The following is a 50,683-nucleotide window of genomic DNA, read 5'->3' as shown; positions in this document are numbered from 1 at the left end:
ATCGGCGACTTCTCTGCTCCAGTTCATCAATTTCAAAAATGGACTCAAAATTTCAAAGATCAAACATGCTTTATCTTTTTAATAGCACAACACGTTATATTTATAAATTAGTTGCGAAGAACTTATAAAATTCCACGTGAGAACCAAAATCTGTGTTGAGATAGAAAGATTAATAGCGCGTACTTCTCACATTTATTAATTTTTATTTTTTGTTATTCTGATTTCATTTTAAAAAAAGACACTGTTTGTTTTTATATGAGCTGAATTAGTATTGGTTTTACATAACGCTATGTATTGCCTGCCCCCTTATTGCACAGTTATATTTTAGCTGTCATCTACTCAATATGATATGCTTACTGGTGCTGCATCCTGCCAGGAAGCAACGGCATCCTTTTGCCCATATTTTACCGCATATCCGGTAGATGACGGTGTGATATAAGACAGGTACTCTATTTCTTAATTTTTCTTAAACGTCACCCTTAAACCACGTTATGAAAAAACATTTTTACCAGGCGCTGGCCGTTTTATGCGGCTTATTGCTATTGTTGCTCGGTACTAACGTTTACGCACAAACGAAGATAACAGGGAAGGTTACTGATAAAGCTTCAGGAAATCCCCTGCCCGGCGTAACAATAGTTGTGAAAGGTACCAACAGAGGTACAGCCACCGATCCTAACGGTTCCTTTACCCTCCAGGCAAAACCCGGAGATGTACTGGTAGCCTCATTTGTAGGCTACGACCCGCAGGAAGTGGCAGTAGGCAACGGGCCCGTTGCCATCGTGCTCGCCGAAAAAGTAGGCTCATTGGAAGAAGTGGTAGTAACCGGTTATGCCAGCCAGAAAAAGAAAGATCTGACAGGCGCCGTAGCCGTAGTACGTGTGGATAACCTCACCAAACAACCTACCGCACAAATCTCCAATCAGCTGCAAGGCCAGGTATCCGGTATCACCGTACTGGGTACAGGTCAGCCCGGCCAGGAACCACAGGTGCAGGTGCGCGGTGTGAATACCTTCGGTAACAACACCCCGCTCTATATCGTAGATGGTGTGCCAATTAAAAGTCTGGTCGACATCAACCCGAACGATGTGGCTACCATGCAGGTGCTGAAAGACGCCGGCGCTGCCTCCATTTATGGCGCCCGCGCTGCAAACGGCGTTGTGGTAATCACCACCAAAAGAGGTACCGGCCGCGTTAAAGTATCCTATGATGGCTACTACGGCCGCCAGGTGCCTAAAGGCGGAAACGTCTATAACCACGCCAACCCTACCGAACAGGGCCAGCTGATTTGGACCGCCATCAAAAATACCAACGAAAGAAGCCCTGCCAACCAACAGCTGAAACTGGAAGATGCGCAGTATGGCTCCGGCCCTAATCCAGTTGTCCCCGATTATATCGCGCCTGCCGGTAAAATGGAAGGCGACCCCGCGGTAGACCCGTCCAAGTATTTTGTAAATCCTTATTACAAAAACCCGGACGATGTGGATAAATTCTATCGCATCTCCAAAGCAAATAAAGAAGGTACTGACTGGTTCCACGAAATTTTCAATCCGGCGCCTATCACCAGCCACAACCTTTCTGTTGCCGGTGGTGGCGATATCGGAAGCTACTATGTTTCCTTCTATTATTTTAATCAGCAGGGCACGCTCATGAACACCTATAACAAACGTTATGCGGTGCGCGCCAACTCCAGCTTCAATATTACGGATCATATCCGCGTAGGTCAAAACCTGGAATACTCCCTTATCGATAACCCGCAGATCGGTATCCTGCAGGAAGGTAGCGGTATAGGTATGGCCTTCCGTGAAATGACCATCATACCGGTATATGATATCATGGGTAACTATGCCGGCTCCGGCTCCAAAGGCCTCGGTAACTCCCGCAACCCGGTTGCCATCCAGGATCGCTTCGGCAGAACCAAAACGCTGGCAAACAGGCTGCTGGGTAACGTTTACGGAGAGGCGGACATCCTTCGCCTGTTCACCTTCAGGACATCCTTCGGGGGAGAAATCTATTCCTTCGATAACAACAACTTCACGCTGCCTGAATATGAAAACGCGGAAAACAACCGTGTGAACTCCTATACGGAAACAACCGGTAACGGTTATGACTGGACCTGGACCAACACCCTCACTTTCCATAAAAACTTCAATAACAAACACGATGTGAAAGTGCTGCTGGGTACAGAAGCATACGATGAATGGAACTACGGTTTAACCGGTACCACTACCGATTACTTTACCTTCGATCCTGACTACGCTTCACTCAGCACCGGTACCGGTTCGCCAACCAACGGCAGCTTCAAAAACTCCAACAGCCTCTGGTCCCTGTTCGCAAGAGTGGACTACGCTTTTGCTGATAAATACCTGATCGGCGCCCTGATCCGCCGGGATGGTTCCTCCCGCTTCGGTTCCAACAACAGGTACGGTAACTTCCCTGCGGTATCCGCTGCATGGCGCGTTTCACAGGAAGGCTTCATGAAGGATGTATCCTGGATCACCGACCTGAAACTGCGTGGCGGTTATGGTATCATGGGTAACCAGATCAACGTGGACCCTATGAACGTGTTCAATACCTATAACTTCAACAGGGCTTCCACCTTCTACCCGATGAACGGAAGCACCATCGTGAAAGGCTTCTACCAGGATCGTATCGGTAACCCGGATGCGAAATGGGAAAGTAACGTTAACTCCAACATCGGTATCGATGCGACCCTCTTCAAAGGTAAACTGGAATTCACGATCGACTATTACCAGAAAACAGTGAAGGACCTCCTCTATAACCCTGAACTGGCCGGCGTGTACGGCGCTGCCATTGTGCCTTACTCCAACGTGGCCAAAATGCGTAACAAGGGTATAGACCTCAACATCACCACCAAGCTGAATCTCGGAAAAGACCTGCAGCTGGATGCGACAGGTACCTTTACTTCCTATAACAACGAAATCCTCGCTGTATCCAACGGCGCTAACTACTTCGATGCGGAACAACGCCGCTTCGGCAGCCCGATCATCCGCAACCAGGTGGGCCGCTCTATTTCCGAATTCTACGGCTACCAGATCGTAGGCTTCTGGAACTCACAGGAAGAAGTGAATAAGGCCAACGAAGATGCGCAGAAGAAATATCCTGGTCTGGACGAATACCAGAAAGACGCTGCCCTCGGCCGCTTCAGGTACGCGGATATCAATGGCGACGGTAAAGTGGACGTGGACGACAGAACTTTCCTCGGTGCGCCTACGCCTAAATTCAGCTATGGCCTGAACATCGGTTTGACCTACAAACAATTCGACTTCAGCATGTTCCTCTACGGCGTGTCCGGCAACAAGATCTGGAACCAGATTAAATGGTGGACAGACTTCTACGGTTCATTCGCCGGTGCAAAAAGTAAAGATGCGGTGTACAACAGCTGGACGCCGGAAAACCATAATGCTAAGCTGCCGGTACAGGAAACCAAAGGGTTTGAAAGTACTTCCAACGTACCTAACTCTTATTTCGTGGAAAACGGTTCCTACCTGCGCGCTAAAAACATGCAGTTGGGCTACACCCTGCCAACGCATATCCTGAAAGGTATCGGCGTAAGCAAATTCAGAGCATATGTACAGGCTGCGAACGTATTTACTATCACTAAATACTCTGGCGTGGATCCGGAAATCACCGGTTCAACCACTGCATTCGGTATTGATGAAGGCGCCTATCCAAATCAGCGCCAGTACATCATCGGTGTAAATGTGACTTTCTGATAGCATTATTCAACTAGCAAAACTAAAGAGATGAAAATAATCAAATATTCAGGTGTAACATTATTGCTGGCTGCCGCTATGCTCGCCGCCTGCAAAAAGAGCTTCCTGGAACGTCCGCCATATGCTGCATTGGGAGGAGACCTGGTTGCTAATAAGGACGGTGTTAACTTTTTACTGATAGGCGCCTATGCAGCGCTCGATGGTCAGGCTCCTGATAATAACGCGCTCGGCGGCGGTGGCTCCGGCTGGATGGCTTCCCCTACCAACTGGGTTTACGGCAGCGTGGCCGGCGGCGATGCGCACAAAGGCTCTGAAAGCCCTGACCAGCCGGACATCAATACCATTGCTACCGGCCAGCACTCCACTACCAATACTTACTTCAATGCCAAGTGGAAAGCAGTTTTCGAAGGCGTTACCCGTTGCAACAACACCCTCAAATTCATGAAGGATGCAAAGGACATGACGGCCGATGAAAAAACACAGGTAGAAGCGGAAGCCCGTTTCCTCCGCGGCCACTATTATTTTGAACTGAAAAAAATGTTCAATAAAGTGCCCTGGATCAGCGATTCCACTACCGATGTATTACAGCCGAATAACGTGGACATCTGGCCAAACATCGTGGCCGACTTCACCTTTGCCAAAGATCACCTGCCGCCTACACAATCCAACGTAGGCCGCGCCAATAAATGGGCCGCGCAGATCTACCTGGCAAAATCCCTGCTGTATCAAAAGAAATATGCAGAAGCATTACCGCTCTTCCAGGACGCTATTGCTAACGGTAATACCTCCAACGGTAAAAAGTACGCTTTGGAAGACGACTTCCAGCGCAACTTCAACGCTGCTTATAAAAATGGTCCTGAATCTGTATTCGCGATCCAGATGACGGCTAACGATGGTACCAACTCCATCACCAACGCCAATGCCGGCGATATGCTGAACTACCCGTATAACAGTCCTTTCGGCTGCTGCGGTTTCTTCCAGCCTACGCAGGAACTGGTGAACTCCTACCGTACCAGCGCTGCCGGCTTACCTTTTGTAGATACCTACAACCAGCCGGCTAACGTGGTGAAAAACGACATGGGCGTACGCGCCGATGATCCGTTTACACCGGATGCCGGTTTCCTGGATCCGCGGTTAGACTGGACGGTAGGCCGCCGTGGCGTGCCTTATCACGACTGGGGCCTGCACCCGGGCGCTGCCTGGGTACGCGACCAGAAGAGTGGCGGACCTTATGCCGGTAAAAAAATGATCTACTGGCAGTTTAACCAGAGCATATACAAGGATTCCCACTCCTGGGCGCCTGGCTCTGCAATCAACGTAGTGCTGATCCGCTTTGCCGATGTACTCCTCATGGCGGCAGAATGCGCAGTGGAAACCAATAACCTGACCCTTGCTGAAAACCTGGTAAACCAGGTGCGCGGCCGCATCGCCGATCATCCGGAATACTGGCTGCATAAATATCTCGATGATTCCAAGCCGATGGATGGCTTCTCTACCACACAGTTGGCAGCGAATTACAAAATCAGCAGGTATCCTACCGGCACCTTTACCTCCCAGGACGTAGCCCGCAAATACGTGTACTTCGAACGTAAGCTGGAGCTGGCAACAGAAGGGCACCGCTTCTTTGATGTCAGCCGCTGGGGCGATATTGGCGTGGAGCTGATGAAGCGTTTCTATGATTACGAAAGTACCATTACCACCGACCTCGTAGGCGCCAACTACAAGAAAGGCCGTAATGAATACTTCCCGATCCCGCAGCGCCAGCGCGACCTCTCTATCAAAAATGGAAAATCCGTCCTGGATCAAAACGACGGATACTAATTGTTTCATACTTGCCTGTCACAAAATGAAATGCAGCGGACTTAGTGCCGCTGCATTCATTTTTTACCCGCTTATTTCCTTATTTTAGATGCAGTTGAAAATTATTCCTCATGTCAGCGCAACCAATGTCTATCAGAAAAGGCCTGCTCTATAGTTCCTTCGTTTTTGCTTCCATTATTTCCCTTGCGGTGAGCTGCCATGCGCCCACCCGCGACGAACAGGCCAAAGCCCTGGCTGATAAACATTGCGGCAGCTGTCATATGCCCGTATCCCCCGCATTGCTGGATTCCGCCACCTGGAACGATCATGTGCTGCCGGCAATGGCACAGCGTGCAGGCATCCGGGTATGGAACGAAACCAGTTACTATCCGCCCATGGCGGGCGACCCGGCCCCCATAATCCCCTTTAAGGAGTGGATGGAGATAGTAGGCTATTACCAAAGGAACGCGCCCCGGCAGTTGGCGCCCGCTAAACCGCCTGTGGCCCTCCGGCACGATTGGTCAGGATTCCGCATGGGCGCGCCGCACGTTACCGATACCACTACCACCTCTACGGTGCTGGTGGCGGCAGATAGCGCAGGGAATATATATACGGCCGATGCGTACGAAAATACGCTTACCAGGTGGGATACGTCACTGAAGAAAAGTGGCAGCTGGAAAACCCATTCTCCCGTTGTGGATATCGCCTTCCGGGGCCCGGCCCTGGCACGTATTACCCAGATCGGCGATATGAGGGCCGTGGATAAACCCAGCGGCATTATCAGTGATCTGAACCTGGAAAGCAGCGATATCAGGGATGTACAGCCCTACCTGCAACGCCCTGTTCAGACCATCGCAGCGGATTTTGATAAGGATGGTCAGGTGGAGATGATCACCTGCGCGTTTGGACATCATACGGGAGGGTTAATTTACCTGAAGCCAAATGCCGATGGAAAATACCAGGAAAAAGCACTGATGGAGCTGCCAGGTGCTACCAAAGCAATTGCTGCGGATTTTAACCGGGACGGCTGGACGGACCTCATGGTACTCTTTGCGGCCGGCGAAGAGGGGATATGGCTCTTCGAAAATGACAAAAAAGGCGGCTTTTCCTCCAAAAACCTGTTGAAATTTCCGCCGGTCTACGGCTCTACCAGTTTTCAGCTGGCAGATTTCAACGGAGATGGAAAGCTGGATATCCTCTATACCTGCGGCGATAATGCGGATTATTCCATCGTCTTAAAACCTTACCACGGCGTTTACATTTTCCTCAACGAAGGCAATGATCAGTATAAACAAGCCTGGTTTTATCCCGTTAACGGCTGTACGAAAGCCATTGCTGCCGACTTCGATCAGGACGGTGCGCTGGATATTGCCACCATCGCATTTTTCGCAGACCTGGAAAATAATCCCGGGGAGAAATTCATTCTCTTCAAAGGAAATAAAAACAAAATGCAGTTCACGCCATATGCGCCGCCAATTGAAAAAGAAGGCCACTGGATGACGATGGAAGCCGCTGATATTGATAAGGACGGGGACCTGGACCTCTTACTAGGTAACTATGCTAAAGGCTTTATCGTACAGGAACAATATAAACCTAACTGGAAGGAGTATCAGCCTTTTATCGTGCTTTTCAATACCCTTCGTTAACATAAATTATCACAAAAAATCGCAGAGAGATTTGGTGGGAAAATAGAATAATCTGTATATTACACCCGTATTTATCTTCCTAGACCATTAAAGTAACTGCCGGGCATCTTTGTGAGAGGAATTTTTCACACAGATGGTTTTGATCGTCGTCGTTCTTGTTTTTTGCCCGTTTCTCATAATTGTTATACCTGTAAAGACATCCTCAGCCCGTCACTGTCGATGTCCGGTTAAGATATCCTGATGAATAATCAGGCTTTAGAATGGCGGAAGGAGAGGCATTATTGCCTCTCTTTTATTTTTTGGGGGAAATTTTACCTGCCCGCCGCTCCATGTGACCGTTTACAGCCACAGCTCCCCAATTTTGTATGAATTTTGAATACCTGCGCAAATACCGGAACAGGGGCCCCGTCCAGCCTGGTAACCATCCATCATATTTTACCGCCGGTATAGTATAAATCCCGTGTAACTGGTTAATTTTAGACTGGATTTTTATTACACTATATAAACAGGCTTGAAGTGACCGCATATGTATTTGACCACGAACATGTAAAAACGTTATTAGGTCAACTCATCCGAGAACAGGAAAATGCACGCGCCGGCGAATGGCTGCAACAACGCCGGGAACTACAGCAAACAACCTGGTCCACCCGGGATTTTTTGCAGACTTTTACCGCCATGCCGCGGTTTACAGGCAAGCAGCCGGTGAAACCCAATGCAGATATACAATTGGCGCTGGAAAAAGCCATACCCGGATTCTTCGTATATGGCTGGACGTTAGACCGGCTCGCAAGGGTCTGGTGGATGCTTTTTATACCCGCTACTGATAAATCGTTTTACATCAGCCAGGTGGAAGCCCTCTTCAACGGGGCGGAAATGAATGAGCTGGCGGCCCTTTACAGCGCGCTCCCCGTGCTGGCCTACCCGGAAGAATGGATCGCCCGCACGGCGGACGGCATCCGTTCCAACATCGCGCCCGTGCAGGAAGCCATCATGCTGCAGAATCCTTATCCCGCCCGTTACCTGCCGGAAGCGGCCTGGAACCAGCTGGTGATGAAAGCCATTTTTACAGATAAACCACTGGACCGGATACAAGGCCTCCGGGAAAGGGCAAACGCCGCACTGGCAGCCATTATCACGGATTTTGCCCACGAAAGGCAGGCCGCCGGCAGGCCGGTGAACCCGCTCCAATGGCAACTGCTGACCCACTTCCTCACCGAAGCCAATTTCGCGGACATAACACGTCTGTGGCACTCGGCCTACAACGTGGAAAAAGAGGCCGCCGCCCTCGTGTGCTACTATAGCAATTACCCGCCGGCAAAGGAACTGCTGGCCTCCGCTCCCTACCTGGCCGATGAAATTAAAGCCGGTACGCTGAGCTGGGATAAAGTAGCCCATACCGTCTATATGACATAACTTTTTTGCCAACTATATTTCATCTTAAATCCAATTTTTATGTGCGGAATTCATGACTTAACAGAACAGGACCTTCAGCCACTGGCCCAATCTCCGGCATATCTTGATAAGATTAGGGGGATGAAATTTTTTGATCCTCACGTACACATGACCTCGAGGACGACGGACGATTACCAGGCCATGGCAGATGCCGGCGTGGTAGCCATTATAGAACCCGCCTTCTGGCTCGGGCAGCCGCGTACAGGCGTCGATTCCTTCCGCGATTACTTTTCCAGCCTCGTTGGATGGGAACGGTTCCGCTCCTCCCAGTTCGGGATTAAACACTACTGCACCATCGGCCTCAATTCAAAGGAAGCCAACAACGAAAAACTGGCCGAAGCCGTAATGGAAATCCTCCCGCAGTTCATCTACAAGGAAGGAGTGGTAGGCGTCGGCGAAATCGGGTTCGACGACCAGACGGCCCTGGAAGAAAAGTACTACCGCGCCCAGCTGGATCTGGCCAGGGAAGCCAACCTGCCGGTACAAATCCATACGCCTCACCGGGATAAAAAGCAGGGAACCCGCCGCAGTATGGACATCGCCATCGAACACGGACTGGACCCGGCCATGGTAATCGTGGACCATAACAACGAGGAAACCGTCAAAGAAGTGCTGGACCGCGGATTCTGGGCGGCGTTTACCATCTACCCGTTCACTAAAATGGGAAATGAAAGAATGGTTCAGGTCGTAAAACAATACGGCAGCGAAAGGATTATGATCAATTCCGCCGCCGACTGGGGCATCAGCGACCCGCTCGCAGTGCCCAAAACCGCAGCGCTCATGCACGAAAGTGGTATTGACTTGAATGACATTCATTTGGTAACTTACAAGAACGCACTGACAGCCTTCGCTCAGAGTGGACAAATTAATGAATCAGATTTCGGAGTTGTCACGGATCAAAGTGAAAAATTTAATGGTAGTAGCGTGTTAAGAGGTGGACAACAACCAAGAATTAATAAGAATACGACCATCATCCGTTAGGCGCTGTATGTACTGTTGTACAAGCCCGAAACCATGAAAACCTCATATCAAAGTGAGTTATATTGCTAGTAAATTGACTGGATACCTGCGCCTGATGCGACCAGCTAATATCATTACAGCCATCGCAGATGTTTTAGCAGGGGTAGCCATTTCGGGCTATTTCCTAAACGAAACTTTTGACAGCGTTACACTGGAAAGCATACTCCCCGTAATTTGCCTCTGCCTCGCCGCAGCCGGACTTTACGGAGGTGGCGTAGTGTTTAACGATGTGTTCGACGCGAAGCTGGATGCAGTGGAACGCCCGGAACGGCCTATCCCAAGCGGTACCATTTCCATCGCCCAGGCCATCGTGCTGGGCGCCTACCTGCTCCTCGTGGGCATACTCGGCGCCTTTTCGGTAGGACACCTTACCGGCGCGCCCGGCTGGCTCGCCATCGCCATTACCATCGCTGCCCTCGTGTATAATAAATGGGGCAAGCATCATCCCATCTGGGGCCCTGTAAACATGGGCCTTTGCAGGGGTTTTAATCTGCTCCTGGGGATCAGTATCATACCCGCCGCCCTGACCCAATACTGGTGGATGGGAATCATTCCCGTCATCTATATTGCTGCCATCACGAATATCAGTCGCGGTGAAGTACACGGCGGCAACACCCGCAGCCTGAAGATCAGCGCACTCGGCTATGCCGTTGTCTACGTGGCCATGATCGTATTGGCCATACACCAGGAACGCCTGTGGAGGGCATTGCCCTTCATCCTCCTGTTTATGTTTATGATCAACAGCCCCCTGATGAAAGCCATGAAGGAACCATCAGGGCCTAATATCGGGAAAGCCGTAAAAGGAGGGATTCTGGCGCTTATTGCCATGAATGCCGCATGGGTGGCCGCGTTTGCACAGATGCCATTTGCCATGGCAGTACTGCTGCTGTTGCCGGTTTCCCTGGGGCTAGGCAAACTGTTTTCCATCACCTGATTTTTTGTCCCGCGGAGTGGGCATGACCATGCCGCTTCGCGGGATAATATACACTACTTCGCCAGCTGCATCGGGATAATATTAAAGGCAATATAGGCCGTAGTGCCTCGCCCCGCCGAGGCGTCAATATCCAGGTTGCCATTCAGCGCTTTAATACGGCTGTAGAGGTTTCTCAATCCCATGCCCTGGTGCAGTTCCGGCTGGTGCTGAAACCCAATGCCATTATCTTCCACCGTAATGGACAACGTATGCTCTTCCTGCATCAGCTGCACCAGCGCTGCAGTAGCGCGGGAATGCTTGATGATATTGTTGATCAGCTCCTGAACGATCCGGTACACGGATAATTCAAAACTGGCATTGTAACGTTTTACCTGCCCGGTGCTTTCATACGTGATTTGCAGCCTCCGGCTATGACTCACATTGCGGCAATAAAATCCCAACGCTTCCGATAAGCCAACCCTGGAAAGGATTTCTGGCATCAGGTTATGCGCCGTTTTACGCACTTCCACCACCGCGTCGTCCAGCATGCTCATGGCATGTAAAAAGCCGGCGTCCTCCTTCAGGTAAGGCCGCTCGTGGCGTAGCGCGCTGAAATGCAGCTTCACTGCGGATAACAAACCGCCTACGCCATCGTGCAAATCCTTGGCAAGCCGCGTCCGCTCCCGCTCTTCGCCCTGCATCATGGCTTCCAGTACCTGCACGGTACGCTCTGCCTCCATGGTCTGCAACTGTTGTAATTGCAGCCGGTGGCGGTGTTGCAGCTTCAGCCAGTAAATAATAGCAGGGATCATAAGGAGAATAAAACCTGCGATACCAAAAAGTATCCACCTGTTTTTACGGTGCAATTCCAGGTGCATGTTGGCCACCTGCAATTTTTTTTCGGCGAGGTTTTTCTCCTGCCTGGCCGTAGCATAGCGGGATTCCAGCTGCTGCACACTGCTGCGTGTCGTATTGCCCATTAAGGAATCATGCAGTTTTTCGTATTGCTTGCGCAGGGCAAGCGCCTGCGCCGGCCGGCCAGTAGCCGCTTTCAGGTCGGAAGCTACCAGGTATGACTTGCGTAGTTCATCTCCCGCCAGGTAGGCCTTGCTCAGTGAAATAGCTTTGTCTATATAGGTTTCCGCCAGGTGGTATTTCCCCGATTTAAACAGTTCATTGCCATATCCCAGGTGGATGTTAATCAGGTAATCCGGTGCGGGATAAGCTTTGGTGATTGCCATGGCCTGTTGAAACAAGGCAATGGAACCCTCATGTTCCCCTTGCTCGGAGAGCAAAGACGCCAGGTTGATGGTCCCGTCCAGCACAAGGGTACTGTCGCCCAACTCTCTGCCGAGTTGTATCACCCGCCGGTAATTAGCGGCCGCCTCTTCATACCGCTTCAGTTTGGCCTGGGAAACTCCCAGGATGCTGTATGCGGCAGCCTGGCGCCTTTTGCCTTTCCTGTGTGCTGCAAACTGGTAGGCCTTTTGGGCATACTCGAGGCCTTTGTGATAATCGCCCAGCTGTATAAACACGGATGCCAGGTTAGTGATGATGGCATTGGATTGCAGGCTGTCGCCCCTGCTGTCGGCTATTTCCAGGGCAGCCAGGTATTGGTCCGCCGCCGCCTTGAAATTGCTCACCTGCTGGTATTCGTTGCCCATGAAGTTGTGGACATTGATAATACCATTGGTATCCTTAATCTGGTAATAGATTTTTTCCGCCTGCTGCAGCAGATATAACCCTTTCATGTACTCGCCCCGGAGGTCCGTCAGGTACATGTAGTACAAGGTGAAATCGGCCACGCCCTGATGGTATCCCAGCTGGATACTCAGCGCCAGGGCGGCTTTCATCACCTTTTCGGCCTTTTGCAGACTGTCCGGCACCAGCGCTTCGCCCAGCAGCAGGTAGGTATTTACTTTTTCAATATTGGGAGGCAGTTTATCCAATCGCTGATACAGACTGTCCTTACGGGACAACGTTTGCGCCGCAGCTGTGAATCTTAACAGCGGCAGTACCAGGAAAGGGATGACCAGAAACAACTTTCGGTACATAGCGAATAGCGGTTTGGGGAAAAGGTTTCCTTTACAGTAACAATTTAATCCAGGGGCCTGTAAGCAGGTTTACAGGGAAACAAATTTGCTGCTTTTTAAGTGCATCTGCAAGGGTGTTGGGATGAGCGGCGAATGCCCTGCATACGTATATTTCCCCTTTATTTTCCCGCAACCCGCCACAGTGCGCTAATTTGCCACCCATCTGTTCGTTTAGGTAGAAATACGGATTTTTATGTACATTTAAAGGATAACTTTTCAGATAGAATGTAAGAGGATTAGCCATGGAATATTTACTGCAGAATTTTAATGTCAACTTTCACTACCAGGTACACTTTACCTCCCAGCTTTTTAACCCGGAGAACAACTGTTTGAGAGCATACCTGGAAGCCCAGGCGGTAAATACCCACCTGAAAAAAATACTCGTGGTGCTGGACCAGGGCATGGCCGCGCATCACCAGGCATTGCCGCAGCAGATAGCGGCCTACCTCAAAACCATTAAAGGCTTTGAGCCGGCTCCTGAAATATTGACAATAGCAGGGGGAGAAGCCGTGAAAAATGATATGCCACTGTTCCTCAACCTGGTAAACGCCATCGATAAATATAAGATTGACCGCCACTCTTACCTGGTAGGCATCGGCGGGGGCTCCCTGCTGGACCTCGTTGGTTTCGTGGCCGCCGTGTCGCACCGCGGCGTCAAACATATCCGCATCCCTACCACCGTGCTGTCCCAAAACGATTCCGGCATCGGCGTCAAAAACGGCATCAACTTTAACGGGAAGAAGAACTTCCTGGGCGCTTTTGCTCCGCCCCAGGCCGTTTTTAACGACAGCCGCTTCCTGACCACGCTGGAAAAGCGGGACTGGAACTCCGGTATGGTAGAAGCGGTAAAGGTGGCGCTGATCAAGGATGCCGCATTTTTTGAGTGGATGGAATCCCGTGCAAAGGCGCTCAGCGATGGTAATATGGAAGATATGCAGCAGCTCATCTACCGCTGCGCGGCATTGCACATGCAGCATATCGGCAACGGCGGAGATCCGTTTGAAAGCGGCTCATCCAGGCCGCTGGACTTCGGGCATTGGAGCGCCCATAAGCTGGAACAGCTCACCAACTTCGCCCTCCGCCATGGAGAGGCCGTGTCCATCGGGGTGGCGCTCGACAGCGTGTATTCGTACCTGATAGGGTGGCTGGCCGAGAGCGACATGTTGCGGATCATCGCCGTGCTTAAAAACATGCAACTCCCTATCTGGCACCCGTTGCTGGAAAGGCAGGGTGGGGCGGAGTCCCCTGTCATAGCAGGACTCGAAGAGTTCCGCGAACACCTGGGCGGGAGGCTCACGATATCTCTCCTCAAAAAAATAGGACAGGGAGAAGATGTACACGAATTGAACCTGGACAGGCTGTACGAAGCGGCAGCCATCACTAAATCCTTGCAATAAACACTATCACATGCAAACAGCTTTTGGTCACCTGACCTACTGTTCCAACATACATCCCGGCGAAACCTGGAGCGCGCATTTCCAACAGCTGCAACAACATATACCGGTAGTAAAGCAACAGGTATCGCCCGGCAAACCTTTTGGCATCGGGTTGCGACTGGCTAACACCGCCAGCCTCGAACTGGCCAGGGAAGAAAACCTGCGCGCCTTCCAGCAATGGCTGCAGGCAAACGACTGTTATGTTTTTACCATGAACGGGTTTCCGTATGGCGGGTTTCATAACACCGTGGTGAAGGACCAGGTGCATGCGCCAGACTGGACCAGCCCGGACCGGGTGGCCTACACCATCCGCCTCTTCCGGCTGCTGGCCACCTTACTGCCCTACGGTCACGAAGGAGGCATCTCTACTTCCCCGCTCAGCTACAAATTCTGGTGCAACCGTTGTGAAGAGGAAAAGCATTCCGTCATGGAAAGCGCTACCCTCAATATCCTGCTGGTGGTGGAGCACCTGGTGCGCATCCGCCGTAGCGGCGGCCCCTTGCTCCACCTGGACATAGAGCCGGAGCCGGATGGATTACTGGAAAATACCGCGGAGTATATGGACTGGTACCTCCACCAGCTGCTGCCGGCAGGCATACCTTTCCTGCAGGATAAATTCAGGTTGGATGAAGCCACGGCAGCCGGGTTTATCAAGGACCATGTTCAACTCTGTTACGATGTTTGCCACTTCGCCCTGGAATACGAACAGCCCGCGGCAGTACTGGATAAGCTAAGTGCGTACGGGCTCAAAGTAGGGAAGGTTCAGATCAGCGCCGCGCTGAAAGCTGACCTGCCAACGGAAACGGATAAACGAAAAAAAATCATCGAAGCATTTCGCCAGTTCGAAGAACCGGTTTATCTTCATCAGGTGATTGCCCGCACTGCGGCAGGCGGATTGATACACTATCCCGATTTGCCGCAGGCCTTTGCTGATGCAGATAATAGCAAAGTGGCAGAATGGCGTTCTCACTTCCATGTGCCGGTGTTCCTGGAAAGCTATGATCCGCTTTCCTCCACACAGGCCGATATCAAAGCGGTACTGGCCCTGCAAAAGAAGGAACCCTTTACACAACACCTGGAAGTTGAAACCTATACCTGGGACGTGTTGCCCGCACCATTAAAAGACAATATTGATATTTCCATTTCCAGGGAATTGCAATGGGTATTGCAACAACTGGATGATTGATAACCGAATAACAGCATTACGCCACATTAAGCAATGGCTAACGCATCTATGAAAAAGACAGTAGTAATCGATGTCGTAGGGCTTTCTGCATCCCTGCTCGAACACATGCCTTTCCTGAAGGCTTATACCGGCACGCGCCATGTGACCACCATTCAGCCTATGCTGCCGGCAGTAACAACAGCGGTACAAAGCACGTATCTCACCGGCCAGTGGCCCGCCGAACACGGCATCGTGGGAAACGGCTGGTACGACCGCACGGACGCCGAAATCAAATTCTGGAAGCAATCCAACCGCCTGGTAGACGCTCCCAAGATCTGGGACAAAGCCAGGCAGCTCAATCCGTCCTTCACGGTTTCGCAAATGTGCTGGTGGTATAACATGTACGCCAATGTGGATTACTCCCTGACCCCAAGGCCCAATTACCTGCAGGACGGCCGCAAAATACCGGATTGCTATACCACGCCGGCGGACCTGCGGGACTACCTCCGCGAAAAACTGGGAACGTTCCCATTGTTTAACTACTGGGGACCCACCGCCAGCATTGTTTCTTCTCAATACATTGCAGACGCGTCCATCCTCACGGATCAGCGCTACAATCCAACCATGACCTTCATCTACCTGCCTCACCTGGATTACTGCCTGCAGAAATTCGGTCAGGATATGGAAAAGAATAAAAAGGAAATCCTGGAAATAGATGCAGTGGTGAAACAGCTGGTGGAATACTACCAGCAGCAAAACGCCGCCATCATTATCCTCTCCGAATATGGTATTTCCAATGCCAGCAATCCCATCGATATCAACCGTATCCTCCGCAGGGAAGGGTTGCTTGCGATCCGGGAAGAGCGCGGACTGGAGCTGCTGGATGCAGGCGCTTCCAAAGCCTTTGCAGTGGCAGATCACCAGGTAGCGCATATTTATGTGAACGACCCTGCCGCCTATAAAAAAGTACGGAGCTTGCTGGAAGCCCATCCTGATATTGAGCTCGTGCTCGACCGGGAAGGCAAACGGCAGCATCAGCTGCATCACCCCCGTAGCGGCGAACTGGTGGCCGTTGCAGCGCCTGGCAGCTGGTTTACCTATTACTACTGGCTGGATGATAAAAAAGCGCCGGATTTTGCCCGTACCGTTGAAATATTTAAGAAACCTGGCTATGATCCGGTGGAGATGTTCATGGACCCGAAGGACCCGCTGATCAAGCTGAAGGCAGCGTTTAAAGTGCTGAAAAAGAAACTGGGCTTCCGTTATGTCATGAATGTTATCCCGCTGGATGCATCCCTGATAAAAGGCTCCCATGGCCGGCTGGAAGCCGATCCATCCCTGCACCCGCTGATCATTACCAACGAGCCTGTCGGAAAGCCGTCCATACTTGCTACCGAGGTGTACCAGGTGATGTGGAATCATTTGTTGGGTTAAGTATCCGGAACCAGGGAAGTTGCTCAATAGCCGGAATCATTCATCCGGCAACTCCTGCATCGCTATCAATATCATCCGCCTCGCCGCCGGTCATAAAAAATCCCGGACAGCAGATTATTTGTATATTTTCAAGCAACCGATTGCCGAAATAAAATACACTGTCGTTATGAAAAGAAGGGATTTCGTTAAAACCGGCGCTGCTGCCGGCATTGGCGCAGGGCTTACCTATCTCAATTTTCCCGTCTTCGGGAAGCAGGCCCCCAGCAACAAAATCGTGGTAGGCGTAATGGGCGTCAACTCACGGGGCAACTGGCTGGCGCAACTGATCACCAAACAACCCAATGCGGAAGTAGGCTACATCTGCGATGTGGAGGACGGCGCCATTGCCAAAGGCCTCAAGGCCGTCGCAGGCGGGCAGCAGCGTGTGCCCACGGTCGAAAAGGACATCCGCCGGCTTTTGCAACGAAAGGATTTTGACGCCCTGATGGTAGCCGCGCCGGACCACTGGCATGCGCCTGCTGGCATCATGGCCGCCGCTGCGGGCAAGCACGTCTATGTGGAAAAGCCCTGTGCCCACAATCCCCGGGAAGGCGAGCTGTTGGTAGCCGCCGGCGTCAGGTACGGCCGCCACATCCAAATGGGGAACCAGCGCCGTTCCTGGCCTAATATGCAACAGGCTGCGGCAGATGTAAAAGCCGGTATGATCGGCAACGTGTATTACGGGCGCGCCTGGTATGTGAATAACCGCAAGCCCATCGGCATTGGTAAAAAAACGCCTGTTCCCGCTACGCTCAACTGGGACCTCTGGCAGGGGCCCGCGCCGCGCAGGGATTTCCTGGATAATATCGTGCATTACGACTGGCATTGGCGCTGGCACTGGGGCACCTCCGAAACCTGCAACAACGCCACGCACGAACTGGATTGCCTCCGCTGGATGATGGACCTCGGCTATCCGACAAAAGTAACTTCCGCCGGCGGGCGCTATGCCTATCCGCCGGACGACTGGGAAACCCCCGATACCCAAACCGTGAATTTCGAATTTGAAGGCGGTAAATCCGTTACCTGGGAAGGCCGGAGCTGTCACCCCTTCAACCTGGAAGGAAGCGGCCGCGGATTCGCCGTATTTGGCAGCAAAGGGGCCTTGTACTGCAACGGCAGCGATGCCTACAAAATCCTGGACAATGATAACAAGGTAGTGAAGGAAGTAAAACAACAGGAACCGCCTACCCGTAACGTCACCAATACAGTCAGCCCGGCCGGGGAATACCTGGATGGCCTGCATGTGCATAACTTCCTGTCCGCCATCCGCGGGGAAGGGAATTTAAACTCGCCCATCACCGAAGGCTACCGCAGTACGTTGCTATGCCTGCTGGCCAATATCGCACAGCGCGCCGGCCGCGTTTTACACACCGACCCGGCCAATGGCCACATCCTCGCGGACGATGGCGCGATGAAACTATGGTCCCGCGATTATGAAAAAGGCTGGGCGCCGAAAGTATAGCGCTTTACCCATGTTGCCTGCCATCGCAGGATGGCAGTTTTTTTATCCCCGCAATCCGATAAAACTCTTATCCCTATTCTGTTTATAGACTAAAAATAAATATAATAAATAGTTATTGGCCATAACTTTTAGTTATTGCTTTTATTTCTTTAAGGAATGTGGTTGGCCTACATTTGTGGTGCCTGTAATTTTATTTTTAAGCGAACCAACCACCATATTTTGGAATTTTTGTTACAACAAACGCAGTACCTGCCGGTATTGGTCATTGGCCTTATTGTAGGCTACCTTTCCGGCTTGCTTGGCAAAGGAGGCAGCGCCATCAGTACGCCGGCGCTGCAGATCTTCGCGGGCGTTAATCCGTTCTTTGCGCTGGCATCCCCGCTGCCGGCTTCTATCACCAGCACGCTTTCTGCCACAGCGGTATATCGGAAAGAAAAATTATTCAATGCGCGGGTCATTTTGCTCAGCGCCGTAATGGCGGTGCCTGCCACTATCGCGGGCTCGTGGTGCAGTAGTTTTCTGCCGGGGAAAACGCTGATGATACTGACCGCAGTATTCATCATGGGCATTGGCGTCTCCCTGTTATACTCTTTTATGAAAAAGACAAAAATGGAAGAGGGTACGGTAGCGGCTGCGGAAGAGGCGCCTGCGGTAAAACTGTTGGGAGCAGCAATGGGCATAGGTTTGCTGGCAGGACTGCTGGCCAATGCCGGCGGTATATTATTCAGCACTTTCTTCATTAAAAAGCTGAAAATGCCTATCAAGCAGGCATTGGCCTGTGCAGTAGTATTGTCGGCCATCCTTTCCGTACCGGGTGCGCTCACGCACTGGTGGCTGGGGCATATCGACTGGAACATCGCGCTGCTGCTGTCGCTAACGGCATTCCCTGCTTCTTATCTGGGCGCAAAAACGGCGGTGAAAATGAAAACACCCACGCTGGAAAAACTATTCGCGGTCACACTGATCATCTTCGGTGTGTACGATATATTTTTTACCATCTTCGGGAAATAACCATTACGCGCTCGCGTGATGATTCTGAATACTTTGCTTTTCCGCTTCTGTTAAGGTATTAAACACCAGTTCATACGCCTTTTGCAGGTATTCCTCCAACTCGGAATCCGGCAGGGTATCATTCTGTTTCAACTGTACCCAGTGATAACGGGCCAGGTGCGGCGCCGGCACAATGCCCGGCTTGCAGATCAGCTTGTGAAACTGCGCAGGCACGCATTTGAAGGATATCCTGTGCGGCTCCTCCATGGATAGCATAGCAAATAATTTTTCTCCTACGAATAAACGCAGTTCATTGTCCCACTTTACTTCGGTGGTTACGGCTGGTAGTGATTGGCAGAATGCCAGGGTGTTGTCAAACATAGCAGCAGGTTTTATACGCCATAAAATAGTTAATCAATCAGTCATAACGGACTTAAAGGCTAACGAAAGAACACATATGCAAACACTTTACATATGTGCATGACTCCCCCTGAACGGATTCATCAGGAGCGTGCTGTCAAGTTATATAGGTAAATAGATTGGAACTGCGTTATAAAAATACGAAATAAAATCTCTAAAAATCATAGGTAATAAAATCTTCAGAAATTTTTAATAAGGTAACCCCGGCGCCCTCAAAAACAAAGGGACCAGCGTTGTGACCGCTGATCCCCTGCTGAATATGCTGTTTACAATTTGATTAGTGCCCGTGGCCATGGCCTTTCCCATTCCCGTGGTTGCCCTTATTGCCTTTCCCCGGGTTGCCGTGATTCCCGTTATTTCCCTTGTTGCCCCTGCCATTCACTTTGTAATACTTCGGATCGTCACTGTCCCGGATGATTACCTGCTTACCGAAATGATTTTTGTATTTGCCATATTTACTGCGGTAATAGTCAGGTCTCAACCATGGATCCCGGTCGTTTACCACCACTTTGTACCCCCTGTATATGTCGTAGTGGTAGCTGGGCGGCAGGGCATTGGCAAACACCCACTTGTTGCCCTGCAAATAAATATACTGACGTTGCGGAATGGAGTAGTAGGCATCTATATCCGGAAAATAATAGTAATTCACATAATCATAACCTACCGGCCCCCAAAGCGGCTGACTTCCTATGTTCACGTTAATATTTACCTGTGCATTGGCAGTGCGGGTAGTAAACACGCCCAATGAAAAAAACATGACCAGGAAGAATAATCCCTTTTTCATAAGTTTTTCGTTTAAATGAACTTATGCCAAAACAATGCCAGCCATTTACCCCCGGATAAGCCATGCATGAACATGAATTTTAATGTTATATGGAAAGAAGATAGTTTTATATTAAATTTGTTCGCCATGTAAAAGGGGCATACATTTTGTTAAAATTATTAAAAAATTAACCGTACACATGAGAAATCGAATCACGGCCGCGCTGACGGCCTCGCCGCAACTGTTCTATTGTTTTCCTCCTGCTCAAAAAATGAGGATACCAAATCAGGCACATCAAAATTCAGCGTATATCTTACCGATGCGCCTTCTCCTTACGACAAAGTGAATGTGGATATCCAGGACGTAATGGTGAACACCACTACAGATACCGCTAAAGGCTGGGTCTCCCTCCACATGATCAAACCGGGCGTTTATAACCTGCTCGACTTCGCCAATGGCATTGATACCCTGCTTGCTTCCTATGATATTCCTGCCGGTAAAATTTCACAGGTTCGCCTCGTACTTGGCAGCAACAACAGCGTAGTAATCGGCGCTAACACCTATCCGCTGGAAACGCCTTCCGCACAGCAATCCGGCCTGAAACTGAACGTAAACGCCGACCTGGTTGCCGGCGTGGAATACCGCCTCTGGCTGGATTTTGACGCTAACAGGTCAGTTGTAACGACCGGCAACGGCAAATACATCCTGAAACCGGTTATCCGCACTTATACGGAAGCTACCAGCGGTTCCATCGCAGGTATCGTGCTGCCGCCATTATCCTCCAAAGGCGTTTTCATCTTACAGAATACAGATACCGTGGCTGCCGCCATTCCTGACGCTACCGGCGCATTCCTCGTAGCTGGTCTGAACGCAGGCGCCTACAACGTAGCCGTAGCCGGCAATGGCATCCTGAAAGATACCACCCTGCTCAATGTAAATGTGACTGTAGGAAAAGTGACCACCGTTGGCACTGTGACCCTCCACTAACCATAATGCATAAACGATAAAAAACAGAAAAGCCGCTTCCGGTTGGAGGCGGCTTTTACTGTTTATGTCAGCATGGTACTTTTTTATTTATCCCTGCGACGGTCATGATCCCTGTCCCTGCGGTCAAAATCCCTTCTGTCGCGGCGGTCATTCCACCTGTTACGGTCATCATCCCATCTGTCGCGGCGGTCGTCCCGGTTATCCCTGCCGGGGTTGATGCGCCAGCTGCTGTTGTTGCGGTCATCTCCGTAATAACGTCTGTCGTTATCCCGGTAATCCCGGCGCACCTGCACATAACGCACGTCCCTCGTGTTGCGGATCAGCGGCTGCCTGTCGTAATAACCCCGGTACCTGCCGTAGGTATTGCGGTAATAATCGGCGCGGCGGAAAGGATCCCGCTCATTTACCACCACCTTGTAACACCGGTCGATGTCGCAATGGTAGTAAGCCGGTAAGGCCGGGCCATACACCCACCTGTTACGTTCCAGGTAAATGAACTGCTGCGCAGCTACATCGTAATAGGCATCCGCATCCGGAATGTAATAATACTGCACATAGTCATACCCTACAGGGCCCCATAACGGCTGGCTGCCAATGTTTATATTCACTCGCACCTGGGCAAAACTTTTATTGATGCTCACTCCTGCTATCATTGCTGCTATAAGTAAAATTGTTGCCTTCTTCATATGCTTTCGGTTTGACTTACTTAATACCAAACGAATGCCAGTAATTGCTACACCAACCGTTAAAGGTTAAACGTTTTTGCTGTTGTAAGTTATTGATTTGTAGAAAGATCTAATGCCGCGTCCGGCAAAATTTCCCGTCCTCGCTTTATCTAAAATTCTGTTAAATTCCATGGGCCCACCGTTCCATTTTCAGGTCCAGGACCTGGAGTGGCAGGCATCCATCCTGCAACAGTGCATCGTGGAAAGAAGATAACCGGAACTTATTTCCCAATTCCTTTGTGTATTTGTTGCGCAGCTCCCGGATCCTGATCTCCCCGATTTTGTAGGATAGCGCCTGCCCCGGAATCGCCATGTAGCGCTCGATTTCAGCGGTTGCCTCCATTTCGGAAAGCGGCTCGTTATCCAGCATGTATTTGATCGCCTGTTCGCGGGTCCAGCCCTTGGTATGGAGCCCAACGTCTACGACTAAACGAATAGCGCGGTGTATCTCGTCGCTGAGCCGGCCAAAGTACATATACGGATTAGTGTACAGGCCCAGCTCTTTACCCAGGCTTTCGCAATACAACGCGTATCCTTCGCCATAGGAGCCGATCCACGCAAAGCGGCGGAACTTAGGCAGGGAATCATTTTCCTGTTGCAGCGAAAACTGGAAGTGATGACCGGGAATCGCTTCATGTAAGAAGAGGCATTCCATGCCGGTATAGTTGAATGTCGTTGCATCGAGGATGGGTACGTAGAATACGCCCGGCCGGCTGCCATCCGGGCTGCCTGGCTGGTATTCCGCGCTGGCAGAGGCGGCGCGGAAGGCTTCCGTCTGCCGTATTTCGAATTTTGTTTTAGGCAGGTGGCCGTACATCTTCTTCACCCCTGGCATAATTTTATTTTCAATCGCCCTGAAGGAATCCAGGATGGCCTGCGGCGTCTGGAAGATGCGGAATTGCTTGTCATTCCTTACGAATGCAAAGAACGCGGGGAGGTCGCCCTGGAACCCGGCGCCGCTCTTGATCTGCTCCATTTCCCCGCGGATCCTCGCTACCTCCTGCTGCCCCAGCGCAAAAATTTCATCCGGGGTTTTGGCGGTGGTGGTCCAGTATTTTATAAGGTAGTTATAATAAGCCTTACCGTCTGGCAGCGCGCTGATGCCGCTGGTAGTACGGGCTTTGGGCAGGTATTCGGTTTCCAGGAACTGTTGCAGTTTGGCGTAGGAAGGAATGATGTAGTTATTTACAGCAGCCGTATAATCCAACACCAGCTGCGCTCGGTCCGTGCCGGCGATGGAATCCGGAATGGCTTTGAGCGGCGCAAAGTAAATGTTGGAAGAATCCTTCACGGCCAGCGCCGCCATCTGCGGGATAGTCTTCGTTACCAGCGCCTGCGGCAGCACATACCCGGTGGCCATGCCCCGTTTCATATTCGCTATAGCCGTATCCGTCCATACCGCGAAGCGCTGCATGCGGCGTATGAAATTTTGATAGTCCTTCAGGGATTTAAACGGTTGCGCGGCGCTGCCGGAGCCTAACTGCGCCAGGGTAAGCGGCAGGCAGGTAAATTGTTGTACCGGCATCAGGTTATCGTGAAAGGTAAAGCCCTCCCGGGTGATGGCCAGCTCCCGGTGCAGCATTTCGTACGTAATGCGGTCGTTGCTGCTGAGTACGGAAGTATCCACTTCCGCCAGCTCCTTTTGATAACGCTGGCAAAAGGAATCAGCCCGGCGCCGCCATTCATCGCTGATGTCGATGGCGAGTTCGCCGTTGTATTTATCTTCTCCGTTGAAGGTAGACTGAATAGGATTTAAGGCCATGTTTTCCTCATAATAGCGGCCGGCGATGTCTTTTAGTTTGGCGGCCGTTTCCTCCCGGCTGGCGCGCTTACAGGCGGCGGCGCATAGCAGGGCAAGGGCGATGAGGCCTGCCTTGTACTTGGATAGGAGCATAAGTTGTATTTAGACGGGAATAAATCTAACTAAAAAAAGAAAGCATTCCGAAGAATCGGAATGCTTATTTAGAACAGTGAACAATGAAAAAAAAGATAAATATTTTTATTTGAGTGTTTTTATCCGGATGCTCCTGTAGGATACTTCGTTACCGTGATCCTGGAGGAGAAGGCGGCCTTCCGGCCACAACCCAAAGTTATTCCAATTTTTGTATTTGCTGATAGCTACCAGGTCTTTAAATTCCTGGGAGCCTCTTTCATATTCCAGCACCTTAAAACCGTTCAGCCAATGCTCAACGTGGTTATTTGGATACACAATTATACGACCTTTGTTCCATTCTCCAATGGGTAGGATGGCACGTTTTTCCTGTTTTCTTGTCATGAGATCGTAAAGTGACGCCAGGGTGCGGTTTCCGTCCCTTCCCAATTTAGCGTCAGGATGGGTTTCGTCGTCCAGTACCTGGTATTCCAGCCCGATGGCAGATTTACCTTTGGTGTCGTATGATTCCTTTACGAAATATTTCACCCCGGAGTTGGCTCCTTTGGTCAGTTTAAATTCAAATTCCAGTTCAAAAGCGCTGTATTCCTTTTCGGTCACGATATCGCCGCCGCTGCCCATTTCGTCGCCATTGCTGCTGTGGATGGTGAGGGTGCCGTCGTTATAAGTCCACCCTTTATCCGGGAATCCTTTCTGGTTATAGCCTCTCCAGCCTTTGGTGGTCTTCCCGTCCCAGAGGAGCTGGAAGCCATTTTTTTTCTGCTGGGCAGATACGGTGTTTACCACGTTGTTCACCACGTAGATGTTATCATACGGGGAGTATTGGGAAGGAGAAGGGTTTTCGATGATACGTACATTACGCCACCTGATATCCTTACCGGCATCGGCGCCGTCCTTACCGATGGAGTGTACCTGCAGGGCAATAAAGCCTTTGGGCAGGGCGGTATCCACGAGGTGGGCGGTGGCCACGCCGTTTACCCAGGTACGGATTTCGTTGCCGCGGCACTCAATCCGGTATTTGTTCCAATCGTTCTTTTTAAAGGCATTCTGTCCGCCGGGATTGTATTCCATCGGGTACTGCCATCCGCGGCGTCCCTCTTCATAAATGCCCCCGCTCCATTTACGGTCGGATGGGTCAATTTCCATCTGGTAGCCGAAAACGCGGCCATTCTGGTAATCCGGGCGGCTCTGGCTACGGAACTGGATACCGGAATTAAATTCCTTGTCCAGCTTAAATTCCAGCTCAAGGATGAAATCGCCATAATCTTTTTCAGTGGCCAGGAAAGAATTCGGGGTATTCACCACCGTGGTACCAACGATTTCACCGTTGCGCGCGGTGTAAATAGCCTTACCACCCAGCTGTTTCCAGCCTTTGAGATCCTTTCCGTTAAAGAGGTCCTGCCATCCGGATTTCGAGGCTTTCTGAGCCTGCAGCGCTCCCGACATCAGGAATACACTGCCACATACAAGTAGTATCTTTTTCATAACTAATACTGGAATAAGAGACCCAAAATATAAAATGATCCTGATTTATACAACCGATTGCATCCTGCTTTTTTATAAAGATGTTAAATCTCCTGCTGAACGGAAAATCGGCTGGGCGAAATTTACTATCTTCAGAAGGTCATTTTAAAAATCCTAAAAAAACTCGATAACCATGGCACAAAAGAAAATATTGCTGCTTACCGGCGACTATGCAGAGGATTATGAAACAATGGTACCTTTCCAGATGCTGCAAATGGTAGGGCATGAAGTACATGCCGTTTGCCCGGATAAGGCGGCTGGCGACAAGATTAAAACGGCGATACACGATTTTGAAGGGGACCAGACGTACAGTGAGAAGCCGGGGCACGGGTTTGTGCTGAATGCGACGTTTAATGACGTAGCCGGGAGCGATTATGACGCACTGGTGATTGCCGGCGGGCGCGCGCCGGAGTACCTGCGCCTGAACAAAAACGTCCTGGAGCTGGTGAAGCACTTTTTTACGAACGATAAACCGGTGGCGGCCGTATGCCACGGGATACAGATACTGACAGCGGCGGACGTGGTACGTGGCCGCAAGCTCACTGCCTACCCGGCCGTAGCGCCGGAAGTAACGGCGGCAGGGGGTACTTACGTGAATGTGAATGTAACGGAAACGGTGGTCGACGGGAAGCTGGTCACAGCGCCCGCCTGGCCGGCGCATCATACCTGGATCGCAGCATTTTTACAGGTCCTCGGTACAACCATCACCCTTTAATAAAATTTTATTTGCAAAACGCTGGTTTTCAATAGCGTAAATAAAATTTAAATAATCTCTTTACGGATTTTCAAATTAAGGTTGCAATGCTTACCTTTGCAGCCAAATTCGGGGGTTGAGCCTGAATTTATTCATTTGTAATTCGTAATTGATTTTAATTATATGTCCGGACAACTTAAAGAAGTTCGTAACCGAATCAAATCCATTCAATCTGGTCAGCAGATCACCAAAGCCATGAAAATGGTAAGTGCTGCGAAGTTGAAACGTGCCCAGGATGCCATTTTATTAATGCGCCCCTATGCACTGAAACTGCAGGAAATGTTACAAAATATTGTAACCAACAGCGAGGGTAACATCAACACTCCGCTGGCGGCTCAACGTGAGATTGAAAAGGTGCTGATCGTTGTAATTACTTCCGACAGGGGTCTGTGCGGCGCTTTCAACTCCAACCTGATCAAAGCGGCAAAACGTACCATTCGTGAGAAGTACGCTGAACAATTTGAGAAAGGAAATGTTGAAATCATGCCTATCGGTAAGAAAGGTTATGAGCACTTCCTGAATAACGGTTATAAAGTAGATAGCCGTTTCTGGCAGATGTTTGGCAATCTGACTTTCGATCACGTGAAAGAAGCGGCTGAAGTAGCAATGGCTGGCTTTATTGATGGCACCTACGATGCGGTGGAAATTGTGTACAGCCAGTTCAAAAACGCTGCTGTACAGGAATATGTGGCCGAGCAGTTCCTGCCGATCGCTAAAATCGAAAACCAGGATGATAACGGGCTGAAAGCAGACTATATCTTCGAACCGGAAAAAGATGTGCTGATTGCAGAGCTGATGCCTAAAATCCTGAACACACAGTTCTTTAAAGCAATCCTGGATTCGCACGCGTCCGAACACGGCGCCCGTATGACTGCCATGGATAAGGCAACTGAAAACGCCGCTGAATTGCTGCGTAACCTGAAAATCTCCTACAACCGCGCACGTCAGGCTGCTATTACCACCGAGCTCACCGAGATCGTTAGTGGCGCTGCCGCACTCGCCGGTTAATAAGATATCAGCGTTATTCAAAGTTTATCAGCAACTGAATAATAAATTTTTCAGAAAAGGGTCAAAGACGGTATTTTCGGTCTTTGACCTTTTTCTTGTAACCGCCACCGCACAATAATTTTATGGAAATATCTCAGATCATTCCGCACGTGGAAGCGCTTATTTTTGCTGCCGACAGGCCACTGCCCGCGCCGGAAATCCTGGATTTATTGAACAATGCACTGGCATTCCTGGAAGACCGGGCTACGCTCGACCAGGTGGAAGCCGCCATTGAAGCCATTAAAGAAAAGTATAGCTCGGAGTTTTACGCGTTCGAAGTGAGAAGCAGTGGCGGTGGCTACCAGTTTCTTACCAAAAGGGATTATTACCAAACCGTGGCCCAGCTGAATGGGGACAAGTTCCTGAAACGCTTGTCTACCGCAGCGCTGGAAACGCTCGCGATCATCGCTTACCGGCAGCCGATTTCCAAAGGTGAAATCGAATATATCCGCGGAGTAAGTACGGATTACTCTATCCAGAAACTCCTGGAAAAGGAACTGATCGTGATCAGCGGCCGCAGCGAAGACCTGCCGGGAAAACCCCTGCTGTATGCAGTTTCCCGCTCCTTTATGGACTATTTCGGCATCAACTCTCCCGCCGACCTGCCCAAACTCAAAGAACTCTTCGATGAGGATATGGTACAGCCTACCCTCATCAACGATGATACCGCCACCATCGGCCGGGGCGATCAGGCGGAAGCCGTCGTTAACGGCCATACCATGATGGTATCCGAAGATGGCGAGCTGCTCGATCCGGATCATCAGCTGGATGACCTCCAAACCGGCGATCCCCGTTCGGATTTCCACCTCATGTCCAATGAAGAGCCACACCTGCCCGCCTCCGAAGACGAAGAGGCCGAACCGGATGATGAAATCATTCATTTCGACAGCTTCCTCCACCAGGATGAAGCACCACGCGAAGGCGCAGCTGAAGATGAAGAGGCCGAGCCGGATGATGAAATAATCCGGGATGATTTTGATGGCGAAGAAGGAGCTGGCGGGGAGGAAGGAGATGATGAGGAGGAGTCAGATGAGGACGAAGATGCAGACGAGGATGAGGAAGAGGATGAGCGTGATAATGATGAAGAGGAAGAGGATGATGAGGAGGAAGAAGAAGATGATGACGAAGACGACGAAGAAGATGATGAAGATGATGATGAGGAGGAGGAAGAAGATTTTGATGAAGAAGAAGACGATGAGGACGATGAAGCAGACGAAGACGACGACGAAGACGAAGAACAAGGTCTTGAAGACGATCAGGATGAACTGGATGACTTCCCCGGCACTGATTCAGACGATTCAGATGAAAATGACCTTGATAAGAAATAATATACCAGGCTGCCTGGATAAACCATTACAAAAGGGTATCTCTACTTGCGGAGATGCCCTTTTTGTTTACATAAAGTCAGGCATGGCGGGTCGCTTCCCAACAGCCGTTGAAAAGCCTCAAATCCGAATAGCTGGCAGCCTACTGCTTTAAGGTTTCAATGGCTTGTTTTAAGGCCGCTGCAGCCAGGTGCACGGCTACGGACCAGTCTTCCGCGGCGGCGCCATCGGCCCCATCGGAAATATATTTCAGGCAAAGCAGGGGGATGTTTTCCTGTTTGGCAATCCAGGCAATAGGATGGGCTTCCATGTCGATCACGTTATACGCATCCGTTACATGGCCGATTTCAAAGCTATCGCCCGTGCCGCAGATGCCCAGTGGCAGGCCTGGCGCGGCAATACCGTATTCCAGCAACGGCGGCTCACCGGAAAGCGGGGTTTCGTATAATGCAAACCCCAGCGGACGCACATCCATATCCCGCTGAATAAAGCGGTTGCAGCAAACAACGGTACCACGTTCGAAAGTATTACTGCCGGCAGAACCCAGGTTCACGATAATCCCCGGCTTATGCTTGGCAATGGCTTTGGTAAGATGATAAGCCGCATTTACTTTACCAATGCCTACAAACAGGGCGTTCACGTCATCAAATTCGCCGGTAGCTTCCGATTTCAGGGCAAATACAAACAGCGGATTTTGCTGCAGGAGTTCGGCCAGTGTGGCGTTGGCTGGTATGGTAGTTAGTTCGGACATTGCTGTAAATCTGTTAAACAGGCTGCAAGTTAATTCCCTTTACGGGCAATCACATAAAATAATGGCGGAAAATATCGCTTTATCCACAACAATACTTTCTCCGCTCTTGCGATGAGTACTATTTTACGGCGTTTATGCATGGCCGTAATGATTTTCCTGGCGCATACGTTCACGGGAATCCCGTGTTCCTGGCCGGGGTCCATTTTCCCAAAGGCGCTCCCATCTCCCGTAATCGCCGAGAATGTGATGGGCGTATGTATCCTGCCCGGGCAAACGATCGTGGTGTATAGTTCCGGGATGGGTTGCTCGGTTTGTAAGGTTTCAAAATAGCCGTTCAGTGCGTGTTTGGCGGCATTATAGCCGCTGCGCCACGGGTAGCCGAAAAGGCCGGCCATGCTGCTGATCACTACTACCTGGCCGCCGCCCTGTGCCTGGAACTGTGGCAGCAAAGCTTTGGTGAGCATTACCGGGCCAAAGAAGTTCACTTCCATGAGCGTGCGGATGGCAGCCACGGAAGTATCGATCAGCTTGGAGCGTTGGGTAACGCCGGCGTTGTTGATCAGTACATCAATGCGGCCGTAGAAGGTGATGGCGCGGGCCGCGCCGGCCTGTACCTGGGCTTCATCCGTCACGTCCATCGGGAGGATCTGGCAGTCAGCCGTCCACTGCAGGCATTCCTGCTGTACGGCGCGGAGTTTATCCGCATTCCTGGCTGCGAGGATGAGGCGGGCCTTTTGTTGCGCAAGCAACAACGCCAGCTCCCGGCCTATACCGGAGCTGGCGCCTGTGATAAGTATTACTTTGTGCTGGTAGCTCATCAGGATTTCAATGGTACCAATTTAACGCTTTTCCACCTTACCTTAATGCCGCCGCCGGAGTGGATCTGCAGGGCGATCTGGCCGTCTGCTGCGCCGATCTTGGCGTCGTTCAGGGTGATCATTTCATGGCCATTGAGCCAGGTGGTTACCTGGTCGCCTTTTACCCGCACCTTCATGGTGTTCCATTCGCCCATTTTGAGGTACTGCTCTTTTTCCTTTTCAGGTTTGATCAGCCATCCGCGGCCATAGGATTCATAAATACCGCCGGTATGCTGATCCGGGGGCGCTACCTCGGCCTGCCAGCCGGTGATCTTGGTGCCTTCGATGGAAGAGTGGAAAAATACGCCGCTGTTGCCATTGGCTTCCTGCTTGAATACAACGGTCAGTTCAAAGTCTTTAAAAGATTTGTCGGTGGCCAGGTAACCATATTCCTTATCCGGGCCGCTTTCGCAAACGAGTTCGCCATTGTCCACATACCATTTTTCTGTACCATAAATTTTCCAGCCGTCGAGGTTTTTACCATTAAAAAGCGAGATCGCTTTTTTCTGTGCAAAGGACTGGCTGGCGGCCAGGAGGATACAGGCTCCCAGCATGAATCTTAACATGGATTTCTTCATACGAATAGTTTGCGTTTAAGAGTTACAGAAATAAAAAAGGCCTTCGGGTTGTACCGAAGGCCTCAATATAGAGTGTAAATTCTGTTTTTCTAAATTTCTTACACGAACTAACGGGCTACGTTCACCGCGCGTTTTTCGCGGATAACGGTTACCTTGATCTGACCGGGATATTGCATCTCTGTCTGGATCTTGTTCGCGATTTCGAAGGACAGGCGGTCTGCATCATTGTCGGACACTTTATCTGACTCCACAATTACGCGCAGTTCGCGACCTGCCTGGATAGCGTAGGCTTTTTCCACACCGTCGTGAGAGAGGGCGAGGTTTTCCAGGTCTTTAATACGCTGGAGGTAGCTCTGCATGATTTCGCGGCGAGCGCCGGGGCGTGCGCCGGAGATGGCGTCACAAGCCTGTACGATAGGGGAAATCACGTATTGCATTTCCATTTCATCGTGGTGGGCGCCGATGGCGTTCACTACAGCGGCGTGTTCACCGTATTTTTCAGCGAGCTTGGCGCCGAGGAGGGCGTGGCTCAGTTCAGTTTCTTCGTCAGGTACTTTACCGATATCGTGTAACAGGCCGGCACGTTTGGCGAGTTTAGGGTTCAGACCCAGTTCAGCGGCCATTACAGCGCAAAGGTTGGCTGTTTCCTTGGAGTGCATGAGCAGGTTCTGACCGTAGGAAGAGCGGAAGCGCATTTTACCGACGAGGCGCACCAGTTCTTTATGTAAACCGTGGATGCCCAGTTCGATAACGGTTCTTTCCCCGATATCCATTACCTGTTCTTCCAGTTGTTTCTTGGTTTTTTCCACTACTTCTTCGATGCGGGCAGGGTGGATACGGCCGTCCTGTACGAGGCGTTGCAGGGACAGGCGGGCGATTTCGCGGCGCAGCGGGTCGAAGGAGGAGAGTACGATAGCCTCAGGGGTATCGTCCACAATCAGGTCAACGCCGGTAGCGGCTTCGATGGCGCGGATATTACGGCCTTCACGACCGATGATCTGGCCTTTGATCTCATCGCTTTCCAGGGTAAATACCGTGATGGTATTTTCGATGGTCTGTTCAGCGGCGGTACGCTGGATAGACTGGATGATGATCTTCTTGGCTTCTTTGTTAGCTTTTGTTTTGGCGTCTTCGATGATTTCCTGGATATGCGCCAGGGCTTGTGAGCGGGCTTCTTCCTTGAGGCTTTCCACCAGCTGGTGTTTCGCTTCTTCGGCAGTCAGGCCGGCCACTTTTTCAAGACGGCGGATGTGTTCCTCCTGGTGTTTTTCCAGTTCGGTACGTTTGATGGTAACCAGTTCCATCTGGCGGTTCAGGGTTTCTTTGATCGCATCGTTTTCGTTGATCTGTTTCTGAACCTGTTCGTTTTTCTGGTTAAGACTCTGTTCTTTCTGTTTAATCCTGTTTTCGGATTCCAGAATCTTCTGATTGCGCTGCAGCACTTCTTTCTCGTGCTCGCTCTTCATTTGAAGGTATTTCTCTTTTGCTTCCAGGAGCCTGTCTTTTTTCAGGTTTTCCCCGGTTGTCTGTGCATCAGCAATGATTTTCTTAGCTTGTTGTTCTGCCTCTTCAATCTTCTGCTGTGTGTTTTTTGCAAATATCACCTTCCCAAGCGCAATCCCTATTATTAAAGCTGCTATAGCAGTTATTGCAAGTGTAACATCCATATGATTTCTTTAATCTTGATTTATGTAGCATTCTCCGGCCCTGTTCGCCTAAAAGGCGTATCAGGGGCGAGAACTGACCCGCGAAAATACAAAAAAATAGCAGTAAAGCGTGTTTAATACGTGATTATTAGCATTTTAGCTAATCCGTTGGCTAGCAACGTCTAACGTGTTAACCCAGTGCTTGGTTGATTAATTCTTCCAGTTTTTCGAGCTTTTCCTGTAAAAATGGGGCTGTGCTGGCTTGTGCTTTGCCTCCGCTGGTTACGGGGTGGGTAGCATACATGATGAGGGCCATAGCGATGTAGTCCTGCAGGTCTTTTCCTGCGTAAGACGCCTTGAAATCAACAATTTTCTCATTCACTTCTTTCATAATACGGCGAACTTCCTCTTCCTCCTCCGGTTTTATCTTGATCCGGTAAGAGCGGTCCGCCACTACTATATTTATGGGAATGAGCTGCTCCATGGTGTTGCTTGTTTACTTCAGGTTACGCTTATGCATTGAGCAAAGCGATACATCTGTCAATTTCCTTGATATAATCATTGATCTTGCCGCGTATCTCTTTACGGAATGCCGCATCATCTTCTGCTACGGGATTTGCTCCCTGGGTAGTAGCGGCTATTTTCATCAGCCGCAGCTTATCTTCCAGGTTTTGTATTGTTCCCTGCTGCTCTTGCAACTCTTGTTGCCTGGTGTTTAGCTCCTCGCGCAGCAACGTATTTTCCAACTGCACCTGTTGCAATTTTTTGAGCAGCAGGTGCAGTTTTTCTTCGACACGTTGTATGTTTTGCTCGAGGATCATTAATTAATTCTACAGATTATTTTCTGATATCCGCCTGCAATTGTGTCTGGAAGTTTTTCACCAGTTTGTCCATCACACTGTCAATTTCTTTATCGGTGAGGGTTTTTTGTGGATCCAGGAAGGTAAAGCTAACTGCGTACGACTTCTTGTTTGCACCCAGCTTTTCACTCTCAAACACATCGAACAGGTTGATTTCCTGCAGTAAGGCAGATTTAACTGCTTTGGCTGCTGCTTCCACGGCGGCGAATTTCACCTGTTTGTCCAGCACAAGTGCCAGGTCTCGGCGAACGGCCGGGAAGCGTGGTATTTCTTTGTAAAAGTTATCACTTTTTTGCAACAGTCCCAGCATTTTATCCCAATTAAAGTCTGCAAACCAAACCGGTTGTTTAATGTCGAACTGTTTCAGTTTTTGTGAAGATACGCCACCCAGCGTTACCACCACCTGATTTTTTACTTTTATTTCCCAGGAAGGGGTCAGTCCTGTGCCTTCACTTTCAATCCATTGGAGGTTGCGATAGCCGAGCTGAGCCAGGATATTCACCACATAACCTTTCAGGAAGTAGAAATCTACTGCGCTGCCTTTATGCATCCAGGTTTCGGCCGTCTTCTGGCCGGTGATATAGAGGCATAAGTGGTTGTTTTCGAAATACTTACCATTGCTGGCGAGATAGGTTTTACCAAATTCGAAGAACAGCAGGTTTTCGTTTTTGCGGTTCAGGTTGTAGCCGATGCATTCCAGGCCGGATTCCAGCATGGAAGGGCGCATGATGTCCAGCTCGACGGTGAGGCTGTTCATCATTTTCACGGCTGTTTCCAGCACTTCCTCCGTATAATATTTACTGTTGGTGATGGAGTTGGTGAATATCTCGTTGTATCCGTTGCCGGCGAGGTAATCTGCAATTTTCTCCTTCACTTTTTCAGGGTCCGGCTGGGCGGACAATGCCGGGGAGATGGTTACTTTGGACGGGATTTCGATATTATCGAGGCCGTCTATACGCATCACTTCCTCTACGAGGTCCGCCGGCAGGCTGATATCCGGTTTGCTGAAAGGCACGGATACACGGATACCTGCTTCCGTTTCGTGCAGGATCTGGAAGCCGAGGCTGACCAGGATATTTTTGATCTTATCGTTGCTGTAGTTGCTGCCGCTCAGTTTACGTACATACGCAAACGTAGTTTCCACTTCTGTTTTCTTTTTCACGGAAGGGTATATGTCCGTAACCGTGGAGGCAATTTGTCCGCCTGCCAGCTCGCAAATCAGGTTGGCCGCGCGTTCCAGTGCGAACACGACGTTGGAGATATCCACTCCTTTTTCGAAGCGGGTGGCCGCGTCCGTACGGAGGCCGTGGCGGAACGAGGTGGTGCGGATCATACCCGGGTTAAAGAAGGCGCTTTCCAGGAAGATGTTTTGGGTGGCGTCCGTTACGCCGGAATGGGCGCCGCCGAACACGCCGGCTATGCACATTCCTTCGCCGGCGCCGTTGCAGATCATGAGGTCTGTAGCGTCCAGCTTTCTTTCCTTTTCGTCCAGGGTAACGAATACGGTATCCTGCGGCAGTGTTTTAACCACGACGGCGTTGCCTTTGAGGGCTGCGTAGTCGAACGCGTGGAGGGGCTGACCGGTTTCGTGCAGGACGAAGTTGGTGATATCCACGATGTTGTTGATAGAACGTACGCCGATGGTTTCCAGCTTGGTTTTGAGCCATTCAGGGGAAGGGCCCACTTTTACGCCGGAAATGGTTACGCCGGCATAGCGCGGGCAACCGTCTGTATTTTCGATGGTAATGCTGACAGGCAGTTCAGGCGTTGCCGGAACGAGGCCGTTGAATGCCGGCAGCTGTACCTGGTATTTATGGGTATGTTCCAGGTTGTTGAGGAATGCACAAACGTCTTTTGCCACGCCGATATGGCTCATAGCGTCCATCCGGTTGGGCGTCAGGCCGATTTCGTATATCCAGTCCTGTGCGGGTTTAAAAACTTCGCTGGCAGGAGTGCCCGGTACGAGGGAGGGGTCCAGCACCATGATGCCATCGTGGCTGGTGCCGAGGCCGATCTCGTCTTCCGCGCAGATCATGCCTTGGCTCTCTTCTCCGCGGATCTTTGCCTTTTTCATGGTCAGCGGTTCTCCGCCAACCGGGTAGATGGTAGTGCCGACAGGCGCTACAACCACTTTCTGGCCTACGGCCACGTTAGGCGCACCGCAAACGATGTGCAGCGGTTCCGCCGCGCCGATGTTAACGGTGGTCAGGCGCAGTTTATCTGCATTGGGGTGTTTTTCTGCTGTTAATACTTCACCAATCACTAATCCGGCAAAACTTCCTTTTACAGCTTCAAATTGTTCGAGGCTTTCTACCTCCAGGCCAATACGTGTAAGTATGGTGGATAATTCCTGTGGTGTAGGCTTCACCGGTAGATAATCGCATAGCCAGTTGTATGAAATCGTCATTTTCTTGTCTGCTCTATTTATATATGTATGGAGCGTAAAGTTAAAGGATTCTGGCAGACGAGCAAAGCAGGGGAAAAGTAAACCCTCCCGGGAAGGCGTTGCGGAGCGTAAACCGGTAGTGGGTGCGGACCTGTGGGGCTTAACTGATACGGCCCTGCCTGACCGGACAAAAGGTTTGTAAACGTCCTGCATACCCATGACGCCAACCATAAATCTCTCCCCCAAAAACTTTTTTTAACAAATGTGTGTGAATAATCAGACCTTTGCCTGGGTATTACTTGAAAATTGGTGGATAACTAGGGTGGAGTCAGTGGAAAACTGACATGTTGCCGGTGGATAACCTGTGATTGGAGCTTAATAAATTTAGTCCCGTCCGTTTCGGGATTAAATGAAAAAATGCGATTACCTTAGTTTTTACGGCTCGAAAAAGATTGCAATTTCAACAATTGAATGAACGTCGGAATGCGAGAATAAATTCCATATAACCAATTGTAAATCATAGAGAAAAGCCCATTGACAGTAACCTTTTATTAACTTTTTTTAACACACTAACCATAAATGGATCTCAATCTCAAGAAAGACCGCAATGTGCGTAGAAAACCGTCCATTGAGGTATCATCCTTAGTGTACGGAAAAGTACCGCCACAGGCTAAGGAACTGGAAGAAGCTGTTTTGGGAGCCATCATGCTGGAAAAAGGTGCCTTCGATATAGTAGTGGAGATATTGAAAGGAGAGTGTTTTTACGTAGAGGCACACCAGTTAATCTTCTCTGCCATGACCCGTCTGGCAGCCAAATCCATGCCGGTGGATATCCTCACGGTAACGGAGGAACTGCGTTCCATGGGAGCGCTGGACGCTATCGGTGGCGGATATACCGTGATGAAGCTCACCAACGCAGTGGTTTCCTCGGCCAACATTGAGGCGCATGCCCGTATCATCCTGCAGAAATTTATCCAGCGGGAGCTGATTCGCATCTCCGGGGAGATTCTCACGGAGTCGTATGAGGATACAGCAGACGTATTTGACCTGCTTGACAGCGCGGAATCAAAGCTTTTTGAGATCACCAATAACCACCTTCGGAAGAACTATGATTCTATCGACCGGGTATTGGTGAATACCATGAAAAGGATCGAGGACCTGCGGAACAAGGGAGATGATATTACGGGCGTACCGTCCGGCTTCCCGTCGCTCGACAAAGTGACCTACGGTTGGCAGCCAACGGACCTGATCATCATTGCGGCGCGTCCGTCTGTGGGTAAAACCGCGTTCGCGCTTAACCTGGCAAGGAATGCAGCGCTTCACCCCCGTTTCCCGAAAGGCGCGGCTGTGTTCTCGCTGGAGATGTCGTCCGGGCAGATCGTGCAGCGTATCCTGTCCGCCGAATCAGAAATCAAGCTGGAAAAGATTTCCCGCGGTAAGCTGGAAGAGTACGAGATGAAGAAGCTGATGACGCATGGTATCGAACGCCTGGCGAAAGCGCCTATCTTCATTGACGATACGCCGGCGCTGAACATTTTCGAGCTCCGTGCCAAATGTCGCAGGCTGGTACACAACCACGGCGTAGGCGTTATCATCATCGACTACCTGCAGCTGATGAGCGGTAGCGGGGATGGTAAAGGCACCAACAGGGAACAGGAGATCAGTAAGATTTCCCGCGATCTGAAAGGGCTCGCAAAAGAGTTGCAGGTACCGGTGATCGCGTTGTCGCAGTTGAGCCGTGATGTGGAAAAGCGTAAAGACGGTAACAAGATGCCGCAGCTGAGCGACCTCCGTGAATCCGGAGCGATCGAGCAGGATGCCGACATGGTTATGTTCCTGTACCGTCCTGAATATTATGAAATCAATACCAATGAAATGGGCGAATCCAACAAAGGTGAAACCCACGTGCGTATAGCCAAGCACCGTAACGGTCAGCTGGATACCATCAAACTGAGAGCCGTACTGGAGTTCCAGCGTTTTGAAGATGATGGCAGTTTGGAAAACCCCGGTGGCGGTAATCCGTTCGCAGGTATGCGTCAGCACCATGGCGGCGCCGGCGGTAACGATGAAGCTAAATTATATATCCAGAAAGGGTCCAAGATGAATGATATGGACTTTGATGAAGGATTTGAAGATGCACCATTTTAGCAGGTAAAATTATTTGCAGAAAGCCGGCATCGACAGATCGCCGGCTTTTTTATTGGATACGTCAAAAAGAATCACAGAAGAACCCATGAAACAACTGTACTTGAAATACAAAGGGCACTACAGGGACAATTTCAGCCTGGCCTATCCTGTAGTGATCAGTCAACTCGGCCATACTTTGGTAGCATTGTCCGACAGCCTTATTATTGGTCATACCGGGAAGGTGCCGCTGGCAGCGGTTTCCCTGGGCAACAGCCTGTTCTCCATCTTTATGGTTACGGGCATTGGTATGTCCTACGGCCTTACGCCGCTGATCGCGCAGGAGAATGGACGTGGGAATAAACATAAGATCGGCCACCTGCTGAGTCACAGCCTGATTATCAACATGACGGTAGGCGTGCTGTTGTCTATGGTGATTTACTGGGGCAGCGCCCGCATGGACCTGCTCAACCAGGAAGCGGATGTGGTGGAACAGGCAAGGCCTTTCCTGCGCTACCTGGGCTTCTCTTTTATACCGCTCATGCTGTTCTTGTCGTTTAAGCAGTTTGCCGAAGGGCTGGGCTTTACCCGGCAGGCGATGAACATCAGTATTATCGGGAACCTGCTGAACATCGTGGTGGGTATTACGCTGGTGTACGGGCTTTTCGGCCTGCCGCGCATGGGCGTGGTGGGTGTCGGTATTGCCACGTTTACGGACAGGTTGCTGATGGGCATTACGATGATGTTTTACGTGCTGCGTTCGCCGCGATTTAAGGAGTACCTGGCTACGTTCGGGTTTTCCAATATTGAGTGGGGGAAGATAAAGCAGATCCTGGGTATTGGTACGCCGGTGGCGTTGCAATATATTTTTGAGGTGAGCGCCTTTAGCGGCGCGGCTATCATGGTGGGCTGGATGGGCTCCGCGGAGCTGGCTGCGCATCAGATTGCGCTGAGCCTGGCCGCCATGACGTATATGATGGCCAGCGGTATTTCAGCGGCGGCGGGGATCAAGAGCGGCAATAACTTCGGTAAGCGGGATTTCAGGGAGCTGCGTATGTCCGCCATTGCGAGCTATCATATGGTGCTGGTACTGATGGGATTTACGGCGTTGCTGTTTATGTTAGGCAATCATATTTTGCCGCGGTTTTATATTGATGATCCGCAGGTGATACCGATTGCGGCCAAGCTGCTGATTATTGCGGCTTTCTTCCAGCTGTTTGACGGTACGCAGGTGGTAGGCCTGGGAGTGCTGCGGGGATTGGGGGACGTGAGAATTCCTACGGTGATCACCCTGCTGGCGTATTGGGGCCTGGGGCTGCCATTGGGTTATTTGCTGGGCATCCGGCTGGGCCTCGGCGTGGAAGGCGTTTGGTGGGCGTTGCTGCTGGGATTGCTGGCGGCGTCGGTATTGTTGTTTGTAAGATTTCATCATCGCACTAAAAAACTGGAATTACAAGCAGATATTTAGGATTTTTGCAAAAACGAAGAAGGATCAACATGGAATTGCCTGTTTTTTACGCGCCGGACATTCAGCAGGATGCGACAATGTACACGATGAATGAGGATACCTCCAAGTATTGCATACAGGTATTACGTCATGAAAAGGGCGACCAGGTGTTGCTTGCGGATGGCCGTGGTTCAAAATATACCGTTGTTATCACGGATGACAACAGGAAAAAATGCCAGGTAAAGGTAGAGGGGAGAGCGTTAATCCCGGCGCCGCGGCCGGCGCTGCGTATAGCCATTGCGTTTACCAAGAATGCGAGCCGTATTGAGTGGTTTCTTGAAAAAGCCACGGAGATTGGGATACAGACCATTATACCGCTGGTGACTGCCCGTACGGAGAAGGAGAAGATTAAGGCGGAGCGGCTGAACAGTATTTTGGTATCGGCCATGTTGCAATCGAAGCAGTTCTGGCTGCCGGTATTGGAAGAGCCGCAGTCGCTGGAGAAGGTAGTGAAGGGGAATACGGACCCGCAGCGGTTTATTGCCCATTGTTTACCGGAGGAGAAGACGGAGTTGCAGGATGCGATGCAGGCGGGCAAGGATACGATTATATTGATCGGGCCGGAGGGCGACTTTACGGCGGCAGAGGTGGAGCAGGCGATTGGGGCGGGTTTCAGGCCGGTTTCGTTGGGGCGTACGCGTTTGCGGACGGAAACGGCTGGCATGGTAGCGGCGGTGTTGATGAATGCGAAATTACCGTCTTAAAAAAAATCGTGAAATTTTTCAGCAATATGGGCGTGGGGGTAAAATCCCACGCTTTTTTTTGTGGTATAAATAGTGGGGTGGCTGGTTTGGAGGCAGTCGCCCGCGTGAATAAAATTATCAGTTTGACCTGTTCATTATCAGTTTGATCCGTTCATTCCATTCGGGCATGAAATCCTTTGTGGAAGCGGTTTTTGGATGATTTTTTGAATTAATTTAGGGGTGGAAATTTTATTGTTAATGATTTAAAATTATTCAAGTTATGCAAAGACCAATTGAATTTTATGAACGCCTGGAGGAGAGTATAGACAGGTATTGGGCTTATGCCAAAGCTTCTCAGAAAAATTGGGAAGAAACTTTTAACCGGCTGAATATCCCGCAGGAAGCAAAGGAGTTTTTTATTGAAAATTCCAGCATGTTTGGCGTGAAGCAGGAGGAGGAAAATAATGATGAAGGTGGCACTCAAAAAGCGATTTAAATATTCCATTATGAAAAGAACAGTTTTTAATTATGCAGCCGATGAAGGATTGCTTTTAGGCTTTCATGGCTGCGACAGGCAATTAGCGCTTACTGCATCCCTGGAACGGGAAGGTGTTACTCCAGGAGCCGCACCCTGCCGCCATAGCCAGCTGATGGCCTGAATAACCGGTTTGTTTTTACCCATTCTCCTTCTTCTTATCAATTCCGTACCACCCTGATTTTCTTGTAAACCCCATACCAGCTTAGGTTCGATTGTACTGCCCTTACTTGTTCATTTTGTTCAGCTTATCTTGATTGTGTTCATTCTCATTCGGGGACTTCCGTGCCCGAAAACGTGGTTTTTGCCTAATCAGTTTGAATAATTTTGGATCATATTAATCATCATTTTTCATGGGGTTATTGAGAAAATGGTGTGTTTGTTAACCCACATTGTTTGTTAGCCCCATTTGTTTGTTAACCAAATTTTTGCACAATCGCTCGCATAGTACTGTTACAATCCTTATTAAAAAGGCTGACCGTGTCTACGGTCAGCCCTATTGTGTGGTAATGAGTTGATGGATTGGAGAGATGATTTAAATAATACAGTAGCTACCGTAATAAATCGATGAATTTAAGCAAATCCAATAAGCACCATATCTACTTCCTCAGGCCCGCACAAATCTTCTTCACAATCGTCGGCCCCTCATAAATAAACCCGGTGTACACCTGCACCAGCGCAGCGCCGGCATCCAGCTTCTCCTGCGCATCGGCCGCAGTAAAAATACCGCCCACCGCAATGATCGGGAAAGCGCCGTTGCTTTTCCGGTGAATATACCGGATCACCGCTGTGGATCTTTGCTTCACCGGCAACCCGCTCAAACCGCCCGCGCCAATTTCCGATACCTCGGAAGCCGGCGTTTGCAGGCCTTCGCGACTGATTGTCGTATTCGTAGCCACGATCCCGGCCAGTTTGGTTTCCTGGACTATTTCCACAATATCGTCCAGCTGCTCGGTAGTGAGGTCCGGGGCAATTTTCAATAATATCGGCTTCTGCACTTTCTTCTGGCTGTTGAGGAGCTGCAGGTGATGCAGCAGCTGCTTCAGCGGCTCCTTTTCCTGCAGCGCGCGCAGGTTGGGCGTATTCGGTGAGCTTACGTTTACCACAAAGTAGTCCACCACGTCATACAACGCATGGAAGCACTTCTCATAGTCGCTCACCGCTTCCTCGTTAGGCGTTACCTTGTTTTTACCTATGTTACCTCCTACAATAATATTGGATTTCTTATGCTGTAAGCGCCTCGCAGCTGCTACAGCGCCTTCGTTGTTAAAGCCCATACGGTTGATCAGGGCCTTATCCGCCGGCAGACGGAACAGCCGCGGTAAATCATTGCCCGGTTGCGCTACCGGCGTAACAGTACCTATCTCCACAAATCCAAAACCCAGGCTCGCCAGCTCATCTATATATTTGGCATCCTTGTCGAAACCAGCTGCCAGCCCTACCGGGTTGGAAAATTTGAGCCCGAAAACCTCTTTTTCAAGTCCTTTCTGTTTTACCCCGCAAAATGCTTCCAGCATTTGCTTACCAAGTGGCAGGGAATAAAGCGTCTTAATACCACGCATAACGCTGTGGTGAATGTTCTCCGGCGGATAGCGGAACAGGATATTTTTGATCAGATTGTACATGTCGGGGGCAAAGGTAGAAATTTTTTCTATCCATTGATGTTACTGGAGATGACCTATATTTGCACCTCATCATGTTGGCGCTCCAATCATTTGAGGAATTGTTCAGGGAAAATCATGCGCATTGCCTGGCCTTCGCAGCCCACTACACGGGAGATATGCACGAGGCGGAGGAAATTGTTCAGCAGGTGTTCCTGAAACTATGGGAAAAAAGGGATACAATTGTTATTACCGGTCCCGTAAAGTCATACCTGTTTTCTGCCATCAGGAATGCCGCCATCAGCCAGTGGCGCAAGGCTGCCGTACGCAGCGAAAAAGAAACCGCCTACAGCCAGCAGCGCGAAAGCGCTACCCAGGCCGCGGACGTACGGGAGCTGGAAAAACTTTACCACCAGGCGCTGGACCGCCTCCCGGAAAGATGCCGCGAAGTCTTCATCCTCAGCCGCCACCAGCAGCTGAAATACTCCGAAATCGCCGCCACCATGAACATCTCGGTGAAAACAGTGGAAAACCAGATGGGGAAAGCACTGAAGATCCTTCACCAGGAACTCAAAGAATACCTGCCGCTACTGACAGGGTTCCTTTTCTAAAAAATTATACCTTCCGGATAGGGGACAACCCTTTTGAGCCGCGTCATCTATCCGGGTCATTTTTTATAAAACAACGCATACACTGTATAATGATACCATCGTTCTCTGACGAAGCACTATATACCCTGCTCTGCAAATATCTGCTGGATGAAGCGGACGGGGAAGAACGTGCCTGGGTCGATAACTGGCTTACAGCGCATGCGGACAACCGGCAACTGCTGGAGGCGCTCAAAAAAGTGCTGGATACTGCTGCTGCACAGCAATACACTATCCAGACTAATACCGACACCTCCTGGCAACAGCTGTACCAGCAGATGGACGTGCCGGAAACAGCGGCCCGGCTACAACCGGCCAGGAGCTTCTCCTGGAAGACGTTCCTGAAAGCGGCCGCCGTACTGCTGCTCATCATTTGCGCGGGCGCCTGGTACCTGGCTACCCGGCCGGCAGAAAAATTTACCGGCCCCCTGCAGGCTACCCTGCTGGACGGCAGTAAGATTGAACTGAAAGGAAAAGCCTCCACCCTCAAGGTGGCCAAAGGCTTCAACGATAATAACCGAAAGGTTACACTGAAAGGCAGCGCCGCCTTCGACGTAGCCGCCAACCCCGGCCAGCCCTTCATCGTAGCGCTCGGCCGCACGGAAGTGAAAGTCCTGGGAACGCGGTTTACCGTCAACTATGTACCCGATAGCGCTATCCTGGAAGTGCATGTTAGCAGCGGTAAGGTAATGGTCATCGATCATGCCCGGGCCGATAGCGTAGTCCTCACCGAAGGGATGCTCCTCCAACAGGATGCAGCCCGCCAGGATTTCCGCGTGGCCGCCCATATCATTGACCCGGTGCAGAAAGCGCTCGTATTCGAAAACGTGCCGCTGGAAGAAGTGCTGCAAACCATCACCGTCCTTTACGACGTCCGGATCGTGGTGGAAGATACCGCCCTGCTGAAGCTTACAGTGAAAACAAACCTTACCGGAGCCGATATCAACGATGTCATGAAATCCCTGGCACTCAGCCTCAACGCTGAATGGGAACAGACAGGCCCCCGGCAATATCGCCTGAAATAAAGGCGCTGTTATCACTATAATCTGTTAAACATACTTTTAATTTAGTAATACTATGTCGTTGACCGGAAGACTGCTGACGGCGCTCTTTTTATTGAGCATGCCGCTGCAGGTTCTGGGTTGGGATTGGCAAACGAAGGTGACGGTAGTAGTGCAGCACCAATCTCTGCAAACCGTATGCGAGCTGCTGGAAAAAAACTATGGCATCCATTTTTCTTATAGCCGCGACCTTGTCAATTTATCCAGGAAAGTAACGCTGACTGTCCATAACAAACGCCTGAAAACGGTGCTGGAAGAGCTATTTGCACCGGATGATATCAAGTTTACCCGCGTGGGCGACCTCCTCGTACTCCTGCCCAATAACCGGACGACCCGCACCATCAACGGCTATGTAAAGGACGCCGCTACGGGGGAGCGGCTCCCGGGCGCCACCATCTGGTCGCCCACCTTAAAACAGGGCACCGTTACCAATCAATACGGCTTCTTCAGCTTCACCACCACCAAGGATACCAGCAGCGTCGTCGTGTCGTTCGTAGGCTATCAGCCACAGTGGCGGCAGTTTCCCAAGGGCGACAGGACGATTGAAATTTCCCTGGAATCCACCACCCACCTCAAAGAGGTGGTAGTTACCGGCGCGGAAAGCAATAACCTCCAAAACCAAACGCAAATGAGTAAGGTCAACATCTCCTCCGCCGCAGTGAATAAAACGCCCCGGCTGCTTGGCGACGCGGACCTGATCCGTACCCTGCAGGCTATTCCCGGAGTGAGCGGTGGGATGGACGGCGTTTCCGGCCTGCATGTGAGGGGTGGCAGCCCTGATCAAAACCTGATCCTGCTGGATGGCTCCCCCATCTTTAACTTCTCGCACTTCTTCGGCATCTTTTCCCTGATCAACCCGGATGTGGTGAAGTCCACAGACCTGTATAAAGGCGCGTTCCCGGCACGTTTCGGCGGGCGACTCTCCTCCGTGGTAGACATCACCCTCAAGGACGGGGATATGAAGAATTTCCACGGCGATGCGGCCATTGGCCTCATCAGTACCAAGTTTGACCTGGAAGGCCCCATTATAAAAGATAAAACCTCCTTTATCGTTTCCGCCCGCAGATCCTACCCGGACCTGGTGTATAATTCCCTGCTCCGCCTGGAAGATGATGAAAAGAATAAAGCGGAACTATCCGCTTACTTTTACGATATCAATGCGAAGCTGAATCATATTTTTTCCCCGAAGGACCGGCTGTACCTGAGTTTTTATACCGGGGAAGATAAGATGAACCTGCAGCTGGACTCTGCCAGCCTCCCTGATACTGCGCGCATCAATATGCTTTCCAGCGGGTTTGATGTGAGCTGGGGCAATACCATCGGCGCGCTGCGATGGAACCACATTTACGGCCCCAAACTGTTTTCCAATATCAGCCTCAATTATTCTTCCTACGCTTTCAGTACCAAAATAGGCTACAGGTACATAGTGCCGGCAGCTAATGAACTGATTGACCAGGTAGGCTCCTATCGCTCCCGGATGGAGATTGCCGGCATCCGTGCGGATTTTGACTACCGCCCTTCCCCGCAGCACGGGCTCAGGTTCGGAACGGCGGTGAATATGCACGACTTCAAACCTTCCATGTCCTCCTTCGCGGATAAGACAGGATCAGTCACGCCGCTGGATACCATTGCGAATGGCCCGCAGAATACCGCAGCGGAAATGCTGCTCTACGTGGAGGACGACTGGCAGCTGACGCCTTCCTTATTTGTAAATGCCGGCCTGCATGCCTCGGGTTTCCTTGTGTCCGGGAAGTTGTATCACAGCCTGCAGCCCCGGTTGGGCCTGCGTTACATGCTTCCTCAGCAATGGGCGTTCAAGGTGGCTTATACGCAGATGAATCAGTATGTACACCTGCTGTCCAACTACGGCACATCGCTGCCAACGGACATCTGGGTGCCGGCTACCGACCGGGTGGCGCCTATGTCGTCCCGGCAGATCGCCCTGGGCATCGCTAAAACCACGAACCGGCAGGTCTATGAGTTTACCCTGGAAGGTTATTACAAGAATATGCATAACATGATCGAGCTCCGGGACCCAATCGGTTTTATCACGCCTGACCTGCTCCGCTGGGAGGATCAGGTGAGCATAGGCCGTGGCTGGAGCTATGGCGGCGAAGCCATGATCGCCAGAAAAAAAGGAAAGACCACCGGGTGGATCGGCTATACGTTATCCTGGAGTACCAGGCGTTTTGCGGGTATCAACGGGGGGAAGATATTCCCTTATAAATACGATCACCGGCATGATATAGAAGTGGTGTTCAACCAGGTATTGGGTAAGAACTGGGATTTCTCCGCTTCGTGGCGGTTTACTACCGGCGCGCCGCTAACGTTGCCGGTGGCCAGTTATGAAGGGATAGAAACAGGTTCGCCCTGGGACCCTGTATCCGGCCCGGGTACGGGTATCGACAGGTACGACAGCCGGTATAATTACCGTGCGGAAAATTCGCACCGGCTGGACATTGGCATTAACTGGACGAAGCAAAAGTCCAAATGGAGCCGCACGTGGAACTTCAGTATCATTAACGTCTACAACCATAAAAATCCTTTTTATTACTATGTTAAAAGGGATGATGAAGCTAAGCAGCGCTATCTCTCCAAAGTAGTGATACTGCCTGTTTTGCCAAGTGTGACCTATTCGGTTAAATTTTAGTTTATGAAGCAGCTGTTATTTTTCATATATACGTTCGCGTTAGTATTCATCTTGTCTTCCTGTGAAAAAAAAGTGAACATCCAAATCGCCTATGAAGGGGATAAGTTGGTCATGAACACCTTTATGCAGCCGGACAGCCTGATATACGTGAGGGTGACCCGCAGCGTGCCGGTAAGCGTATATGACGAAAGCGCTTTTAAAGAAGAAACAGCCGCACAGGTCAGCATCGCGGCCAGCGATGGCGCCACGCTGCCAACAACCTTACAGACGATTGCCGGCCGTAAATACTTTGTTTCCGCCTTGCCTGCAAAAGCAGGGCTGCAATATCAAATTACCGCCGCCAGCGCCGGTTTGGAAACAGTTGCAGCAAAGGATACCCTGCCGCCGGCGCCACAGGCCAGGGAAGGTTATGCGCAAAAGAATTCCACGAGGATAAAGTTTATCCTGAATGATCGTCCCGGCCTGGGCGACTACTACCGCCTGCGGGTATTTACCGTGGAAAGCGGCGCTCCCCAAAAAGCCCTGCTGTTCCGCCTGGACCCGGCGTTTAACAATAACCTGATCGACATCATCTCCAACGGTAACAGTACCAGTCTTGTTATGGACGACAGCCGTTTTGACGGGCGCGAACTCACCTTTGTTTTACAGACAGAGGCTCCCCTCACCCAAACAGATAGCCTGATGGTAGAAGTCACCGCGCTAACGCGCAATGCATGGTCGTACCTGCGCACCGTTGCGCTGCAGCAAGGGAATGCCGGGGTTATTGTGTCAGAACCGGTAAGAGTGTTTTCTAATGTTAAAAATGGCTATGGCATAGTTGCTGGCATAAATACTAAAAGGCTGATTTTTAAAGTTGACTAAAAATTGTGGTAAGCGGTAGTTGGTTAACCAAACACCAGCACCTCACTCCTCCTCCCGCTGCTGCAACGCCTCCTGAATAGCATTCGCCATCTGTACCGACTGGCTGATTATCACCCGCTGCAAATTTTTCTGCGCCCGCGGCGACAACGTGGCCGCTGCCGGAAAATGCGCTGCTACAAGGTCATTGGCGGCAGTAACCAGACCATCCTGTACATGTACTATCCTTAATTGCTCTTCCATTGACTGCTGAAAATCTTGTGAAAAAGGATCTAATACCTCATCCCAATCCATGTGAATACAAAATTACTTTCCGCTATAACGCCTGAGGTTGAATTTAGTTGAACCACGAACTAATTTTTTCAAAAAAAAATATGCAGTCAGCTACATTTTATTGTGTATGAACATTTTCGGGATACATGTGTTCTCTTAGTCAGCATGTCATCGTTGTTAAATGCTAGTAATTGTTGCAACACTGTCCTATCCCCCCTAAGATGACGCTGCTATGAAAACCAGAGAACCTGCAATTATAACTCCTAATCAAAACGGTTAATTATGCCCTTACAGATTTTAAAACACCAGCAAAATGGGACGGACAAACCCATTCTCGGAGAAGATATTTACACTTCTCCCTACATGCGGGAAGGGATAGAGCTGCACAAAATGCCGGAGCACTCCCACCTCCCTGAAAACGTGTATGCGCTCCTGAAAGACGAACTGCTGCTGGACGGAAACTCCAAACAAAACCTGGCCACCTTTTGCCAGACCTGGATGGATGAGGAAGTGCATAAGCTGATGGATGACTGTATAGACAAAAACATGATCGATAAAGATGAATATCCCCAAACCGCCGCTATTGAAGCGCGTTGCGTAAGCATCCTGGCGGACCTGTGGAATTCCCCGGCGGCAGCTACCACCATTGGCTGCAGTACAACCGGTTCCTCCGAAGCAGCCATGCTGGGCGGCCTCGCGCTGAAATGGCAATGGCGGAAAAAACGCAAAGCCGCCGGCAAGGACGACTCCAAACCCAACCTGATCTGCGGCGCCGTGCAAATATGCTGGCATAAATTCGCACGCTACTTCGATGTGGAGCTGAGGGAAATACCCCTGGAACCCGGCAAACTCACCATGCAACCCGAGGACGTCATCAGTCGTATCGATGAAAATACCATCGGCGTAGTACCCACGCTGGGCGTTACTTTCACCTGTATGTATGAAGATGTGAAGAAGATCAATGACGCCCTGGATAAACACCAGAAAGAAACCGGTCTGGATATACCCATCCATGTGGATGCGGCCAGCGGCGCGTTTATCGCCCCTTTCATCACGCCTGACCTGCAGTGGGATTTCCGGTTGCCGCGCGTAAAATCCATCAACGCCTCCGGCCATAAATACGGCCTTTCGCCGCTGGGAGTGGGCTGGGTGGTATGGCGCGACCGCAGCGATCTCCCGGAAGATCTCATCTTCAACGTTAATTACCTCGGCGGCAACATGCCCACGTTTGCCCTCAACTTCTCCCGCCCCGGCGGCCAGATCATCGCCCAGTACTACAACTTCCTGCGACTGGGAAGAGAAGGCTACAAGCGGATCATGGAAACGAATATGTCGCACGCACAATATATCGCCGATGCCGTAAAGGAAATCGGTTTGTTTGAGCTTTTTTACGATGGTCGTGGTGGTTTGCCGGGCGTATCCTGGCGGATCAAAGAGGGTCTGAATCCTGGTTTCTCCCTATATGATTTGAGTGATCGTTTACGCATGCGCGGATGGCAGATTGCCGCTTATCCGCTGCCGTCCAACATGGGCGACGTAGTGATTCAGCGCGTGCTCGTAAGGCACGGCTTCAGCAGGGACATGGCAGACCTGTTGATCAACGATATCAAACGCGCGATCGACTACTTCAGGAAACACCCGATTTCCGTGCCCCTCACCCGGGAAGAAGCCGGTGGTTATGCACATAACTGATGAAAAGCTTATGCTGGCAGTTAGTAACAATCCGCAGCGGTTTGTTATTGGCTGCCAGCGTTTTTTAACGCATTCAAATTGTTTCTGAAAATGGCTGCAACTCCATCCAGCAAAATAACATATGTGAGCCTGGCCCTGATGACCGCTGCCGCGGTGATCAGCTTGCGCGGACTGCCCATGATGGCGAAAGAGGAACTGACCATGTTCTTTTACATCGGCTTCGCCACCTTCTTATACCTCATACCAGCCTCGCTGGTGGCTGCCGAACTGGGTAGCGCCTTTAGTAACAAAGGCGGAGGCGTGTACACCTGGATCAAGGCGGCCTACGGCTCCCGGCCCGGGTTCCTCGCCATCTGGCTGCAATGGATCCAAAACGTCGTTTGGTACCCTACAGTGCTGGCGTTTGCAGCCGCCTGTATCGGCTACACCATCGGTAAGCCGGAACTGGCCAACAACGGTACTTTCGTTGGCGCTTTCTCTATCATCATCTACTGGCTGGCAACGCTGCTGGCTTTCAAAGGCACCGATATTATCAGCAAGGTTACCAGCTACGGCTTTGTGGTGGGTACCGTTATTCCCGGCGTGGTCATAATCCTCATTGCATTGGTGTATATTTTTAGGGGAGAAGAGATACAGTTTCTTCATCCACAGGAAAACGTAACCAGTATAGTAAAAGACGTTGGGGGAAAGCTGCATCCACGCCTCTTCCCGTTTATCAGCGGTGTCGGTGATATTGCGTTTCTCGCAGGTATCCTCCTGCTGTTTGCCGGCGTGGAAGTACATGCGGTGCATGCGCAGGAGCTGGATAACCCGCAGAAGGATTTCCCTAAATCCGTATTGCTGGCAGGTATCATCATCTTCGCGCTGTTTACCTTCGGTTCCCTCGCCGTAGCCACTGTGCTGCCGTACGACCAGATAGACCTGCAGGCCGGCCTGATGGAAGCTTTCCGGGTAATATTCGCGAAGGTGGGAATTCCCTGGGCAACGAGCGTAATCGGTATCCTCGCGGCATTTGGCGTATTGGCCGGCGTTACCTCCTGGATATCCGGCCCCAGCCGCGGCCTGTTGTGGACGGCGAAGGAAGGCGTGCTGCCGGCTTTCTGGTCTAAGACGAACGCCAACGGCGTACAGGTAAATATCCTCACGGTGCAGGGTTGTATCGTTACCATCCTCTCTTCGCTGTATTTCTTTATGGATAATGTAAGCGTGGCCTTCTTCCTCCTCAGCGCCCTGACCATCGGGTTGTACCTCATCATGTACCTGATGATGTATGCAGCCGGTATCAAACTGCGTTATACGGAACCGGATCTGCCAAGGACTTACAAAGTACCCGGCGGCAATGCAGGCATGTGGT

The 50,683-nt window shown here is 50.7% G+C and carries 41 protein-coding genes (1 of these 41 only partly in view); 26 read left to right on the top strand and 15 right to left on the bottom strand.

What is annotated here, in order from left to right; genetic code table 11:
• Positions 1 to 491: 491 nt before the first annotated feature.
• The 6 genes from BOC67_RS05345 to eboC all read left to right on the top strand — a co-directional run bounded on the left by BOC67_RS05345 (position 492) and on the right by eboC (position 10,586).
• Positions 492 to 3,734: a TonB-dependent receptor gene (locus BOC67_RS05345; protein WP_291908077.1), complete on the top strand. Its 3,243-nt coding sequence runs from the start codon at positions 492 to 494 to the stop codon at positions 3,732 to 3,734.
• A 30-nt stretch (positions 3,735 to 3,764) separates the two neighbouring features.
• Complete coding sequence (locus BOC67_RS05340) at positions 3,765 to 5,555, top strand: RagB/SusD family nutrient uptake outer membrane protein (RefSeq protein ID WP_291908076.1); 1,791 nt, start codon at positions 3,765 to 3,767, stop codon at positions 5,553 to 5,555.
• Between the two features lie 110 nt (positions 5,556 to 5,665).
• Complete coding sequence (locus tag BOC67_RS05335; RefSeq protein ID WP_291908075.1) at positions 5,666 to 7,180, top strand: FG-GAP-like repeat-containing protein; 1,515 nt, start codon at positions 5,666 to 5,668, stop codon at positions 7,178 to 7,180.
• A 516-nt stretch (positions 7,181 to 7,696) separates the two neighbouring features.
• Positions 7,697 to 8,593 (top strand): EboA domain-containing protein, encoded by an 897-nt coding sequence (locus BOC67_RS05330; protein WP_291908074.1) that lies wholly within the window; start codon positions 7,697 to 7,699, stop codon positions 8,591 to 8,593.
• A gap of 120 nt (positions 8,594 to 8,713) precedes the next feature.
• Entirely contained in the window at positions 8,714 to 9,613 is a 900-nt protein-coding gene (locus BOC67_RS05325) for a TatD family hydrolase (protein ID WP_291908073.1), read from the top strand.
• A gap of 94 nt (positions 9,614 to 9,707) precedes the next feature.
• Positions 9,708 to 10,586 carry a UbiA-like protein EboC gene (gene eboC, locus BOC67_RS05320; protein ID WP_291908072.1) on the top strand — a complete coding sequence of 293 codons (879 nt, stop codon included), beginning with the start codon at positions 9,708 to 9,710 and terminating at the stop codon, positions 10,584 to 10,586.
• Positions 10,587 to 10,639: 53 nt separating this feature from the next.
• Here eboC and BOC67_RS05315 read toward each other — a convergent pair whose 3' ends face one another.
• Positions 10,640 to 12,619, bottom strand: coding sequence for a tetratricopeptide repeat-containing sensor histidine kinase (locus BOC67_RS05315; RefSeq protein ID WP_291908071.1), 1,980 nt, complete (start codon positions 12,617 to 12,619; stop codon positions 10,640 to 10,642).
• A 281-nt stretch (positions 12,620 to 12,900) separates the two neighbouring features.
• On the opposite strand from BOC67_RS05315, the gene BOC67_RS05310 reads away from it, so the two are divergent.
• The 5 genes from BOC67_RS05310 (at position 12,901) to BOC67_RS05290 (ending at position 19,205) form a co-directional block, all read left to right on the top strand.
• Entirely contained in the window at positions 12,901 to 14,055 is a 1,155-nt protein-coding gene (locus BOC67_RS05310; protein ID WP_291908070.1) for a 3-dehydroquinate synthase, read from the top strand.
• A 10-nt stretch (positions 14,056 to 14,065) separates the two neighbouring features.
• Positions 14,066 to 15,280 (top strand): metabolite traffic protein EboE, encoded by a 1,215-nt coding sequence (eboE, locus tag BOC67_RS05305; RefSeq protein ID WP_291908069.1) that lies wholly within the window; start codon positions 14,066 to 14,068, stop codon positions 15,278 to 15,280.
• 48 nt (positions 15,281 to 15,328) lie between these two features.
• A complete protein-coding gene (locus tag BOC67_RS05300; protein WP_291908068.1) occupies positions 15,329 to 16,693 on the top strand; it encodes an alkaline phosphatase family protein in 1,365 nt (454 codons plus the stop codon).
• A 166-nt stretch (positions 16,694 to 16,859) separates the two neighbouring features.
• Positions 16,860 to 18,194 carry a Gfo/Idh/MocA family oxidoreductase gene (locus BOC67_RS05295; RefSeq protein WP_291908067.1) on the top strand — a complete coding sequence of 445 codons (1,335 nt, stop codon included), beginning with the start codon at positions 16,860 to 16,862 and terminating at the stop codon, positions 18,192 to 18,194.
• A 219-nt stretch (positions 18,195 to 18,413) separates the two neighbouring features.
• The gene (locus BOC67_RS05290) at positions 18,414 to 19,205 is read left to right on the top strand and encodes a sulfite exporter TauE/SafE family protein (RefSeq protein ID WP_291908066.1); all 792 of its coding nucleotides are present in this window, start codon (positions 18,414 to 18,416) and stop codon (positions 19,203 to 19,205) included.
• A gap of 3 nt (positions 19,206 to 19,208) precedes the next feature.
• On the opposite strand, the gene BOC67_RS05285 is transcribed toward BOC67_RS05290, so the two are convergent.
• A complete protein-coding gene (locus tag BOC67_RS05285) occupies positions 19,209 to 19,565 on the bottom strand; it encodes an MmcQ/YjbR family DNA-binding protein (RefSeq protein WP_291908065.1) in 357 nt (118 codons plus the stop codon).
• A gap of 316 nt (positions 19,566 to 19,881) precedes the next feature.
• A complete protein-coding gene (locus tag BOC67_RS05280; RefSeq protein ID WP_291908064.1) occupies positions 19,882 to 20,388 on the bottom strand; it encodes a hypothetical protein in 507 nt (168 codons plus the stop codon).
• Between the two features lie 228 nt (positions 20,389 to 20,616).
• Here BOC67_RS05280 and BOC67_RS05275 point away from each other — a divergent pair, with 228 nt between their 5' ends.
• A complete protein-coding gene (locus tag BOC67_RS05275; protein ID WP_291908063.1) occupies positions 20,617 to 21,354 on the top strand; it encodes a DUF4382 domain-containing protein in 738 nt (245 codons plus the stop codon).
• 83 nt (positions 21,355 to 21,437) lie between these two features.
• Here the strand turns inward: BOC67_RS05275 and BOC67_RS05270 are convergent, their stop codons facing one another.
• The 3 genes from BOC67_RS05270 to BOC67_RS05260 all read right to left on the bottom strand — a co-directional run bounded on the left by BOC67_RS05270 (position 21,438) and on the right by BOC67_RS05260 (position 25,455).
• Positions 21,438 to 22,040, bottom strand: coding sequence for a hypothetical protein (locus tag BOC67_RS05270; RefSeq protein WP_291908062.1), 603 nt, complete (start codon positions 22,038 to 22,040; stop codon positions 21,438 to 21,440).
• Between the two features lie 160 nt (positions 22,041 to 22,200).
• Positions 22,201 to 23,973 carry a DUF885 family protein gene (locus BOC67_RS05265; RefSeq protein WP_291908061.1) on the bottom strand — a complete coding sequence of 591 codons (1,773 nt, stop codon included), beginning with the start codon at positions 23,971 to 23,973 and terminating at the stop codon, positions 22,201 to 22,203.
• 105 nt (positions 23,974 to 24,078) lie between these two features.
• Entirely contained in the window at positions 24,079 to 25,455 is a 1,377-nt protein-coding gene (locus tag BOC67_RS05260; protein ID WP_291908060.1) for a DUF1080 domain-containing protein, read from the bottom strand.
• A gap of 172 nt (positions 25,456 to 25,627) precedes the next feature.
• On the opposite strand from BOC67_RS05260, the gene BOC67_RS05255 reads away from it, so the two are divergent.
• The 3 genes from BOC67_RS05255 (at position 25,628) to scpB (ending at position 28,623) form a co-directional block, all read left to right on the top strand.
• A complete protein-coding gene (locus tag BOC67_RS05255) occupies positions 25,628 to 26,209 on the top strand; it encodes a DJ-1/PfpI family protein (RefSeq protein ID WP_291908059.1) in 582 nt (193 codons plus the stop codon).
• A gap of 162 nt (positions 26,210 to 26,371) precedes the next feature.
• Positions 26,372 to 27,256, top strand: coding sequence for an ATP synthase F1 subunit gamma (atpG, locus tag BOC67_RS05250; protein ID WP_291908058.1), 885 nt, complete (start codon positions 26,372 to 26,374; stop codon positions 27,254 to 27,256).
• Positions 27,257 to 27,378: 122 nt separating this feature from the next.
• Positions 27,379 to 28,623, top strand: coding sequence for an SMC-Scp complex subunit ScpB (gene scpB, locus BOC67_RS05245; protein WP_291908057.1), 1,245 nt, complete (start codon positions 27,379 to 27,381; stop codon positions 28,621 to 28,623).
• Positions 28,624 to 28,762: 139 nt separating this feature from the next.
• Here scpB and BOC67_RS05240 read toward each other — a convergent pair whose 3' ends face one another.
• The 7 genes from BOC67_RS05240 to pheT form a co-directional block, all read right to left on the bottom strand.
• The gene (locus tag BOC67_RS05240) at positions 28,763 to 29,371 is read right to left on the bottom strand and encodes a hypothetical protein (protein ID WP_291908056.1); all 609 of its coding nucleotides are present in this window, start codon (positions 29,369 to 29,371) and stop codon (positions 28,763 to 28,765) included.
• A 29-nt stretch (positions 29,372 to 29,400) separates the two neighbouring features.
• Positions 29,401 to 30,189 carry an SDR family oxidoreductase gene (locus BOC67_RS05235; RefSeq protein WP_291908055.1) on the bottom strand — a complete coding sequence of 263 codons (789 nt, stop codon included), beginning with the start codon at positions 30,187 to 30,189 and terminating at the stop codon, positions 29,401 to 29,403.
• Positions 30,189 to 30,806, bottom strand: a complete 618-nt coding sequence (locus tag BOC67_RS05230) for a DUF1080 domain-containing protein (protein ID WP_291908053.1) — start codon at positions 30,804 to 30,806, stop codon at positions 30,189 to 30,191. The genes BOC67_RS05235 and BOC67_RS05230 overlap by 1 nt, the downstream gene beginning before the upstream one ends.
• Positions 30,807 to 30,913: 107 nt before the next feature.
• Positions 30,914 to 32,473: a ribonuclease Y gene (gene rny, locus BOC67_RS05225; protein WP_291908052.1), complete on the bottom strand. Its 1,560-nt coding sequence runs from the start codon at positions 32,471 to 32,473 to the stop codon at positions 30,914 to 30,916.
• Positions 32,474 to 32,642: 169 nt separating this feature from the next.
• Positions 32,643 to 32,936: a cell division protein ZapA gene (locus BOC67_RS05220; protein WP_291908050.1), complete on the bottom strand. Its 294-nt coding sequence runs from the start codon at positions 32,934 to 32,936 to the stop codon at positions 32,643 to 32,645.
• Between the two features lie 28 nt (positions 32,937 to 32,964).
• Positions 32,965 to 33,273 (bottom strand): hypothetical protein, encoded by a 309-nt coding sequence (locus BOC67_RS05215; protein ID WP_291908048.1) that lies wholly within the window; start codon positions 33,271 to 33,273, stop codon positions 32,965 to 32,967.
• A 16-nt stretch (positions 33,274 to 33,289) separates the two neighbouring features.
• Positions 33,290 to 35,719 (bottom strand): phenylalanine--tRNA ligase subunit beta, encoded by a 2,430-nt coding sequence (gene pheT, locus BOC67_RS05210; RefSeq protein WP_291908047.1) that lies wholly within the window; start codon positions 35,717 to 35,719, stop codon positions 33,290 to 33,292.
• A gap of 558 nt (positions 35,720 to 36,277) precedes the next feature.
• Between pheT and dnaB the strand changes: the two genes are divergently transcribed.
• The 5 genes from dnaB to BOC67_RS05185 all read left to right on the top strand — a co-directional run bounded on the left by dnaB (position 36,278) and on the right by BOC67_RS05185 (position 40,671).
• A complete protein-coding gene (gene dnaB, locus BOC67_RS05205; RefSeq protein WP_291908045.1) occupies positions 36,278 to 37,846 on the top strand; it encodes a replicative DNA helicase in 1,569 nt (522 codons plus the stop codon).
• A gap of 85 nt (positions 37,847 to 37,931) precedes the next feature.
• Positions 37,932 to 39,290 carry an MATE family efflux transporter gene (locus tag BOC67_RS05200; RefSeq protein WP_291908043.1) on the top strand — a complete coding sequence of 453 codons (1,359 nt, stop codon included), beginning with the start codon at positions 37,932 to 37,934 and terminating at the stop codon, positions 39,288 to 39,290.
• 29 nt (positions 39,291 to 39,319) lie between these two features.
• The gene (locus tag BOC67_RS05195; protein ID WP_291908042.1) at positions 39,320 to 40,033 is read left to right on the top strand and encodes a 16S rRNA (uracil(1498)-N(3))-methyltransferase; all 714 of its coding nucleotides are present in this window, start codon (positions 39,320 to 39,322) and stop codon (positions 40,031 to 40,033) included.
• A 259-nt stretch (positions 40,034 to 40,292) separates the two neighbouring features.
• Positions 40,293 to 40,508, top strand: coding sequence for a hypothetical protein (locus BOC67_RS05190; protein ID WP_291908040.1), 216 nt, complete (start codon positions 40,293 to 40,295; stop codon positions 40,506 to 40,508).
• A gap of 10 nt (positions 40,509 to 40,518) precedes the next feature.
• A complete protein-coding gene (locus BOC67_RS05185; protein WP_291908038.1) occupies positions 40,519 to 40,671 on the top strand; it encodes a hypothetical protein in 153 nt (50 codons plus the stop codon).
• 475 nt (positions 40,672 to 41,146) lie between these two features.
• On the opposite strand, the gene BOC67_RS05180 is transcribed toward BOC67_RS05185, so the two are convergent.
• The gene (locus BOC67_RS05180) at positions 41,147 to 42,172 is read right to left on the bottom strand and encodes a quinone-dependent dihydroorotate dehydrogenase (protein WP_291908037.1); all 1,026 of its coding nucleotides are present in this window, start codon (positions 42,170 to 42,172) and stop codon (positions 41,147 to 41,149) included.
• A gap of 71 nt (positions 42,173 to 42,243) precedes the next feature.
• Here BOC67_RS05180 and BOC67_RS05175 point away from each other — a divergent pair, with 71 nt between their 5' ends.
• The 4 genes from BOC67_RS05175 (at position 42,244) to BOC67_RS05160 (ending at position 47,367) form a co-directional block, all read left to right on the top strand.
• Entirely contained in the window at positions 42,244 to 42,759 is a 516-nt protein-coding gene (locus BOC67_RS05175) for an RNA polymerase sigma-70 factor (protein ID WP_291908036.1), read from the top strand.
• Positions 42,760 to 42,848: 89 nt separating this feature from the next.
• Positions 42,849 to 43,820 carry a FecR family protein gene (locus tag BOC67_RS05170; protein ID WP_291908035.1) on the top strand — a complete coding sequence of 324 codons (972 nt, stop codon included), beginning with the start codon at positions 42,849 to 42,851 and terminating at the stop codon, positions 43,818 to 43,820.
• A gap of 52 nt (positions 43,821 to 43,872) precedes the next feature.
• A complete protein-coding gene (locus tag BOC67_RS05165) occupies positions 43,873 to 46,506 on the top strand; it encodes a TonB-dependent receptor (protein WP_291908033.1) in 2,634 nt (877 codons plus the stop codon).
• Between the two features lie 3 nt (positions 46,507 to 46,509).
• Positions 46,510 to 47,367, top strand: a complete 858-nt coding sequence (locus BOC67_RS05160; protein WP_291908032.1) for a DUF4249 domain-containing protein — start codon at positions 46,510 to 46,512, stop codon at positions 47,365 to 47,367.
• Positions 47,368 to 47,409: 42 nt separating this feature from the next.
• Here the strand turns inward: BOC67_RS05160 and BOC67_RS05155 are convergent, their stop codons facing one another.
• Positions 47,410 to 47,658, bottom strand: coding sequence for a hypothetical protein (locus BOC67_RS05155; RefSeq protein ID WP_291908031.1), 249 nt, complete (start codon positions 47,656 to 47,658; stop codon positions 47,410 to 47,412).
• Positions 47,659 to 47,919: 261 nt separating this feature from the next.
• Between BOC67_RS05155 and BOC67_RS05150 the strand changes: the two genes are divergently transcribed.
• The gene (locus tag BOC67_RS05150; protein ID WP_291908030.1) at positions 47,920 to 49,329 is read left to right on the top strand and encodes a glutamate decarboxylase; all 1,410 of its coding nucleotides are present in this window, start codon (positions 47,920 to 47,922) and stop codon (positions 49,327 to 49,329) included.
• Positions 49,330 to 49,419: 90 nt separating this feature from the next.
• A protein-coding gene (locus BOC67_RS05145; RefSeq protein WP_291908028.1) for an APC family permease crosses the window boundary here: on the top strand, positions 49,420 to 50,683 show its 5' portion. The gene runs 176 nt beyond the window's last position; 1,264 of the gene's 1,440 nt are visible here — the first part of the coding sequence; its start codon is at positions 49,420 to 49,422; its stop codon lies beyond the right edge, outside the window.

The organism is Chitinophaga sp. CB10 (assembly GCA_001870995.2).
Classification (GTDB): Bacteria; Bacteroidota; Bacteroidia; order Chitinophagales; family Chitinophagaceae; genus Chitinophaga.
The sequence above is the reverse complement of the archived record's forward strand: the minus strand, read 5'-3'. Positions and strand labels throughout refer to the sequence as shown.

What these genes read in the sequence shown, in the direction of transcription:
- eboE (WP_291908069.1), top strand. Translation starts at nt 14,066, where the DNA reads ATGCAAACAGCTTTTGGTCACCTGACCTACTGTTCCAACATACATCCC.
- BOC67_RS05155 (WP_291908031.1), bottom strand. Translation starts at nt 47,658, where the DNA reads ATGGATTGGGATGAGGTATTAGATCCTTTTTCACAAGATTTTCAGCAG.
- BOC67_RS05280 (WP_291908064.1), bottom strand. Translation starts at nt 20,388, where the DNA reads ATGAAAAAGGGATTATTCTTCCTGGTCATGTTTTTTTCATTGGGCGTG.
- BOC67_RS05325 (WP_291908073.1), top strand. Translation starts at nt 8,714, where the DNA reads ATGAAATTTTTTGATCCTCACGTACACATGACCTCGAGGACGACGGAC.
- BOC67_RS05240 (WP_291908056.1), bottom strand. Translation starts at nt 29,371, where the DNA reads ATGTCCGAACTAACTACCATACCAGCCAACGCCACACTGGCCGAACTC.
- BOC67_RS05170 (WP_291908035.1), top strand. Translation starts at nt 42,849, where the DNA reads ATGATACCATCGTTCTCTGACGAAGCACTATATACCCTGCTCTGCAAA.
- BOC67_RS05190 (WP_291908040.1), top strand. Translation starts at nt 40,293, where the DNA reads ATGCAAAGACCAATTGAATTTTATGAACGCCTGGAGGAGAGTATAGAC.
- BOC67_RS05295 (WP_291908067.1), top strand. Translation starts at nt 16,860, where the DNA reads ATGAAAAGAAGGGATTTCGTTAAAACCGGCGCTGCTGCCGGCATTGGC.
- BOC67_RS05175 (WP_291908036.1), top strand. Translation starts at nt 42,244, where the DNA reads ATGTTGGCGCTCCAATCATTTGAGGAATTGTTCAGGGAAAATCATGCG.
- BOC67_RS05150 (WP_291908030.1), top strand. Translation starts at nt 47,920, where the DNA reads ATGCCCTTACAGATTTTAAAACACCAGCAAAATGGGACGGACAAACCC.
- BOC67_RS05300 (WP_291908068.1), top strand. Translation starts at nt 15,329, where the DNA reads ATGAAAAAGACAGTAGTAATCGATGTCGTAGGGCTTTCTGCATCCCTG.
- BOC67_RS05345 (WP_291908077.1), top strand. Translation starts at nt 492, where the DNA reads ATGAAAAAACATTTTTACCAGGCGCTGGCCGTTTTATGCGGCTTATTG.
- BOC67_RS05230 (WP_291908053.1), bottom strand. Translation starts at nt 30,806, where the DNA reads ATGAAGAAATCCATGTTAAGATTCATGCTGGGAGCCTGTATCCTCCTG.
- BOC67_RS05340 (WP_291908076.1), top strand. Translation starts at nt 3,765, where the DNA reads ATGAAAATAATCAAATATTCAGGTGTAACATTATTGCTGGCTGCCGCT.
- BOC67_RS05335 (WP_291908075.1), top strand. Translation starts at nt 5,666, where the DNA reads ATGTCAGCGCAACCAATGTCTATCAGAAAAGGCCTGCTCTATAGTTCC.
- BOC67_RS05285 (WP_291908065.1), bottom strand. Translation starts at nt 19,565, where the DNA reads ATGTTTGACAACACCCTGGCATTCTGCCAATCACTACCAGCCGTAACC.
- BOC67_RS05260 (WP_291908060.1), bottom strand. Translation starts at nt 25,455, where the DNA reads ATGAAAAAGATACTACTTGTATGTGGCAGTGTATTCCTGATGTCGGGA.
- BOC67_RS05270 (WP_291908062.1), bottom strand. Translation starts at nt 22,040, where the DNA reads ATGAAGAAGGCAACAATTTTACTTATAGCAGCAATGATAGCAGGAGTG.
- BOC67_RS05265 (WP_291908061.1), bottom strand. Translation starts at nt 23,973, where the DNA reads ATGCTCCTATCCAAGTACAAGGCAGGCCTCATCGCCCTTGCCCTGCTA.
- BOC67_RS05315 (WP_291908071.1), bottom strand. Translation starts at nt 12,619, where the DNA reads ATGTACCGAAAGTTGTTTCTGGTCATCCCTTTCCTGGTACTGCCGCTG.
- BOC67_RS05165 (WP_291908033.1), top strand. Translation starts at nt 43,873, where the DNA reads ATGTCGTTGACCGGAAGACTGCTGACGGCGCTCTTTTTATTGAGCATG.
- pheT (WP_291908047.1), bottom strand. Translation starts at nt 35,719, where the DNA reads ATGACGATTTCATACAACTGGCTATGCGATTATCTACCGGTGAAGCCT.
- BOC67_RS05310 (WP_291908070.1), top strand. Translation starts at nt 12,901, where the DNA reads ATGGAATATTTACTGCAGAATTTTAATGTCAACTTTCACTACCAGGTA.
- BOC67_RS05195 (WP_291908042.1), top strand. Translation starts at nt 39,320, where the DNA reads ATGGAATTGCCTGTTTTTTACGCGCCGGACATTCAGCAGGATGCGACA.
- BOC67_RS05235 (WP_291908055.1), bottom strand. Translation starts at nt 30,189, where the DNA reads ATGAGCTACCAGCACAAAGTAATACTTATCACAGGCGCCAGCTCCGGT.
- atpG (WP_291908058.1), top strand. Translation starts at nt 26,372, where the DNA reads ATGTCCGGACAACTTAAAGAAGTTCGTAACCGAATCAAATCCATTCAA.
- scpB (WP_291908057.1), top strand. Translation starts at nt 27,379, where the DNA reads ATGGAAATATCTCAGATCATTCCGCACGTGGAAGCGCTTATTTTTGCT.
- dnaB (WP_291908045.1), top strand. Translation starts at nt 36,278, where the DNA reads ATGGATCTCAATCTCAAGAAAGACCGCAATGTGCGTAGAAAACCGTCC.
- BOC67_RS05185 (WP_291908038.1), top strand. Translation starts at nt 40,519, where the DNA reads ATGAAAAGAACAGTTTTTAATTATGCAGCCGATGAAGGATTGCTTTTA.
- BOC67_RS05180 (WP_291908037.1), bottom strand. Translation starts at nt 42,172, where the DNA reads ATGTACAATCTGATCAAAAATATCCTGTTCCGCTATCCGCCGGAGAAC.
- rny (WP_291908052.1), bottom strand. Translation starts at nt 32,473, where the DNA reads ATGGATGTTACACTTGCAATAACTGCTATAGCAGCTTTAATAATAGGG.
- BOC67_RS05200 (WP_291908043.1), top strand. Translation starts at nt 37,932, where the DNA reads ATGAAACAACTGTACTTGAAATACAAAGGGCACTACAGGGACAATTTC.
- BOC67_RS05160 (WP_291908032.1), top strand. Translation starts at nt 46,510, where the DNA reads ATGAAGCAGCTGTTATTTTTCATATATACGTTCGCGTTAGTATTCATC.
- BOC67_RS05220 (WP_291908050.1), bottom strand. Translation starts at nt 32,936, where the DNA reads ATGGAGCAGCTCATTCCCATAAATATAGTAGTGGCGGACCGCTCTTAC.
- eboC (WP_291908072.1), top strand. Translation starts at nt 9,708, where the DNA reads ATGCGACCAGCTAATATCATTACAGCCATCGCAGATGTTTTAGCAGGG.
- BOC67_RS05255 (WP_291908059.1), top strand. Translation starts at nt 25,628, where the DNA reads ATGGCACAAAAGAAAATATTGCTGCTTACCGGCGACTATGCAGAGGAT.
- BOC67_RS05215 (WP_291908048.1), bottom strand. Translation starts at nt 33,273, where the DNA reads ATGATCCTCGAGCAAAACATACAACGTGTCGAAGAAAAACTGCACCTG.